50 protein-coding genes, 1 tRNA gene and 1 rRNA gene (1 of these 52 running past the window's edge) are annotated in these 57,671 nt (G+C 43.6%); 33 read left to right on the top strand and 19 right to left on the bottom strand.

Translation table 11 applies throughout. The annotated features are described in order from the left end of the window. The 3 genes from H8S64_RS15450 to H8S64_RS15440 all read left to right on the top strand — a co-directional run. Nucleotides 1-178, top strand: partial view of a cob(I)yrinic acid a,c-diamide adenosyltransferase gene (locus H8S64_RS15450; protein ID WP_186977232.1) — the final stretch only. Its footprint begins 374 nt before the window's first position; the window shows 178 of its 552 coding nt (coding positions 375-552); its start codon lies beyond the left edge, outside the window; its stop codon occupies nt 176-178. 39 nt (nt 179-217) lie between these two features. Further along, the gene (locus tag H8S64_RS15445) at nt 218-880 is read left to right on the top strand and encodes a DUF2461 domain-containing protein (protein WP_186977230.1); all 663 of its coding nucleotides are present in this window, start codon (nt 218-220) and stop codon (nt 878-880) included. Between the two features lie 84 nt (nt 881-964). Beyond that, complete coding sequence (locus H8S64_RS15440) at nt 965-1,135, top strand: hypothetical protein (RefSeq protein WP_176554860.1); 171 nt, start codon at nt 965-967, stop codon at nt 1,133-1,135. On the opposite strand, the gene H8S64_RS15435 is transcribed toward H8S64_RS15440, so the two are convergent. Beyond that, nucleotides 1,119-1,694 carry a Fic/DOC family protein gene (locus tag H8S64_RS15435; RefSeq protein WP_099289996.1) on the bottom strand — a complete coding sequence of 192 codons (576 nt, stop codon included), beginning with the start codon at nt 1,692-1,694 and terminating at the stop codon, nt 1,119-1,121. The genes H8S64_RS15440 and H8S64_RS15435 overlap by 17 nt on opposite strands. A 143-nt stretch (nt 1,695-1,837) precedes the next feature. Between H8S64_RS15435 and purD the strand changes: the two genes are divergently transcribed. Beyond that, a complete protein-coding gene (gene purD, locus H8S64_RS15430) occupies nt 1,838-3,106 on the top strand; it encodes a phosphoribosylamine--glycine ligase (protein WP_186977227.1) in 1,269 nt (422 codons plus the stop codon). 12 nt (nt 3,107-3,118) lie between these two features. Beyond that, nucleotides 3,119-4,093, top strand: coding sequence for a hypothetical protein (locus tag H8S64_RS15425; RefSeq protein WP_186977226.1), 975 nt, complete (start codon nt 3,119-3,121; stop codon nt 4,091-4,093). Nucleotides 4,094-4,119: 26 nt separating this feature from the next. Here H8S64_RS15425 and H8S64_RS15420 read toward each other — a convergent pair whose 3' ends face one another. From H8S64_RS15420 to H8S64_RS15410, 3 genes are all read right to left on the bottom strand, one after another. Beyond that, nucleotides 4,120-5,445 (bottom strand): dihydroorotase, encoded by a 1,326-nt coding sequence (locus tag H8S64_RS15420; protein WP_186977224.1) that lies wholly within the window; start codon nt 5,443-5,445, stop codon nt 4,120-4,122. 157 nt (nt 5,446-5,602) lie between these two features. Beyond that, entirely contained in the window at nt 5,603-6,337 is a 735-nt protein-coding gene (locus H8S64_RS15415) for a polyprenol monophosphomannose synthase (protein WP_222621194.1), read from the bottom strand. Nucleotides 6,338-6,348: 11 nt separating this feature from the next. After that, entirely contained in the window at nt 6,349-7,641 is a 1,293-nt protein-coding gene (locus H8S64_RS15410; RefSeq protein WP_186977222.1) for a UDP-N-acetylmuramoyl-tripeptide--D-alanyl-D-alanine ligase, read from the bottom strand. Nucleotides 7,642-7,780: 139 nt separating this feature from the next. On the opposite strand from H8S64_RS15410, the gene ispF reads away from it, so the two are divergent. Next, nucleotides 7,781-8,260: a 2-C-methyl-D-erythritol 2,4-cyclodiphosphate synthase gene (ispF, locus tag H8S64_RS15405; RefSeq protein WP_186977220.1), complete on the top strand. Its 480-nt coding sequence runs from the start codon at nt 7,781-7,783 to the stop codon at nt 8,258-8,260. Between the two features lie 34 nt (nt 8,261-8,294). Here ispF and H8S64_RS15400 read toward each other — a convergent pair whose 3' ends face one another. Beyond that, on the bottom strand, nt 8,295-9,674 hold the full coding sequence (locus tag H8S64_RS15400; protein ID WP_186977218.1) for a C1 family peptidase: 1,380 nt from the start codon (nt 9,672-9,674) through the stop codon (nt 8,295-8,297). A gap of 101 nt (nt 9,675-9,775) precedes the next feature. Then, nucleotides 9,776-11,167, bottom strand: a complete 1,392-nt coding sequence (gene lpdA, locus H8S64_RS15395) for a dihydrolipoyl dehydrogenase (RefSeq protein WP_186977216.1) — start codon at nt 11,165-11,167, stop codon at nt 9,776-9,778. Nucleotides 11,168-11,724: 557 nt separating this feature from the next. On the opposite strand from lpdA, the gene H8S64_RS15390 reads away from it, so the two are divergent. The 7 genes from H8S64_RS15390 to H8S64_RS15360 all read left to right on the top strand — a co-directional run bounded on the left by H8S64_RS15390 (nt 11,725) and on the right by H8S64_RS15360 (nt 20,475). Continuing rightward, nucleotides 11,725-12,597 carry an electron transfer flavoprotein subunit beta/FixA family protein gene (locus H8S64_RS15390; protein WP_099290005.1) on the top strand — a complete coding sequence of 291 codons (873 nt, stop codon included), beginning with the start codon at nt 11,725-11,727 and terminating at the stop codon, nt 12,595-12,597. A gap of 90 nt (nt 12,598-12,687) precedes the next feature. Then, entirely contained in the window at nt 12,688-13,707 is a 1,020-nt protein-coding gene (locus H8S64_RS15385; protein WP_186977214.1) for an electron transfer flavoprotein subunit alpha/FixB family protein, read from the top strand. Nucleotides 13,708-13,807: 100 nt separating this feature from the next. Beyond that, a complete protein-coding gene (locus tag H8S64_RS15380) occupies nt 13,808-15,514 on the top strand; it encodes an acyl-CoA dehydrogenase family protein (protein WP_186977212.1) in 1,707 nt (568 codons plus the stop codon). A gap of 267 nt (nt 15,515-15,781) precedes the next feature. Next, the gene (locus H8S64_RS15375) at nt 15,782-16,990 is read left to right on the top strand and encodes a hypothetical protein (protein ID WP_186977210.1); all 1,209 of its coding nucleotides are present in this window, start codon (nt 15,782-15,784) and stop codon (nt 16,988-16,990) included. A gap of 94 nt (nt 16,991-17,084) precedes the next feature. Beyond that, nucleotides 17,085-18,440, top strand: a complete 1,356-nt coding sequence (locus H8S64_RS15370) for a peptidase associated/transthyretin-like domain-containing protein (protein ID WP_186977208.1) — start codon at nt 17,085-17,087, stop codon at nt 18,438-18,440. A gap of 60 nt (nt 18,441-18,500) precedes the next feature. Further along, on the top strand, nt 18,501-19,244 hold the full coding sequence (locus H8S64_RS15365) for a YjbH domain-containing protein (protein WP_176554865.1): 744 nt from the start codon (nt 18,501-18,503) through the stop codon (nt 19,242-19,244). 34 nt (nt 19,245-19,278) lie between these two features. After that, on the top strand, nt 19,279-20,475 hold the full coding sequence (locus H8S64_RS15360) for an OmpA family protein (RefSeq protein WP_186977206.1): 1,197 nt from the start codon (nt 19,279-19,281) through the stop codon (nt 20,473-20,475). Between the two features lie 103 nt (nt 20,476-20,578). On the opposite strand, the gene H8S64_RS15355 is transcribed toward H8S64_RS15360, so the two are convergent. Next, nucleotides 20,579-20,797, bottom strand: coding sequence for a hypothetical protein (locus H8S64_RS15355; RefSeq protein ID WP_186977204.1), 219 nt, complete (start codon nt 20,795-20,797; stop codon nt 20,579-20,581). 410 nt (nt 20,798-21,207) lie between these two features. On the opposite strand from H8S64_RS15355, the gene H8S64_RS15350 reads away from it, so the two are divergent. The 7 genes from H8S64_RS15350 (at nt 21,208) to kdsA (ending at nt 29,324) form a co-directional block, all read left to right on the top strand. Further along, the gene (locus tag H8S64_RS15350) at nt 21,208-22,446 is read left to right on the top strand and encodes a hypothetical protein (RefSeq protein ID WP_186977202.1); all 1,239 of its coding nucleotides are present in this window, start codon (nt 21,208-21,210) and stop codon (nt 22,444-22,446) included. Nucleotides 22,447-22,485: 39 nt separating this feature from the next. After that, nucleotides 22,486-24,375, top strand: coding sequence for a carboxypeptidase-like regulatory domain-containing protein (locus H8S64_RS15345; RefSeq protein ID WP_186977200.1), 1,890 nt, complete (start codon nt 22,486-22,488; stop codon nt 24,373-24,375). Nucleotides 24,376-24,430: 55 nt separating this feature from the next. Continuing rightward, the gene (locus H8S64_RS15340; protein ID WP_186977198.1) at nt 24,431-25,177 is read left to right on the top strand and encodes a YjbH domain-containing protein; all 747 of its coding nucleotides are present in this window, start codon (nt 24,431-24,433) and stop codon (nt 25,175-25,177) included. A gap of 41 nt (nt 25,178-25,218) precedes the next feature. Then, the gene (locus H8S64_RS15335) at nt 25,219-26,415 is read left to right on the top strand and encodes an OmpA family protein (protein WP_186977196.1); all 1,197 of its coding nucleotides are present in this window, start codon (nt 25,219-25,221) and stop codon (nt 26,413-26,415) included. 224 nt (nt 26,416-26,639) lie between these two features. Then, nucleotides 26,640-26,939 carry a DUF3276 family protein gene (locus tag H8S64_RS15330; RefSeq protein WP_186977194.1) on the top strand — a complete coding sequence of 100 codons (300 nt, stop codon included), beginning with the start codon at nt 26,640-26,642 and terminating at the stop codon, nt 26,937-26,939. Nucleotides 26,940-27,152: 213 nt separating this feature from the next. Beyond that, a complete protein-coding gene (locus tag H8S64_RS15325; RefSeq protein WP_186977193.1) occupies nt 27,153-28,424 on the top strand; it encodes a replication-associated recombination protein A in 1,272 nt (423 codons plus the stop codon). A gap of 102 nt (nt 28,425-28,526) precedes the next feature. Next, the gene (gene kdsA, locus H8S64_RS15320; protein ID WP_186977191.1) at nt 28,527-29,324 is read left to right on the top strand and encodes a 3-deoxy-8-phosphooctulonate synthase; all 798 of its coding nucleotides are present in this window, start codon (nt 28,527-28,529) and stop codon (nt 29,322-29,324) included. A 34-nt stretch (nt 29,325-29,358) separates the two neighbouring features. On the opposite strand, the gene H8S64_RS15315 is transcribed toward kdsA, so the two are convergent. Then, complete coding sequence (locus H8S64_RS15315) at nt 29,359-30,330, bottom strand: type I phosphomannose isomerase catalytic subunit (RefSeq protein WP_186977189.1); 972 nt, start codon at nt 30,328-30,330, stop codon at nt 29,359-29,361. A gap of 127 nt (nt 30,331-30,457) precedes the next feature. Here H8S64_RS15315 and H8S64_RS15310 point away from each other — a divergent pair, with 127 nt between their 5' ends. Continuing rightward, complete coding sequence (locus H8S64_RS15310) at nt 30,458-31,510, top strand: hypothetical protein (RefSeq protein WP_186977187.1); 1,053 nt, start codon at nt 30,458-30,460, stop codon at nt 31,508-31,510. A gap of 106 nt (nt 31,511-31,616) precedes the next feature. Here the strand turns inward: H8S64_RS15310 and H8S64_RS15305 are convergent, their stop codons facing one another. The 8 genes from H8S64_RS15305 to H8S64_RS15270 form a co-directional block, all read right to left on the bottom strand. After that, nucleotides 31,617-32,396 (bottom strand): alpha/beta fold hydrolase, encoded by a 780-nt coding sequence (locus tag H8S64_RS15305; protein WP_186977185.1) that lies wholly within the window; start codon nt 32,394-32,396, stop codon nt 31,617-31,619. An 82-nt stretch (nt 32,397-32,478) separates the two neighbouring features. Further along, a complete protein-coding gene (locus H8S64_RS15300) occupies nt 32,479-33,240 on the bottom strand; it encodes a succinate dehydrogenase/fumarate reductase iron-sulfur subunit (RefSeq protein WP_099290051.1) in 762 nt (253 codons plus the stop codon). 18 nt (nt 33,241-33,258) lie between these two features. Next, complete coding sequence (locus H8S64_RS15295) at nt 33,259-35,199, bottom strand: fumarate reductase/succinate dehydrogenase flavoprotein subunit (RefSeq protein ID WP_186977183.1); 1,941 nt, start codon at nt 35,197-35,199, stop codon at nt 33,259-33,261. A gap of 95 nt (nt 35,200-35,294) precedes the next feature. Beyond that, a complete protein-coding gene (locus H8S64_RS15290) occupies nt 35,295-35,987 on the bottom strand; it encodes a succinate dehydrogenase cytochrome b subunit (RefSeq protein ID WP_099290019.1) in 693 nt (230 codons plus the stop codon). A gap of 285 nt (nt 35,988-36,272) precedes the next feature. After that, nucleotides 36,273-39,245, bottom strand: a complete 2,973-nt coding sequence (locus H8S64_RS15285; RefSeq protein WP_186977181.1) for a serine hydrolase domain-containing protein — start codon at nt 39,243-39,245, stop codon at nt 36,273-36,275. A 162-nt stretch (nt 39,246-39,407) separates the two neighbouring features. Continuing rightward, complete coding sequence (locus H8S64_RS15280) at nt 39,408-40,493, bottom strand: TlpA disulfide reductase family protein (RefSeq protein WP_186977179.1); 1,086 nt, start codon at nt 40,491-40,493, stop codon at nt 39,408-39,410. Between the two features lie 37 nt (nt 40,494-40,530). Then, nucleotides 40,531-41,790, bottom strand: coding sequence for a BamG family beta-barrel-assembly machinery protein (gene bamG / locus H8S64_RS15275; protein ID WP_255469566.1), 1,260 nt, complete (start codon nt 41,788-41,790; stop codon nt 40,531-40,533). 25 nt (nt 41,791-41,815) lie between these two features. Beyond that, nucleotides 41,816-43,204, bottom strand: coding sequence for a DUF4270 family protein (locus H8S64_RS15270; RefSeq protein ID WP_186977177.1), 1,389 nt, complete (start codon nt 43,202-43,204; stop codon nt 41,816-41,818). Nucleotides 43,205-43,438: 234 nt separating this feature from the next. Between H8S64_RS15270 and H8S64_RS15265 the strand changes: the two genes are divergently transcribed. Then, nucleotides 43,439-44,575, top strand: coding sequence for a Kelch repeat-containing protein (locus H8S64_RS15265; protein ID WP_186977175.1), 1,137 nt, complete (start codon nt 43,439-43,441; stop codon nt 44,573-44,575). A gap of 350 nt (nt 44,576-44,925) precedes the next feature. Here H8S64_RS15265 and H8S64_RS15260 read toward each other — a convergent pair whose 3' ends face one another. Beyond that, complete coding sequence (locus H8S64_RS15260) at nt 44,926-45,657, bottom strand: hypothetical protein (protein ID WP_186977173.1); 732 nt, start codon at nt 45,655-45,657, stop codon at nt 44,926-44,928. A gap of 918 nt (nt 45,658-46,575) precedes the next feature. Between H8S64_RS15260 and H8S64_RS15250 the strand changes: the two genes are divergently transcribed. After that, nucleotides 46,576-48,540, top strand: a complete 1,965-nt coding sequence (locus H8S64_RS15250) for a tetratricopeptide repeat protein (RefSeq protein ID WP_227217858.1) — start codon at nt 46,576-46,578, stop codon at nt 48,538-48,540. 110 nt (nt 48,541-48,650) lie between these two features. On the opposite strand, the gene H8S64_RS15245 is transcribed toward H8S64_RS15250, so the two are convergent. After that, nucleotides 48,651-50,006: a methyltransferase RsmF C-terminal domain-like protein gene (locus H8S64_RS15245; RefSeq protein WP_255469565.1), complete on the bottom strand. Its 1,356-nt coding sequence runs from the start codon at nt 50,004-50,006 to the stop codon at nt 48,651-48,653. 14 nt (nt 50,007-50,020) lie between these two features. Here H8S64_RS15245 and H8S64_RS15240 point away from each other — a divergent pair, with 14 nt between their 5' ends. From H8S64_RS15240 to H8S64_RS15210, 7 genes are all read left to right on the top strand, one after another. Continuing rightward, nucleotides 50,021-50,158 carry a hypothetical protein gene (locus H8S64_RS15240; protein ID WP_176554862.1) on the top strand — a complete coding sequence of 46 codons (138 nt, stop codon included), beginning with the start codon at nt 50,021-50,023 and terminating at the stop codon, nt 50,156-50,158. A gap of 30 nt (nt 50,159-50,188) precedes the next feature. Beyond that, complete coding sequence (gene murB, locus H8S64_RS15235) at nt 50,189-51,199, top strand: UDP-N-acetylmuramate dehydrogenase (RefSeq protein ID WP_186977169.1); 1,011 nt, start codon at nt 50,189-50,191, stop codon at nt 51,197-51,199. A gap of 103 nt (nt 51,200-51,302) precedes the next feature. Continuing rightward, entirely contained in the window at nt 51,303-52,061 is a 759-nt protein-coding gene (locus tag H8S64_RS15230) for an acyl-[acyl-carrier-protein] thioesterase (RefSeq protein ID WP_186977167.1), read from the top strand. Nucleotides 52,062-52,125: 64 nt separating this feature from the next. Continuing rightward, a tRNA-Leu gene (locus tag H8S64_RS15225) sits at nt 52,126-52,212 on the top strand. 54 nt (nt 52,213-52,266) lie between these two features. Then, the gene (locus tag H8S64_RS15220; protein ID WP_099290027.1) at nt 52,267-53,289 is read left to right on the top strand and encodes an aminoglycoside phosphotransferase family protein; all 1,023 of its coding nucleotides are present in this window, start codon (nt 52,267-52,269) and stop codon (nt 53,287-53,289) included. A 20-nt stretch (nt 53,290-53,309) separates the two neighbouring features. Next, nucleotides 53,310-53,939 carry an orotate phosphoribosyltransferase gene (pyrE, locus tag H8S64_RS15215; RefSeq protein WP_186977165.1) on the top strand — a complete coding sequence of 210 codons (630 nt, stop codon included), beginning with the start codon at nt 53,310-53,312 and terminating at the stop codon, nt 53,937-53,939. Nucleotides 53,940-53,965: 26 nt separating this feature from the next. Then, nucleotides 53,966-54,433, top strand: a complete 468-nt coding sequence (locus H8S64_RS15210) for a hypothetical protein (RefSeq protein WP_099290029.1) — start codon at nt 53,966-53,968, stop codon at nt 54,431-54,433. 36 nt (nt 54,434-54,469) lie between these two features. Here the strand turns inward: H8S64_RS15210 and H8S64_RS15205 are convergent, their stop codons facing one another. Beyond that, nucleotides 54,470-54,823 carry a DUF3276 family protein gene (locus H8S64_RS15205; RefSeq protein WP_099290030.1) on the bottom strand — a complete coding sequence of 118 codons (354 nt, stop codon included), beginning with the start codon at nt 54,821-54,823 and terminating at the stop codon, nt 54,470-54,472. Nucleotides 54,824-55,106: 283 nt separating this feature from the next. On the opposite strand from H8S64_RS15205, the gene trpS reads away from it, so the two are divergent. From trpS to H8S64_RS15190, 3 genes are all read left to right on the top strand, one after another. After that, nucleotides 55,107-56,090: a tryptophan--tRNA ligase gene (gene trpS, locus H8S64_RS15200; protein ID WP_099290031.1), complete on the top strand. Its 984-nt coding sequence runs from the start codon at nt 55,107-55,109 to the stop codon at nt 56,088-56,090. A 68-nt stretch (nt 56,091-56,158) separates the two neighbouring features. Continuing rightward, a complete protein-coding gene (gene ruvA / locus H8S64_RS15195; RefSeq protein ID WP_099290032.1) occupies nt 56,159-56,740 on the top strand; it encodes a Holliday junction branch migration protein RuvA in 582 nt (193 codons plus the stop codon). Between the two features lie 598 nt (nt 56,741-57,338). Next, nucleotides 57,339-57,671, top strand: a 16S ribosomal RNA gene (locus H8S64_RS15190); the annotation flags it as partial.

The raw sequence follows: 57,671 nt of genomic DNA, 5'->3' as shown, positions 1-57,671 counted from the left end.
CGCTCGCACGGTTTGCCGTCGGGTGGAACGTCGGATCATTGACATGGGCGAGGAAATCGAGGTAGAGGACGTGATTGTACGTTACGTGAACAGGCTTTCCGATTACTTGTTTGTACTGGGACGCAAGCTGGCAAAAGATTGCGGTTTGGAAGAAGCCAAGTGGATTCCGAGAGCGTAGGAATCACAGAATCATTTAATCTTAAATCATAAATCATCAATGCAAGAGATATTTCGTTTTTTAGAGGCATTAAGAGAGAATAACGACCGGGATTGGTTTCATGCCAATAAAGAGTGGTATTTGAGAATAAAGGCAGAGCACGAGGCATTTATTAATCGTGTCATAGCGGCGTTGGCTGTCGTGGAACCGGAGGTCGAGGGGTTGGAAGCGAAAGATTGTATCTTCAGAATCTACCGGGATACGCGTTTTTCCCCGAACAAGCAACCCTACAAGACACATATCGGGGCGTACATGGTGAGGGGCGGTAAAAAGAGTCCTCGTTCGGGGTATTACGTGCATATCGAACCGGGTAACTGCTTGCTTGCCGGGGGAGTATGGTGTCCGGAGCCATCTTTATTGAAAGCGTTGCGGCAAGACGTGTATGATAATATTGATGAATTCACGGGTATTGTCCGGGATAAAGAGTTTGCCAAGTATTACCGGTTGGACGGAGAAAAATTGAAGAAAGTACCCGCTCCTTTCCCGAAGGACTTCCCGGAGGCAGAAATGTTGAAATTCAAGGCGTATACTGTTACTCACGGTGTGCCGGATGCATTTTTCGAGGGTGAGGATGCGGTCGAGAGGGTGGTTGACCGTTTGTTGTTGATGAAACCTTTTCATCGTTTCTTGAATTACACGGTGGAAGAGACGTGGAATAATTGAAAATGGAGAATTGAAAATTGAAAATGAACGTGTTTTTCCTTTGAATGGCTTTGATAATAAGGGGAAAAGTCGTATATTTGTAGTATGGAAAAAACAAAAGAAAAAATGCCGCAGCTAGTGAAAAACGCCACGGTCCGGGAAGAGATTTTGCAGGGAATGATAACCTCGTTTCAATTGGAAGGAATAAAGATTTCCCAAGAGACGGCGTACACTATTCTCGAACGGGTGAATTTGAAACTTAAAATGCGTAAGTAATGATCTTTTCCATTCTGGAGTAGTCTTTGCGGGCTACTTGCTGAACGGCTATAATATACTCGTCGAAATTCACTCGTCTGAAATTCAATCCTGTATAACCTTGTTTGCGAGCCATTAGATTGGCAAGTATACGTGCTGTCCGTCCGTTTCCCTCCCGGAATGGATGAATGAAAAGCAATTCCCCATGTACTTTGGCGATGTCCTTGATTAACTCCTCTTGATGAGCGTAGTGATCCGGAAGATGTGCCAGTATCTCTTCTTCAAAAATTCGCATATTATCCGGGATAAAGCGTCCGGCCGGAAAGACGAATCCCCCTTTCGATACATTCACGGAGCGGAAATGCCCGGCAAAAGAGTAGAGCTCTTTTAACGCGGTACGGTGGATGTCGCAAATGTATTTTATCGTGAATTTCGTTTTGGGCGTCAGGTTCTCTGTAAATAGAATTTCGGCAGTCAAAAAGCCCTCGAACTCGGCATTGTGTATTGCTTCCTCGTCGGTAAGTCCGAGTAAGTTGTGGAGTATTTCACCCTCTTCACCATTGGTCGAGTATCTGTTCATGGCGTTCGATTTGCTTCAAAGTTATGGAAATCTGTCAATATCACCAAATTTATTTAAGATTTATGATTTATGATTTGTGATTAACCGCTATCTTTGTCATTCGGTAAAGCCGAGTTACAAGTTGTAATTATTATAAGATAACAATGAAGGTATTATTATTGGGTAGTGGCGGACGCGAGCATGCGTTGGCGTGGAAAATAAACGAGAGTGAGAGATTGACAACGTTATATGTTGCACCGGGAAATGCCGGAACTGCCGGGATTGCGGAGAACGTGAATATTAAGGTGACGGACTTCGAGGCATTGGCTACATTTGTCGAGAATAACGGCATCGAGATGTTGGTCGTGGGACCGGAAGATCCGCTGGTGGAAGGTATTCGGGATTATTTCGAGGCTGATGCCCGTTTTGCACACTTGATGATCGTGGGTCCCGGAAAGGCGGGAGCGATATTGGAAGGGAGCAAGGATTTCGCGAAAGAATTTATGATTCGTCACCATATCCCGACGGCGGGTTACTTGACCGTGACGAAAGAAAATATAGAGGACGGGATTGATTTTCTGAAAACACTGAAACCGCCTTACGTGTTGAAGGCTGACGGACTGGCTGCCGGTAAGGGTGTCTTGATATTGAATGATATCGAGGAGGCGAAAAGTGAACTCCGCTTGATGTTGGGCGGTAAGTTCGGTAAGGCGGGCAATCGAGTGGTGATAGAGGAATTCTTGAGCGGGATAGAGCTTTCCGTGTTCGCCCTCACGGACGGGAAAGATTATAAGATATTAGGCTCTGCCAAAGATTACAAACGTATCGGGGAAGGGGATACCGGATTGAACACGGGTGGAATGGGAGCCGTTTCTCCGGTGCCGTTTGCCGACGAGGAGTTCAACCGGAAGGTGGAAGAGCGGATTGTACGCCCGACGATAGAGGGTTTCCGTGAGGAAGGTATCGATTACAAGGGATTCGTTTTCTTCGGGTTGATGAATGTTGCGGGTGATCCTTACGTGATCGAGTACAACGTGCGTATGGGTGATCCGGAAACGGAAGTAGTGTTACCGAGATTGAAGACGGATATCTTATCTTTATTCGAGGCGATGGCGAAGGGCGAGTTAAAACAAGCCGCTTTTGATTTGGATTCCCGTTTTTGCACAACGGTCATGTTGGTATCGCAGGGTTACCCGGGAGATTACGAGAAAGGAAAGGTTATTACCGGATTGGAGAACGTGGAGGGTAGTATCGTGTTTCATGCGGGAACAAAATTGACAGACGGGAAAGTGTTGACAAACGGGGGGCGCGTATTGGCTGTCAGCTCGTATGGCGATACCATGAAAGAGGCTTTGACTCAATCATACAAGAACGTGGCGAAAATTCATTTCGAGGGAATGAATTTCAGGCGTGATATAGGGTTTGATTTATAGCGCTCGAAGAAAATGGGATTCAATTCGGTACTGAAGTCGAAAAATTTGTATTTGTTATATTTGTTGCCGTTTATTCTGGCAGCAATAGCATTTTTACGTTTCACGTTGGATGGAGACGGGGGAATCATTTGCCGTGAGAATGGTTTAATCTCATTTCCTTTTTTAAACGAAAACCAGCATCTTCTTTGGTTAAAGGCGGCAGGGATGTTCGTGTTGTTGTGCTTGTCTTTTCTGATCTTCTTTATCGCGGACCGGTACAAATTTTTATCCCGTATTACCGTGTTGCCCGCGTTGTTCTATGCTTTGATGTCGGCGGGAATTATTTGTCATTATGGCGTGAATAATTACCTGCTGGCAGCATTTTGCATGATTGTGGCGATATCCCGTTTGCAGTCGGCTATCGTGCACTCGAACTCCAATGCTCCCGTGTTCGGGTTTGGTTTGTTTACTTGTTTGGCAGTCTTGCTTTGTCCCAAGTTAGTGTCGTTGTTGCTTTGGGCTATCGTGGTATTGCCTTTCTCCGGTCGTGCGAATGTCAAGGACTTGGTAGCTTTGTTTATCGGCTTTTTTACTACCCTGTTTTTTACTGCTGCCTACTATTTCTGGACAGATCAATTATTCGAACTTCCAGCAGTGTTCTCGGAAACGTTGTTAGCGGGGGAAGGTTTCTGGAGGTTGATGCCGGAGAAACTGGCTGCCTATATCGTTTTCGGGGTACTGATTATCGTGTCGTTGTACAACGTGATCGTGAACTCTTCGACGGCAATTGTTGCGCAACGGAGAGGCATATTTTCAATGCTCTCGATGCTATTATTTGCGGGCAGTTCCTTGTTTTTTATTCCATTCAATTGCCACGGCATCATGCTGATACTTGCGATACCCTTGTCCTACTTGTTTTCGCAATATTTTATTTCACATCGCATCCTATGGTTGGGAAACGTGTTGTTTCTCCTCATGTTGACGGCGTGTGTTTGGACTATTTGGTAGAATATACAGGGTACAAATGTCGTACTCTAGTAGAATGTCAACATCTCTCCGCGTACCTTCTCGTTGATTTTACCGTTGTTGTACACGATTTGTCCATTCACGATTGTTGTTGCCACTTTATAAGTAAATGTCATTCCTTCCAATGGCGACCAACCGCATTTGTATCGTAAATTTCTTTTCCTGACCGTCCACGGGTGTTTTTCAAAGATGGCGATATCCGCCTTGTAGCCTTCCCGCAAGTAGCCTCTTTCCTCGACATGAAAGATATCAGCAGGGGCATGGCACATTTTGTCAACGACGTTTTCAAGCGTGATTTCACCCCGTTCCATGAGTTCCAGCATGACCACCAGCGAATGTTGTACCATGGGGCCGCCGCTTGCCGATTTGGTATAAACACCGGCTTTCTCTTCCGGCAAGTGGGGGGCGTGGTCGGTGGCAACGACGTCCAGACGGTGTTCATTCAGCCCTTGCAACAATGCCTTCCTGTCACTCTCTGCCTTGATTGCCGGATTCCATTTCACGAGGGAGCCTTTCGTGATGTATGCCTTGCTGTTGAACCATAAATGGTGGACACAAACTTCCCCGGTGATACGCTTTTCTTTTCTGGGGCCTTCGTCTAGCAGAGTCACTTCCTCTTCCGTGCTTAAGTGGAGTATGTGCAGGCGGCTGTTGTGCTTGTGAGCCAATGCTGCGGCCAAAGAGGAACTCTTGTAGCATGCTTCCCGGCTGCGGATCACGGGGTGGCAATACGTGGGGATGTTGTCGCCGAGCATTTCTTGAAGAAGTGCCAGATTCCGGTTAATCGTGGGAGTATCCTCGCAGTGCGTGGCAATTAAAACGGGAGATTCGGCAAATATGCGTTCCAGTGCTTCCGGGCTATCGACGAGCATGTTGCCCGTGGATGAACCCATGAATACTTTTACCCCGCAGGTAGTGTGGGGATCGATATTTCTGATCTCGTCAATGTTATCCACGGTTGCTCCAAGGTAGAATGAATAATTCACGACAGCGTTCTCCCGGGCGATTTGTTGTTTTTCCCGCAACAATTCGTTCGTGACGGTGGGCGGCTTCACATTGGGCATATCCATGAACGAAGTGACCCCACCTGCTGCCGCGGCACGGCTTCCTTCCCCGATATCCCCCTTGTGGGTTAAACCCGGTTCGCGAAAATGTACTTGGTCGTCAATCACGCCGGGTATAATAAATTTCCCCGTCGCGTCAATGACTTTTACACCCTTGGGGATTTCAGTGATTCCGCCTTCAATGATTTTCTCGATTCTGTCGTTTTGAATAAGAATATCACCTTTAAATGTTCTCCCTTCGTTTATGATTGTTCCACCGTGAATAAGCATATTAATTTATGATTTACGATTTTTGATTTACGATTGAATAATTCTGAGATTTAGATTTCTGTTAATTTCTTGATTTATGATTTTCCGTTAACCGATGCTTCTAAAATCGTAAATCGTAATTCATAAATCGTAAATTAATCCGTCGGCAATCACAGAATTAATTTATTCTCTTTTTACGTTTCCCGATGCTTCTGAGTTTCATGGTGATGACACCCCAGAATGCTTCGTTGAATATACCACCGCTCATTTTGGACGTGCCTAGGGTGCGGTCGGTGAAGATAATCGGGACTTCTTTCAGTTTGAACCCGAGTATCCATGTCGTGAATTTCATTTCGATCTGGAATGCGTATCCTTTGAATCGGATTTTGTCCAAGTTGATTTCTTCCAGAACCTTTCTCGTGTAGCACACGAATCCGGCTGTGGCGTCATGTACTTTCATGCCCGTGATCATTCGCACGTACTTGGAAGCAAAGTAAGACATCAGTACCCGTCCCATAGGCCAGTTCACAACGTTGACGCCGGTGACGTAGCGGGAGCCGATAGCCATGTCGCCCTCTCCCGAAGCACAAGCGTTGTAAAGTTTCACCAGATCGTCCGGGTTATGCGAAAAGTCCGCGTCCATCTCGAAAATGTAGTTGTACCCGTGTTCCAGAGCCCATTTGAATCCGGCGATGTAAGCGGTGCCTAATCCCAATTTCCCCTTTCGCTCGATCATGTGGAGTTGCGGGAACTCGGTTTGCAGGCGTTTGACGATTTGTGCCGTTCCATCGGGAGAATTATCCTCGATAACAAGGGCATCAAATGCCGGGGTAAGCGTGAAAACGTGTCGGAGAATGTTTTCGATATTCTCTTTCTCGTTATAGGTAGGTATGATGACAACTCTGTCGTTCATAACGATATATTTTATAAATAGTCAATAATCCGTTCCAACTTGTTCCCCCGGGAGCCTTTCACCAAAATGAAAGAATTTACCACTTCATGCGTTTTTAAATGTTCAATCAGAGTATCCGTGTCGGGAAAATAGGTTGTAAATGTATAGTTATTTATGATAGATTCAAAATTATGCCCCACGACAAATACTCGCGGGAAATTGTGATTTGCGATCATATCCATGATTTCCCGGTGCGCTTCGTGTGATATGTCCCCAAGTTCCCGCATTTCGCCGATAATGATGAGTTTGTTGTCCGCTTTCATTTCCGCGAAGTTGGAAATAGCCGCCCGCATACTGCTGAGATTAGCGTTGTACGCGTCCAGAATGATGGTATTCTGTTCGGTTTTCAGTAATTGGGAGCGTAGATTCGAGGGCGTGTAGGCTTCTATCGCTGCCTGTATTTGCAGCGGGTCTACCTCGAAAAATATTCCCGCGGCAGAGGCTGCCATGGCATTGTCGAAGTTATAGCCCCCGATCAGCTTGGTACGTATATAAAGATGCCCTTGGCGGGTTTTTAGCGTGTACACCAGATAGGGTGTGGTTTGCGCTATCTCGCCCTTGACTAAATCTCCATCTGCACCGTAAGTGTAGCGTTTCGCATCCTCGGACAGGCGGCAAAGCAGTTCATCTTCCCCGTTCACGAAAAGAATACCTTGTTTCGCCTTGACGGATTTGTACAGGGCGCTTTTTGTTTCGATGATATTCTCGTAACTGCCGAAACCTTCCAAATGCGCGTAACCGATGTTGGTTATAATCCCGTAATCCGGTTCCGCGATTTCGCACAGGTCTTTGATTTCACCGGGGTGGTTGGCACCCATTTCCACGATGCCGAATTCCGTGTCTGCATCCATGCTGAGCAAGGTGAGCGGAACCCCGATATGGTTATTCAAATTACCTTTGGTGGCAACGGTTTTGTACTTTTTCGAGAGTACGGCATGGCATAATTCTTTCGTGGTTGTCTTGCCGTTTGTCCCGGTGATACCTAAAATGGGGATGTTTAACTGTCTGCGGTGATGATTCGCCAGTTGTTGCAGAAAGTGTAATGCATCGGGAACGAGTACGCACCGGGGCGAGATGTTGTACTCGGCTTCATCAATGACGACGTACCTTGCTCCTTGTGCTATAGCTTTATCTGCGAATGTGTTACCGTTATGATTTTCCCCTTTTAAGGCAATAAATATATCCCCTTCTTTTATTTCCCGGGAGTCGGTGGTAACCCGACCGCCTTCCCGGAAGGCCTTGTATATAGATTCTAATTCTTCCATCTTTCGTTTTATTCGATAGGAATTACAAATTTATAAAAATAAATGAACCGATCAATTTTAGATTTATGATTTTAGATTTACGATTCTGTGATTGGGTGATTTTTTATTAATATTGCGGGATAATTTAATCTTAGAAATAATGAAAATCAAGACAGGGTTGGGGATTGATGTCCACCGGTTGGAACCGGGGTTGGATTTTTGGCTCGGGGGAATCAAGTTGCAACATGATAAAGGTTGCGTGGCACATTCGGACGGGGATGTGTTGATACATGCGATATGTGATGCACTTCTGGGAGCTGCCGGGTTGGATGATATCGGGACGTATTTCCCGGATACAGATCCCGCGTACAAGGGAATCGACAGCAAGATATTGTTGAAGAAAGTGGTCGAAATGCTTGAACGGAAATGTTTTTCTGTCGGGAATATCGATTGTGTCATCTGTCTGCAACGCCCGAAAATTAAGATGCGGACACTGGAGATGAGGGAATGTCTGGCAGAGATTATAGGAATTGATGTCGATGATCTCACGATAAAGGCTACGACCACGGAACAACTCGGTTTCGAGGGTAGGGAAGAAGGGGTTTCAGCCTATGCTACCGTGCTGCTTATCAAGTTATAAAAAAGGAAAGCCGCTCGGCTTTCCTTTTTTTATTTTAGTTCATGTAGTCCCACATGGGTAACAGGATTGGTTTCTGGTTCAATGCCTTCAAGGCTTTTTCTCCCAAGTATTTTTTATGAATTACCACGCGGAAGATGTATTCGTCAAACCATTTGTCCGTGAACGTGAGATAGCCGTTATGTCCCGCTTGCGGTCCCCAGCTATTCTCGAATTCCCATTTCGTGGGGTTCCCGTTCTCGTCAACATCCACAGCCATCAGTACCATGGCGTGAGCGGAACCGCTTTGGCGGGTGAGAATACGTGCTTTTTTATCCATGGAGAAGTCTACGCCCATTAAAGAGTTGTAGTCATACATCTCCGGGTCGAGAATCCCGGTTTCCCGGTTGAAGAATTTACCCACGTCGCTGGAAGTGTACATCGCCTCGTTCCCTTTGATGGAAGCGATCGCGGCTTGCTTGATGTCCTCGTTCGGCAGGTTCAGGTACACCCAGTTGATACCCTCTATCGTGTTGCGATAGTTCTGGATATCGTATATTTTGTAATATTCCCGGGTGGGGTCGTTCATAATCATGATATAGTTCTCCGGACTGTAATCGGCGGGAGTGATTTCCTTGTAGAACTGTTGCGGGGTATAGTTTGCCAATTCCTTGATTTCGCCGTTTTTATCCTTGTATCTCCACGTGAAGGTGGTAGGCGGTTCGCCGAGGCAAAGAGCCAGAATACGGTAAATATCTTTCAGCACGGATATTTTTTCAACGCGCAAATCTTTGGCTTTTTTGCCTTGTGCCGCCATTTCCCGGATGGTGTAACCACCTTTGCGGAGGCGTTCGTTGATTAACGATACCATGGCGTTGGTATTGTTCGAGTGGGCTGTTTCCGGCATCACCTCTTTTGGGACAACCCCGTATTTTTCGCCCAAATTGTAATAAAGATTCCATACGCCACCGTCGTTCACGGGAGCTTGGAACATATAGTACACGTCCCGATCGTCCATCGGTTTGCCGGCAGTGGAAATCATGTTCTCGAGGAAAAGATTGGATTTCTCGAACATGTCCCAGAAATAAAGATAGTTGTGCGAGAAGTCGAAGTTGGTAAGATTGTATTTCTTCATGATGCTCGGGCGCAACACGTTCATGGACGTGAACATCCAGCAACGTCCGGAACTTTTCTGGTCCGTGATGCCGTTCACTTTTACCCGATACTTGAAGTAATGGTCTGTTTTGCCTTGTACTTCCCGGTTTAGGGCATTGCTACGGATGTCCTTGTCATTCGTCAGCACGTTCTGAATGGCTTTCGTGGCAGCGTCTTTCCGGAAACTCCCTTTGATATCGTTTAGTTCTTTCTCTCCAACCGTTTGAGCGCATAGCGTTCCCCCGGCCAAAAGCAGAGAAAATAATGTCGTGTATAACTTCATAATTTTAGATTTACGATTTTAGATTTATGATTTTGAAACGGAGAATTGAAAATCGGAATACGTGTGTAATTTTCAATTTTCAATTCTCCATTTTCAATTGTTTAAAGGTGAATCACTTCGTCGTAAGCGGCACAGGCAGCTTCCATTACGGCTTCGCTCATGGTTGGGTGCGGGTGTACCGTTTTGATGATGTCGTGTGCGGTAGCTTTCATTTTGCGTGCAAGTACCATTTCGGCAATCATCTCGGTCACGTTCATACCTACCATGTGGGCACCCAGTAACGTGTTGTCGGCAGCGTTGAAAATCAGTTTGATAAAACCGTCATTGGCTCCTGCCGCACTGGCTTTCCCGGATGCGGTGAAGGGGAATTTCCCGATTTTGAGTTCATAGCCCGCTTCCCGCGCTTTTGCCTCGTTCAGTCCCACGGATGCAACCTCGGGTGTGGTGTACGTGCATCCCGGGATGTTCGTGTAATCGATTGTTTCGGTGGGAACCCCGGCGATGTGTTCCACGCAACAGATGGCTTCAGCCGATGCCACGTGAGCCAGTGCCGGACCGTGCACGATGTCGCCGATAGCGTAAACGCCTTCCACGTTCGTGCGGTAGTACTCGTCGACCTTTACCTTACCTTTTTCCATTTCGATATTCAGCTCTTCCAAACCGATATTTTCCACGTTCGGGCTGATTCCCACTGCCGAAAGCACGATTTCTGCCTCGTGTACTTCGATTTCACCCTTTTTATTTTTGATGTTTACTTTCAACAGTTTTTCTCCGGCTTCCACGCTTTCCACGGATGATTTCACCATCACGTCGATGCCTGCTTTTTTGAAAGAACGTCCCACTTGTTTGGAAACTTCCTCGTCTTCTACCGGGAGGATTGTCGGCATGAATTCAACCAACAATACTTTGGTTCCCATGGCGTTGTAGAAGAATGCCAATTCGGAACCGATAGCTCCCGAACCGACCACGATCATGGATTCCGGTTTGTGGTCGAGCGTCAGTGCTTGGCGGTACCCGATGATGCGTTTCCCGTCCTGCGGGATATTCGGCAATTGGCGTGAACGGGCACCGGTTGCCAGCACGATATGTTGTGCCTCGTGAACGGTTTTCTCGCCCGCCGCGTCGGTTACCTCAACTTTCTTGTCGGCGGTCAGTTTACCGTGCCCCTCGATCACTGTGATATTGTTTTTCTTGAAAAGGTATTGGATACCTTTACTCATCTTGTCGGCTACTCCCCGGCTGCGGGCGATAATGGCATCGAAATCCGGTTCCGCGTGCTCGATTTTTACCCCGTAATCGGCGGCGTGTCCGGCGTATTCCAACACTTGAGCCGATTTTAGTAATGATTTCGTCGGGATACAACCCCAGTTCAAACAGATACCCCCAAGTTCCGCACGTTCTATAACAGCCACGTTCATTCCCAGTTGTGAAGCACGGATGGCTGCCACGTATCCCCCGGGACCACTTCCTACCACGATTAAGTCGTATTTCATTTTATTTGTCATTTATAATGTGAATAATTATTACACTGAATCATCGGGTGACAAAATTAGGGTATTTGTTTAGAATAGAAAACAAAATCGATTTTAGATTTTAAAAGGTTTCTCTTGCGTTCATGTTAATGTAATAAAAATAATATGTATAAATAATGAATTTTATTTGTAGTTGATATATATCATCTCCTATTCAATTCCCATTCAACTCCTATTCAAAGCCTATTATAAAGGTATAAAAATAGAATTTAAATTGAAATAGTATAAAAATTATTAATACTGAAATTTATAGTATATACATTATTCTTTCACGTGGAATAACTGATTGTGTCGAGAGTTGTTTTTGAACGAGGTAGAAAATATTTTCCCGTTATGATATCGAGAGTTGAAGTTAAAATTTTGTATTTCTGAGTTGAAATAGTATCTTTACACGCTAAAATTTATATAGTATTGAAAATAACTGGTATATGAAGTATTCCGTGTTGTGTGCCTTGCACTGTCGGTTGTGAATGAAGAGAATATTTCATGTCGCTTAAAACATAAAATTGGATATTAATATGAAAGGACTAAAAATTGTTGTTCTTGCTAAGCAGGTTCCCGATACAAGAAACGTGGGGAAAGATGCGATGAAGGCAGACGGAACTGTAAACAGGGCAGCTTTACCTGCCATCTTCAATCCGGAGGATTTAAATGCTTTAGAGCAAGCTTTAAGATTAAAAGATACAATTGAAGGAACTACTGTTCACGTGTTGACGATGGGACCGGGGCGTGCCGCCGAGATCATCAGAGAGGCGATGTACAGGGGTGCGGATGGCGGTTACTTATTGTCGGATAGGGCATTTGCCGGTTCTGACACGTTAGCGACTTCTTATGCCTTATCTTGTGCTTTACGTAACTTGGAATATGACGTGATTATTTGTGGTCGTCAAGCGATTGACGGTGACACCGCGCAGGTAGGTCCGCAGGTGGCCGAGAAATTGGGATTGCCGCAGGTAACTTACGCGGAGGAAATACAGAAATGTGACGGGAATGTGCTCACGATTAAACGTCGCTTGGAAAGAGGTATCGAGGTGGTAACTTGCCCGCTTCCCTGCGTGGTAACGGTGAACGGTTCTGCAGCCGAGTGTCGCCCGAGAAATGCCCGTTTCGTGATGAAATACAAAAACGCGAAAGGCACTCAAGAGGCTCAAGATGCCAACGAGGATTATTTCGCGCTGGTGAACGAACGTCCCTATTTGAAGTTGACGGAGTGGAGCGTGAACGACGTGGAGAGTAATCCCGCGGATCTCGGTTTGAGCGGTTCGCCTACCAAGGTGAAAAACATCGAGAACGTGGTGTTCCAAGCAAAAGAGGCAAAAGTGCTCTCCGGCACGGATGTGGAAATCGATGCCATGATGAAAGAGTTGATAACGAATCATACAATTGGATAATTTATGATTTTGGATTTACGATTTTAGATTAGAATCAGCTAATCGTAAATCACGAAATCATAAATCATAAATTATTAAAAGAATTACGGAATGAACAGTGTATTTGTATATTGCGAGATAGAAGAGGGGGTAGTTGCCGACGTGAGCCTTGAGTTGCTGACGAAAGGTCGTGCCCTTGCAACAAGATTGGGTGTGAAGCTTGAGGCTATAGCGCTCGGACATAACTTGAAAGATATAGAGAAACAGGTATTCCCTTACGGGGTTGATGTAGTTTGGGTGGGCGACGATGCCCGTTTGGCTCCTTACACGACGCTGCCTCACACGAAGATGTTGGTTCGTTTGTTTGATGCGGAGAAACCACAGATCGCTTTGATGGGGGCTACCAGTGTGGGACGTGATTTGGGTCCTCGCGTGTCTTCTGCTTTACATAGCGGTTTGACTGCCGATTGCACGAGCCTTGAAATCGGGGAGTACACGGATGCCAAGAGCGGTAAGAAATACGAGAATCTGTTGTACCAGATTCGACCTGCTTTCGGGGGAAATATCGTGGCAACTATCGTGAACCCGGATTGCCGCCCGCAGATGGCTACCGTTCGCGAGGGGGTAATGAAAAAAGAGATTGTCGATCCGCAATATAAAGGTGAGATAAAGAATTTGAACATCGACGAGTATCTGGATGACACGGATATGGTCGTAAAGGTGATAGAACGCCAGATGGAGAAATCCAAGGTGAACATCAAGGGAGCCCCGATTATCGTTGCCGGAGGATACGGCGTGGGTTCCAAGGAGAATTTTGCTTTGTTGCATGAACTGGCTTCCGTGTTGGGCGGGGAAGTGGGTGCTTCGCGTGCTGCCGTGGATGCCGGGTTCTGTGAACACGAGCGCCAGATCGGACAGACAGGTACCACGGTACGTCCTAAATTATACATCGCTTGCGGTATCTCCGGACAGATACAGCATACTGCCGGAATGGAAGAGTCTTCCATGGTTATAGCGATCAACACGGATGCGGATGCCCCGATTAATAAATTTGCTGATTACGTGATCACGGGTGACCTGAACGTGGTAATTCCGAAAATGCTCCAGTATTACAAGAAAAACAGCAAGTAGACGATTGTAAATTTTAGATTGTAAATTTTAAATTCCTGAACCGTGGATTTTTGAGCATCAATCTAAAATCTAAAATTTAAAATTTAAAATTGAAAAAGGTATGGCAAATTTCTATACAGATAACGAGGATTTGAAGTTCCACTTGGGACATCCTTTGATGAAAAAGATCGTCGCGTTGAAAGAACGGAATTTCGAGGATGCGGGAAAATGTGATATCGCTCCCCGTGATTTCGAGGATGCGATGGACAACTATGATAGAGTGTTGGAGATCGTGGGGGATATTTGTGGTAACGTGATCGCCGAGAACGCGGAAGAGGTTGACCACGAGGGACCGCAAGTGATTGACGGTCGCGTGAAATACGCTCGCGGAACACAAGAGAATCACGACGTGTTGACACAAGCCGGTTTGTACGGTATGTCATTGCCGCGTGAGTATGACGGGTTGAACTTCCCGATGGTTCCTTATGTAATGGCTGCCGAGTTGGTTTCCCGCGGTGATGGTGGATTCGCCAATATCTGGGGATTGCAGGATTGTGCCGAAACGATTCACGAGTTTGCCAGCGAGGAGCAAAAACGTGAATTTTTGCCTCGTGCCGCGAAAGGCGATACTTACGCGATGGACTTGACCGAGCCGGATGCAGGGTCGGATTTGCAATCCGTGCAATTGAAAGCGACTTATTGCGATAAGACCAAGAAATGGTACTTGAACGGTGTGAAACGCTTTATCACGAACGGTGATGCTCAAATCTCGTTGGTTTTGGCACGTTCGGAAGAAGGTACGCATGACGGTCGCGGTTTGTCCATGTTTATTTATGACAAGGCTGACGGCGGAATGACTGTTCGTCGTATTGAAAATAAATTAGGTATCAAGGGTTCCCCGACTTGCGAGCTGGTATTCAAGGATGCGCCTGCCGTGTTGGTGGGTGAGCGTAAGCTGGGATTGATCAAGTACGTGATGTCGTTGATGAACGGTGCCCGTCTGGGCGTGGGAGCTCAATCGGTAGGTATCGCGGAAGCAGCTTATCGTGAAGGTTTGAAATACGCCGGGGAAAGACGTCAGTTCGGTAAGGCTATCATTGAATTCCCAGCCGTGTACGAGATGTTGACCAATATGGAAGCCAAGTTGCACGGTGCTCGTGCCATATTGTACGAGACCAGCCGCTTCGTGGATATGTACAAGGCTTACACGCATATTGCCAACGAGCGTACATTGAATAAAGAGGAGCGCGAGGAGATGAAGAAATACCAGAAACTGGCGGATGTTTTCACCCCGCTTCTGAAATTATTCTCCAGCGAGTACGCTAACGAGATAGCTTATGATGCGTTACAGATTCACGGTGGGTCCGGATTCATGAAGGACTACCCGATCGAGCGTCTGGTACGTGATGCCCGTATCACGAATATATACGAGGGAACTTCTCAATTGCAGGTTGTGGCTGCTATTCGCGGTGTAACAACAGGACAGTACGCCAAGCATATCCGTGAAGAATACGAGAAAGCTCCTATTTGCCCGGAGCAGGAGTTCGTGCGTGAAACTTTAAGAGGCATGACTGCCGCCTACGAGGCTGCCGTGACGAAAGTTACCGCTGTCGGGGAAACGGAATACGTGGACTTCCATGCTCGCCGTCTGGTGGAAATGGCAGGGTATATCATTATCGGTTACTTATTGTTGATTGATTCTCAGCGGGATGGCCGTTTCGCGAAATCAGCCGAGATATTCGTGAAATACGGACAGGCAAAAGTTGCGGGATACGCGGCTTTTATCAATGATTTCGAATTGAAAGATTTGGGAATGTACAAGAAATAACGCGTTTCTAAAATTACAAAATACGTGAAGAGATCGTTCCGAATGGAGCGATCTTTTTTTTATCTCCACTCTTCCGGGGTCCCCCCTTGAAAGCCTGCTTTTGGAAAATTGTTTTTACAACTGTTTCGTTTTCTAAAAAATAATAGTGTTTTTTTTCACACGAATATGATTAAAACATTATCTTTGCTATTGTAAATCTTTGATTTATAGAATATTAAAATGTTCAAAAATGGCTCTGGGAGGGCAGAGTCGTTAATTTGTAATTGTATGAATGGGATAAAAAAGTCTATTTATAATGTTTTTTATAAAACGTCAGGAGTGTGTTTTATACTTTTCTGTACGATTGACTTTTTATACGCCCAAGGGACAGACGATGTGGTGAACGCGTTGGTGAATGCAGGGTACGAAAATGTCAGTCGGGAAATAGGGGAGACGGAGGAGGTAATCATGTTTGAGAATACATTGTGGCGGGCGAACGGGGACGGTATAAGAGAAGCTATTAAACTTATAGAGTTATATCCGGTGACCCCGGGAAAAGGACGGCGGGTGGTTGTTCTGAGAAACAAGGTGCCACAAGTATCATTGTTGCTCCGTCCGGGAGAAGCTGCCGGGACAGAATGGAATGTCAGTTATGAACTGGGGGATTCATGGAAAAAGGTTCACGATAAAAAATTTGCCAATAATTCCCGTTGGAAAGCGGATTTGGTATTTTACCCGCAATTCTCTTTACGTAACCAGAAGTTCCACAAGATATACGACGTGTTGTTCAATATTGCCCCGGCGTTGGAGCTCGCTCCGTTCCGGGGAACGAAAATCACGGGACAGGTTATTATCCCGGTTTTCAACGAGTTCGGCGGATTGTATGATGACGTGCGTCCCGGCTATATTACCGTGCAACAGAATTTTAGAGTGGAAAACGTGTTCCTTCAAGCGACGGTGGGGAATTTCAATCAAAACCGCTGGGGAATGGATTTGAGTTTTTTCCGTCCTTTTACAAAGGGCTGGTTGCAGTATTTCGCGATAAAAGGAGGAGTCGGGTTGACGGGTTCTTCTTACTTTATAGATTGGAATTGGCATTATGGTCCCACGAAACTCTTTACGTGGAACGTCGGGGGAAGTTATTATAACCCGCGATATAACGTGCTTTGCGAGGTGCGGGTGGAGAAATTTCTTGCCGGGGATATCGGGGTGCGGGCAGATATGACTCGCCATTTCAAGCGTGCCTCTATCGGCTTCTATGTTATGAAAAATGACTATGATAATCTGGACGGCGGATTTCATTTCTCGATATTGATTCCACCGATGAAGTACAAGAGGAAGCGGGTGAGAGTAACCCCGGCTAAATACTTTAATATGGAATACAAAGCAGCCGGATTATTCTTTAACGGGAAGTCCTATAAAACGAATCCGGGACAGAATAAAGCGGAGGAGAACTTTAACCCGTATTACATAAAATCACAAATACAGAATAACTAATAACTTAAATTAAAAGCAGAAAGCAAGTAAAATAGTAAACAAAATCAGGAAATAATAAGTTAAACAAGTGTAAACCTTTATAAATGAAAGAATGATGAGAAAAGAAGTAAAACATTTTGGTATGAGCGCGAAAGCTATACTAATGGTAATGGTTGTCTTCGGAACGCTTTTCACTAGCTGTTACACGAAGGATGATATTCCGGTGGTTCAGGTACCGGAGGAAGTTCCCAACAAGTACATTATCGAGGGTACGATTGTAGCCAACACGAATGGAGTTTTGGAAACTTTGAAAGGAGTTACCGTGACCAGCGACAAGAACGGCGTTGTTTCGTCGGGAGATGCTAACTTTATTGTTACAGTGGGCAGTCCTGATACTTACACGTTATCATTGAGTAAGACGGGATACGATCCTATTTCTTACAAAGTGGTTGTTCCGAGCGCGGGCGACAAGATTACCGGACAATTGATTTCTGTGAATGTACAATTGACGATGTATCGCGAGAATACCTCGAATCCGGGTACCGGAGAAGTTGGTGTAGACGGTGGAAACGTGGTAAACGGAAACGGTACGTTGACGATTCCTGCCGGGGCTCTTACAGCGAACACGACGATCACCATGAGTGTTAATGATGATGTGAAACAAGCTGTCGAGGTAACCGGTTCGCAAGAGGTTGCCGCTCAATTCCTGTTGGGTGAGTTCGGTCCCGGTGGAACGAAATTCCTTGCTCCCGTGGATTGGAGTGTAGCGTATGACGCTTTGTCTGATTTTTATTTGGCAAATACGCAATTACAATACAGGGCGAATAATAATGCCGGTGACTGGACGGTTATGACTGATGGTATTGTTTATGACAATGATAATGATAATGATAAGTACAATGTATCATTAACCCACTTCTCTCAATACCGTATGGTATACTTGGCAAGCGGAATGACGTTGGATGCTGTTACAGAAACCCTTCCGGCTATCGCGACAATCTTGAATACGAATCCTTCACCTGCTTCGATCTCTGAAATTCCTTACAAGAAATACGAGGGTGCCGAGTTGACTTTAGGTGACGGATGGAATAATATCACGAATGCTTCCGATCAACAACAAATCGAGGAACTGGTGAAGAATGCCGTTATGGCTAAAGTAAACGTATCGGAATTTAAAGCATCTATCGGTGAGCCGGTTGCTGCTAACTATGTATTGAGAGATCCGATCACGTTACCGTACGATTATCACTTGTTGTCCAAAGGAGAACAATCCATGGATTACTACGTGTTCACGTTCAAAGTATACAAGAAAGCGGACAACGCGGCTGTCGAGTTGAAAGTGAACGTGAAGGTGGCAGGTAAAGTTTCTATTTTCGTGGAAATGGATTATTGTGGAGCACATCATACTCACGGAAGCTGCGGACACGTGTATCACGGTGGTGCCGGCGGTGGTATGGTTATAGGAGATTAATTTAGAAAAGGAATCGAACGTTAAGTTAAATCCGGAAGCAAAATGTCATTGATATTGAATATGAAAAGGGTGTTACTCGCGAGTATATTTATCTTGAGCACTTTCATGCTTTCGGCACAATTAACGTCGGGTACGACCGGATTGTTGAACAGTCCGTCTGCCGATATGCAACCTGACAAGACGGTGATGCTCGGTGGAAATTTTTTGCACGACCGGATAACCCCGAACGGGTTCCCGTATAACACGTACAACTATTTCTTGAATATCACGTTCTTGCCTTTCCTCGAAGTGGCTTACACGTGTACCTTGTTTAAGGCTACCGACAAGTTTGTCCCGGAAAAGAAAGGGAGGTTTGTCAATCAGGATCGTGCTTTTTCTGTTCGTTTACGAGCGCTGACGGAGAGGAAATATCGTCCGGCTATTGTTCTCGGGTCTAACGACCTGTACACGCAAAGCAACGGGGGAGGGATTATGACGGAGGAATCCAATAATCAATATTTCAACAAGTTCTACTTGGCCGCGACGAAACACGTGAACATCACGAAAACAGAACAGGTCGGATTGCATTTAGCGTATCAGTACAACAGGCGGGCGTCCAATCGCCTGAATGGGTTTTCCGGGGGAATTAGTTATAAGCCCTCGTTTGCTCCCAACTTGAATCTGATCGTGCAGCATGATTCGAAAAGTTTCTTTGTAGGTGCCAACTACCTGCTCTTGAAGCATCTTTTTATGCAAGTTGTTTTGCAGGACGGGCAATATTTTTCGGGAGGGCTGGCATACAAGATTTATTTGAAAGGTAAATAACGAGGAATTTGATAAAACTATAAATATTAATAGAATGAAAATAAAGACTTTATTACTCTCTGCACTGGTTGTGGCGGCTTCCTGTTCGGTAACCGCCCAAACGACCGATACGGATGTAAAATATATGTCTCCTAAATTTAAGGATAATATTTTTATCAGTATTGGTGTGGGTGCACAAGGTTACCTGACGCAGGATAATTTTGACCACGGTTTCGGGAAAGTGATCCAACCGTTGGTGAATCTGTCCGTGGGTAAATGGATGGATCCTTACTGGGGGCTTCGCGGACAGGCATCCGGTTGGCAAAGCAAAATGTACACGGATGTCGACCGTCTGAACAATGGCGGCGTATTCAATAAATTCGAACGTAAATATATCAATTTGAACTTGGATTTCATGTTGAACCTGACTAACCTTTGGCGTCAATATGATCCCGAAAACAAATGGGATATGACCTTGTTCTTGGGACCCGGTTTGAGTTTCGGTAAATTCCATGACAAACAACTCGATGTGCTTGTTAACGGTTCGTTGGGATTGGGTGGAAAATACCATATCAACAAGTATTGGGCTATCGACTTGGAGGCTCGTACACATTTGATGCCGACATTCTTCTATACCTCTAAATACACGGGGTCAGAAGAGATTGCCGGACGTTCGTACCAAGACGGATTGCTTTCTTTGTCGATTGGTGCGACTTACACCTTCGGCGGTCGGAAGTTTACCCGTTACGAGAGTGGAGCAGAACAGATGCGCCAACAATTGAATGACAAGATCAACGGTTTGGAAAACGAGTTGCGCAACACGCAATCTCAGTTGGAAGCTGCCAAGATTGCCGAGCAAGTGGCTCAAAAAGAACTTGCCTTGACCGAGGCCGAGAAAGCTGAAGCTATCGCTGCCGCTGCAAGACAGGATTTCACTCAATACGTTGGTTTCACAATCAACAAGAGTGCCGTGAAAACGGAACAAATGGTGGTACTGCAGGCTGTAGCCAACTATATGGCTGAGAACCCCGGCGTGAAGATGAAAGTTGTGGGTTACGCCGACAAACAAACCGGCAGTAACTATTTTAACCAGAAACTTAGCGAAAGACGCGCGAAAAGCGTTTACGATCTGTTAGTGAAGAAATTCGGAGTGTCTTCAGACCGTTTGTCTTACGTCGGGTTGGGTGACCAGTCACAACCTTTCAAGGTGAATAATTACAATCGTTTAGTAATGATCCTTGGGGAAAAATGATAATCAAGAGTTTATGAGGTTCGAGAGTCCGAACAAGTCATTAAATACAAAATGAATCTTATAGACTTATAAGTTGAGGGGTTGCGAAAGCAGCCCCTCCATTTTATTCTTCATCTTTACCAATTTCAATCGGTTTGTAACTCTCCCTTTCTTTACGGTCAGTTGTGGCGGCACAGCTGATGCCTCTTTCTCTCATGGCCTCGCTTTTACCGATGTGTGTATTCGGGAATTTTTTCTTTTTACTGAAAAACGTTGTTATTCCCAAGCCGATGAAAGCTATCCCGACCAGTACCAGTATGATAATGAAATAAGTTCCCAGCATAATATTATTCGTTTGGTTTAAACAAAAATACGATTATTTCTTCGGCAACCCAAATAACCGATTGGATATTGTCTTTTTTGTGATAGAAGATAGTTCGTTAACAATAGTTGATAGGCTTACGATGTCAATTTATTATGACCTTGTGTGATAAAAAAGGATTGATTGAAAAAGTGTTATCAATTGATCGTTTAATGCGATGCAAATATACCATATTTTTATTAATTGAAAAACTATTTGCACAAATTTTCCATTTTCGCAATCAGATATTTACAGTTTTTCGAGAAACGAAATTCGATAATTTTTTTTAATATCATTAAACGATGGTTTATAGAAATAAAATTTTCAACTCTTTCGGAAAATGCTTGGATAAACATCTGATAGATGTGATTGAAAAATAAAACTGGTTCTTCATGGTTGTAAAAAAAGAAATGGTATTGGGATGCGTGCATGATTATCGGTTATGTGTTATCGGATTGATTTTGACAATTTTTTGTTCAACAGAGTTATACGCTCAGAAAGAGGACGGAATTGTCAAAACTCTAGTTAATGCCGGTTTTGAAAATGTTAGTAGAGTCGTATCGGGCTCGGAAGAAATCATCACTTTTGAGAATACCGTTTGGAAAGCCGACGGAGAAGGAATCAGTAAAGCTATTGACTTGATCGGGAAATATCCCCTGCTTCTGGGGAAAACAAGACGTGTGGTGGTTTTACAACTGGGTATACCCCAAATGTCATTAGTATCGTCGGCGTCTGCCGCGATTACAACTACAGGAACGGTAAATTCCAATTGGTTACCGATGTACGAATTGGGAGACGCGTGGAAATCGGTTAAGAGAGTTCCTCGGGAAAACCGTTCGAGATGGAAAGTCGATCTTGTATTCTACCCGCAATTTGCATTTAGAAATCAGAAGTTTCATAAGGTATATGATATTTTGTTGAACTTGTCTCCCGCGCTGGAAATTGCACTAATAAGAGGAATGAAGCTAACGGGGCAGGTAATTATTCCTGTGATAAATCAGTACGGTGCTAAATACGAGCAAACACGTCTAGGAATCTTCACGCTCGAACAGCATTTCCGCGTACTGAATAGTTTAGTCGATCTGACCGCGGGAATTTTTAATCAAGACCGTTGGGGATTTGATTTGCACCTGTTCCGTCCGGTTATGACCGAAGGATGGCTAAGTAATTTTGCCTTGGAGGGACGAATCGGTCTAACCGGTTCCTCTTATTTTTATCATTGGAACTGGCATTACGGGGCAGCGAAGTTGATAACATGGAATGTCGGGGGAAGTTATTTTAACCCGATGTTTAACGTGTTGTGCGAGGTGAAAGCAATAAAGTTTTTAGCGGGAGATTATGGCGTGAGGGCGGATATGACCCGGCATTTTAAGCGGGCGTCGGTTGGTTTTTATATTATGAAGAATAACCGGGGAAATATAGATGGTGGGTTCCATTTTGCGATAGCCCTTCCTCCCATGGGGCAAAAAAGAAGAAAGGGTTTTCGGGTAATGCCTGCACGGTATTTTGATCTGGAATACAAGGCGGCGGGGTTGTTCTTTAATGGAAAGTCCTATGAAACACGCCCCGGGGAGAATAAAGCGATCGATAATTTTAACCCAAAATATATAGAATCACAATTAAAGAATTAGAATGAAGAAAACAAAGTTTAGAACTTAAATAACATGAAAATGAAGAAAGAAGTAAAACATTCAGGAATTGGTATTAATTTAATGCTGTTAATAACAGTGTTTTTCGGATCATTGTTTAGTAGTTGTTACACGAAGGATGATGTTCCGGTTATGCCTACAACGGAATCAAGCGATTCCGTCGTGTATAAAATAAACGTTAAGGTCGTAGACTTGAGCAATACTCCTATTGAGCATGTCAAGATCTATCCAATGGGTGTAGAAACCGACGCGAATGGAATGTATACTTTCACGTTGAATGTTGCTGGAAGTGTTTCATTTTCTTTGGAAAAAGAAGGTTATGAAAGTGTGTCTTACACGGTAACTTTACCTTTCGGAAAGAATGGTGAGACTAAAACTGTGGAAGCTACATTTTTAATGAAAAAAGTAGAAATCAAGGAGGCAATCTATACTGTTGCCGGAAAAGTGTTTGACGGGTTAACCAAGGAAGCGGTAACAAATGCTACCGGTACTTGGACTTTGAGAGGAGGAGCTGCAGCTGATAATGGTACATTAACTATAGGTGCAGACGGAACATTCTCTCAAGTATTGCATAAACCTGGTGTATATGATTTTGTAATTAATGCAACGGGTAAAGAGGAAGTAAAATACTCTGTAACCATTCAAAAAATAGCGGCCGGTGAAGAATATTATTTCAACATGGAGATCCCGATGTATGAAGAAGGTACAGTTGAAGGGCAAACTTACACGTTAGAAGGGACTATACGTGATGCCGATGGACAAGATTTAACGGGGGCAACGGTTTATTATAGTGTTGCCGGAAGTACTGAAACGACTCAAGTTGAGGTTTATGGAAACGAATTCTCTATTGATAACTTGAAAAAAGGTTCAGTGACTCTTTTTGTTAAAAAGGATGGTAAAAATGGTTGGTCAAAAACTTTTGACTTGAATAAATTCTCTGTAGGAACAGCGATTGCGGTACCTGTATACATGACTGCACCTAAAGCGGGTGAAGAAACCGCAGAAGTTTTTGTTCCCGGTCAGGGGGCGGAGCTCAAGCCTGTAAAGACGGAGTCTGGTGTAACTGAAGATGGAAAAAAGATGATCGAGGTTGCTACAACTTTGAGTATTCCTCAAGATGCATTGAATACCGCAACATTAATATCTACTAAGGTTAATGCTACCATTGATAATACTACAAGTGGTGGTATTCTTGATGTGATTCCTGCCGCTGCAACATTTATTACCGGTGAGTTCTTGCCTAATAATACAACATTCGCTGCTCCATTAACTTGGAAGATTACGAATCCTTTTGATAAAGTTTTCATCGGAATGAAATTGCAATATAGTGAAGATGGCGTGAATTGGGCAGCCCCGGAGAAAGACGCAGGAATAGCTGTGCAAGGTAATGATTATATAGCTAAGATTCATCATTTCTCTTATTATCGAGTAGTATTGGAATCTTCTTCTGTTGATACCGTTACAGAATTGACTCCTATCAATTTTGAAAAATTCTATTTGAATAATACCGCTAAAATTATTAAGAAGGGAGAGGGTAAATTTACCTATACTGTTAAAAACGGATACAAATATATAACTTCATTGGATGGGTACAGCGAAAACGTTCAAGCATTGATTGAAGCTGCATTGGAAGGGCTTAATGGAGAGCCGATGGCAACTGTAGAGAAGACTGGAGCAAATGACATCGATGTACCGAGTGATTGGGTGTATGTCGCTAGTGGTCAGCAACAATTCTTGATTAAGACTTATACCTTCAAAGTTTCCGGAGGAGAGGATATTGTCGTTAAGATTAAGACAACGAATGGTCAAGTTTCAACGATTAGCGGTAAAATTGAGATGTTTGATCAACATCACCACACTCACGGTGGTCACATCACTGCTGGTGGTGCTGGTGGAGGTGCCGGAGAATAAATAGATTTAATGAACCTATAAGAATGAACCGAAAGTAATAAAAATGCAGACGAACATGATAAAGAAGATATTATTCATTTGCTTATTTTTGTTTAGCTCGTTATTACTTTCGGCTCAACTAACGCTTGGAACGACCGGGTTGTTGAATAGTCCGTCGGCAGATATGCAACCGGACAAGACCGTGATGATAGGAGGAAATTTTTTAAATGATCGTGTAACACCCGATGGATTTCCGTATAATACATATAATTATTTCTTGAATATCACGTTTTTGCCTTTCCTTGAAGTTGCATATACTTGTACGTTGTTTAAAGCGACGGATAAGTTCGTTCCATCAAAAAAGGGGCGGTTCGTGAATCAGGATCGTTCTTTTTCAGTCCGTCTGCGTCTGTTGCGAGAGAGAAAGTATCTTCCGGCGGTTGTAGTCGGCTCAAATGATCTTTACACGCAGAGCGGTGGAGGTAAAATACTTTCGGAGGGCAGTGGTAATCAATATTTCAGTCGGTTTTATATAGCTTGCTCGAAGTATATAAATATTTGCCCGACAGAACAAATTGGAGTACACATGGCTTATTTGTATAATCGGCGGACTTCAAATCATTTGAATGGTTTTTCCGGTGGTGTTAGTTATAAACCTTCGTTTGTTCCGGAATTGAATTTAATAGCTCAATATGATTCGAAAACTTTTTGTATCGGGGCTAATTATTTGCTTTTGAAGCATCTTTTCGCGCAAGTCCTTTTGCAGGATGGTAAGTATTTTACCGCGGGATTGGCGTACAAGATATATTTAAAAGGAAAATAAAGAGAGAACGAGGAAATTATAGAATATAAATAAAGAACAAAATGAAAATAAAGACTTTATTACTTTCAGCTCTTGTTGCCGGAGCCTCCTATAGCGTGAGTGCTCAAACGACAGAACCTGATGTAAAGTATTTGTCGCCTAAATTCAAGGACAATATTTTTATCAGCATTGGCGTTGGTATGCAAGGCTACATGAACACGGATAATTTTGATTACGGATTTGGAAAAGTACTTCAGCCGTTAGTCAATTTATCTGTAGGTAAATGGATGGATCCCTATTGGGGACTACGCGGACAAATATCCGGATGGCAATCTAAATTGTACACGGATGTGAATCGCTTGAATAACAATAACAAGTTCGAGAAATTCCAACATAAGTATATTAATTTGAATCTGGATTTCATGTTGAATTTGACTAACCTATGGCGTGCATACAGTCCGGATAACAAATGGGATATGACCTTATTTCTGGGACCCGGTTTGAGTTTCGGTAAGTTCCATAATAAACAAATGGACGTGTTGATTAACGGTTCTATCGGTTTGGGAGGAAAATATAACATCAATAAATATTGGGCTATTGATTTGGAGGCTCGAACTCACTTGATGTCGACGTTTTTCTACACGAATAAGTATTCCGGTCAGGAAGAGATTGCCGGACGTTCTTATCAAGATGGACTGCTTTCTTTGTCAATTGGAGCAACTTACACTTTTGGCGGCAAGAATTTCGCTCGTTACGAGAGTGGTGCTCAGGAGATGCGTCAGCAACTGAATGCCCAGATTAACAATCTCGAGGCTGAATTGCAACAGACTCAATCCCAGTTAGAGGCTGCTAGGATTGCAGAGCAGATTGCCAAGAAAGAGGTTGCTGCCGTGGAGGCAGAGAAAATGCAGGTTGTGGCTAAAACAGCAAGAAAAGATTTCGCTCAATACGTGGGTTTCACGATTAATAAAACGGACGTGAAAACCGAACAAATGGTGATTTTGCAAGCTATTGCCAATTATATGGCTGAAAATCCGGATGTGAAGATGAAAGTTGTCGGTTATGCTGATAAACAAACCGGTAGCAAGTATTTCAACCAAAAGATCAGCGAGCGACGTGCTAAAAATGTTTACAACTTATTGATCAAGAAATTCGGTGTTCCGGAAAATCGTTTGTCTTATGTTGGCTTGGGCGATCAAGACCAACCGTTCAAAGTAAACCAATACAATCGTTTGGTTATGATCTTGGGTGAAAAATAATATAGTGTAAGGAAGCAAGAAAGATAAGAAGCTGTCCATATGTAAACGGGCAGTTTCTTATCTTTTTGGCAGGTATTTTCCTAAGCGAATTATTGATGAAAGCGTGAAAAATCCCGATAAATGATTGTATATTAGGGAATGATAAAAAAAAAGATTAAAAAAGTCTATTTATTACTTTGTTTTTCCTACATTTGAGGTGCAAAGTCAAATAAAATCGAGATACAATGGAAGGATACGAACAAAATGACGGAATGGATAGGGACGAAATCTATTCCAATGCAGTGAAAGCAGGGAAAAGAACTTATTTTTTTGATGTGAAGGCGACGCGTAATAATGACTACTATTTGACGATCACCGAAAGCAAGAAAAAATTTGATAATGACGGGAACGCGAGCTACGAGAAGCACAAAGTCTTCTTGTATAAAGAAGATTTTGATAAATTCGTCGAAGGCTTGGATGAGGCTATTGGAGTGGTAAAAGCTGCAATCAATGGCGAACTTCCTGAAAAGAATTCTGATCTGTAATCAAGCTGTTATTAGTATATGAGAGGGAGTGTTGAAACACTCCCTCTCGTCTGTAAAGTCTGAACGTCCATAAGGTCGTAAGGTCAAATTAAATCACGGACTTTATAGACTTTAGGAGCCGGAGGCTCGACTTTATGCAACCTGAAACTTGTAACTTGCAAATGGTAATATGCAAACTTTCCGTATCTTTGTGGGGATAGAATAAGGAGAGAAATGGAGAATAAGCCTTTAGCAGAACGTATGCGCCCCAAGTCTTTAGAAGACTATATCGGGCAACAACATTTGGTGGGACCGGGAAAAGTGCTTCGGAAAATGATTGATTCCGGGGTAGTGGCGTCCTTTATTCTATGGGGGCCACCGGGAGTGGGAAAAACCACCTTGGCAATGATTATCGCCGAGCAATTGAAGCGTCCGTTTTACGTGCTGAGTGCCGTGAGTTCGGGAGTGAAGGATGTCCGGGAAGTGATTCAGAAAGCGGAAAGTCAGCGTTTTTTCAATTCACCGAATCCGATTTTGTTTATTGACGAAATTCATCGTTTCTCGAAAGCGCAGCAGGATTCGCTTCTGGCTGCCGTGGAGAAAGGAACGGTGACGCTTATCGGTGCGACCACGGAGAATCCTTCTTTCGAGGTTATATCTCCTCTGCTTTCCCGTTGTCAAGTGTACGTGTTGAAATCACAGGAGAAGAAAGATCTGGAAGACTTGATCGACCGTGCGGTGGAGAAAGATTATTATCTCGGCAAACGGAATATCACCGTCAAGGAAAAAGATGCCATGATATCGTACAGCGGGGGGGATGCCCGAAAACTGTTGAATATACTGGAACTCGTGGTGAACGGGTTAGGCGAGGGAGATATTGTTATCGACAACGAGGCGGTACACCGGGAGTTGCATGAAAACCCGTTGATGTACGATAAAGACGGGGAACAACATTATGATATCGTGTCGGCGATGATCAAGTCTATCCGCGGGGGAGACCCGAATGCGGCGATTTACTGGATGGCACGTATGTTACTGGGAGGGGAAGACCCGAAATTTATAGCAAGACGTTTGATTATCTCTGCCGCCGAAGATATAGGTCTGGCAAACCCGAATGCCTTGCTGATAGCGAACACTTGCTTTGAGGTAGTGCATAAAATAGGAATGCCGGAAGCCCGCATACCCCTGTCGGAGTGTGTGATCTATCTTGCGACTTCGCCGAAGAGCAATTCGGCTTATCTGGCGATAGACGCTGCGATGGCTACGGTAAAACAGACGGGCAATTCGCCTGTACCCTTGCATTTGCGTAATGCCCCGACGAAGTTGATGAAGGATTTGAACTACGGGCAGGATTACAAGTACCCGCATGATTATCCCGGTAATTTCGTGGAACAACCGTATTTGCCGCAGGAATTGAAGGAAAAGAAGTTCTACCTGCCGCAACAGAATGCACAGGAAATAAAGATACTGGAGCGCTTGAGAGCGTGGTGGAGAAAATATAAATAATTAATTTACGATTTATGAATTACGATTTACGATTCATCAAATCTAAAATCATAAATCTAAAATCATAAATCTAAAATCATAAATCATAAATCTAAAATAGTAATGGATAAGTTGATTAATCAAGAGATGTTTTTTTTGTTAGCCGGACCTTGCGTGATCGAGGGTGAGGAAATGGCTTTGAATATCGCGGAACACGTGAAGAAAGTTACCGATAGACTGGGAATACCCTATGTATTCAAGGGATCGTTCAAAAAGGCCAATCGCTCCCGGTTGGATTCTTTCACCGGTATTGGTGACGAGAAGGCATTAAGAATATTAGCTAAAGTAAGGCAAGAATTTGATATTCCTGTCGTGACGGATATTCACACGGAGCGGGATGCGGAGATGGCAGCGGGGTACGTGGATGTTTTACAGATTCCGGCATTCTTGTGTCGCCAGACGGATTTGTTGGTTGCTGCTGCCAAGACGGGAAAGATCGTGAATATTAAAAAAGGACAGTTCCTTTCACCCGAAGCGATGAAGTTTGCCGTGGATAAAGTACGGGAAGCGGGAGATGACAAGGTGATGGTTACCGAGCGGGGAACCACGTTCGGCTATCAGGATTTAGTTGTTGACTTTCGCGGTATCCGGGTAATGCAGCAAGCTTGTCAATGCCCCGTGGTGTTGGACGTGACACATTCTTTACAACAGCCTAATCAGGCATCCGGGGTAACCGGGGGACAACCGGAATTGATCGAAACGATTGCGAAAGCCGGAATAGCGGTCGGGGCTGACGGGATCTTCATCGAGACTCATGCCGACCCTCGTTGTGCCAAATCAGACGGTGCAAACATGTTGCGACTGGATTTGATTGACGGTCTGCTGGAGAAACTTGTGCGAATTAGAAAAGTGATATCATAAAGAAAAAGGAAGTTGGTTACAACTTCCTTTTTCTTTATTCTTCCACGTATATTTCCAGCACCCGGCTTACTTCATCCGGGTATAGCGTGACATTTTTGAAACAGGCGGGTACAAGTACGGTTTCGCCTTTATTTACCATGACCGGCTCGCATTCTCCCGTGGAGATCGTGAACTTTCCTTGAATACACATGTAAATTACGAACGAATCGAGGTGCACGTATTCTTTCTCTATATCCCTATCGAAGACAAGTAGATTTGTCGTGAAGTAAGGACATTTCACCAGTTGCACGGATTTATTGTCGTGTGGCGTGTAATCTACCTTGTGTTTCGGGTGATAGTGGTAGTCAATCACGTCGGTTGCCAGATCTGTATGCAATTCCCTTGTATGTCCCTCAGCATCTTTCCGGTTGTAGTCATATATCCGGTAAGTGATATCGGAAGTTTGCTGGATCTCGGCGATATAACATCCTTTCCCGATGGCGTGGACAAGTCCGGCAGGGATAAAGAAGCTGTCTCCCTTTTTCACTTTTTCCGTATTCAATATATCCATGAGCCTGTTCGAGTGCAGGGCTTGCAGGTATTCGGCCTTGTCGGTTTCCTTGTTGAATCCCATGATCAATGAGGCGTCTTTCTCTGCATCTGCGATATACCACATTTCGGTCTTCCCGTAAGCGTTGTGGCGCTCCTTGGCGGTTTCATCGTCGGGATGTACTTGAATCGAGAGATCGTCATTCGCGTCAATGTATTTGATCAATAACGGGAATTCTACGCCGAACTTCTCGTACACCCGGTCGCCGACCAAATCACCCATGTAGACTTCAATCAATTCCTGCAAATCATTGTCGGCCAGAATCCCGTTGGAAACAACGGATATGTTATCTTCCACGGCGGAAATCTCCCAACTTTCACCAATAGATTCCTCGTGTTGTTCACTCTTGTAACTTAATCTTTCCCCTCCCCATATCTTTTTTTTGAGAATCGGATGGAATTTTAACGGGTATAGCATGATTTATTTCTTTATTAGGCATAATTATTGTACAGAAAACAAAGATAGGAATTTTGTAGTTGGGGTTTATGATTTATGAATTAATTTTGTGGCAAGAATTGCGAGAATAAAATAAAAACGGATAAGAATGAAGAAATTAGGTATGTTAAGCGTCATCGTGGCAGGTATATTCCTTGGGGGGTGTAGTGATGACGATAAAGAGTTCCAATTGGATACAAACCGGATGACGGGAGTGGATTGGTATTATAACGGGGGTGCGAGCAATAATAGGCTTTCATTCACGGATGAAAGTGTATTGGATATAAATCGTTTTGATAAAAATGGTGAAATAAGGGGAATTGATATGCGGGTGCAAGTTGATACGGTGGCCGGAGTTTGGAAAGATGAGGGACTGAACACGCTTGCCGTGGAATGGAAAGATGGAATCATGGATAAATGGACCGTGACTAAATGCAATTCCAGTAATTTTGTCGTGAAAAATACGTGGGGAGAAAGAAAATATGTAGTCAAACCATCTTATCTTCAAGATTTAACGGGAGATGCTTTCTGGGAGAATTATTTTGACGGGGATGAATTTAAAACACGTTTAGGTTTTCGGGTGACGGGGAATAAAAGCTTGCGTGCGGGGTACGTGTATGCTTTGTTGTCTGATACCAAGGCCGGGCAGGTAGAATTGAAGGATAAAAATCAGAATAATATCTGGCAAGGTAATATTGAAACGCCCGTGGAGGAACGGAGAGTGCGTTTCTCTTGTCGTGTCGGTAGTGATAATTACGTGAAGTTTGACGAGCGAATCTCGGGTATGAATTTTGAGCCGTTAAGGCGTACGGATATTGATTTCAGTTGCAATATCGTGAGTGTATCCAATAAAAGTTGGAAATGTGCATGGAAAAAGATTAATGGTGAAAATGTTTGTTACAAAATAGAAGTGTACAACGAAGAGAAAGAGGGGGATGTTTATTTCGAGAGCTATTTGTTTACTTATGATGGTGAATATTCTTTTGACGGTAGTTCAACAAGTAAAGTTCCGAATAGACTGAAAGATATAGATACGCGTAAACACTATCAAGTGCGTTTGACGGCTTTCATGTTGGAACCCGGAGTCACGTATAATAGTATGACGGCTGAAAATAGGGTGCAGGCAACCGTGTCCGTTACTTGTGCTTTGAGCGTGCGATAAGGTCGCTTTTAAGATCGATAGGATCGTGACGCCAATTTTTTTGTGCTTGACGTGTCGATTGTTATTCCGGTGTTATGTAAGTGTTGTTCGTTTTTAGTTGATTCTCTTATGGAAACAGGAGAAAATCCCGTATGGCTTGTGCCAGTTTCTCCGGTTGTTCGCTATGAATCCAATGCCCGCATTGCGGGATTTCTTTCAGCCGGGCAGCCGGGAATTGTTGCTGCAAACAACTGAGGTCCGCTATCAGATTGGATTGCTCTCCCTTGATAAATAGAATCTCTTTATCGTAAGTATCGTGGAGTAATTTCCTTGGGCAACCACTGATTTCGTCAAAGTGACGGCTGATTACTCGATGATTGAGTTTCCACTCGAATCCGGAAGGGGTTTTCTTGATATTTTTCAAGAATAGTTGTTGAGATCGTTCCGTTTTGAAATGTTCTTGTATCGCTTGGCGTACTTCTTCCCGGCTTTTGAAACGTGAGAAATCAAAATTAGCCATAAAATCTATAATCCGGTTATGGCTTCCTCCGTCCCGTTGCGAGTAGGACACGGGAGCGATATCCACTATAATTGCCTTGTTCACGATGTCCGGTCTTTTGAGTAATAACGCCATCACGATTTTCCCTCCCATGGAATGTCCCGCGATATGCGGGGGAACGGGAAAATGTAAATCCTCGATCAACTCGATAATATCATCACTCATCACCTCGTAATTCATTTCATTCGCGTGGGGGGATTGCCCGTGATTGCGAATGTCCGGCAAAATCACTTGAAACGTGTCTTCCAGTGAATGAGCTATGGGAAGCCAGTTCTCGGAAGCCCCCCAAAGGCCGTGGAGTATCAGTAAAGGAGTTCCCTCTCCCTGCTTTCTAAAATATAACTTCATATTAATTCGGTGTGGTTCACGTTACAAATTATACAAAAAGACCGCTCGAAAGCGGTCTTTTTTTTATAAAACTAAATAGAAATTAGTCTTTCAGTTTGGCTTTCAAGAACTCTCTGTTCAAGCGAGCGATGTGCTCGATAGAGATGCTCTTCGGGCATTCGGCCTCACAAGCTCCGGTGTTGGTACAGTTACCGAATCCCAGTTCGTCCATTTTGGCAACCATCGCTTTTGCACGGCGTGCCGCCTCGATCTTTCCTTGCGGGAGAAGGGCTAATTGGGATACTTTTGCTGCCACGAACAACATGGCTGAAGAGTTTTTACAAGTAGCGACACAAGCCCCGCAACCGATACAAGCGGCTGCATCCATAGCTTCGTCCGCTGCCGGTTTGGCAATCGGGATAGCGTTACCGTCAGGTACTCCACCCGTGTTCACGGACACGTATCCGCCGGCTTGCAGGATTTGCTCGTAAGCGGTACGATCCACGATCAAGTCTTTGATTACCGGGAAGGCTCCCACGCGCCACGGTTCGATAGTGATCGTTGCGCCATCTTGGAAACGACGCATATGCAATTGGCAAGTAGTCACGTCGTCGTCCGGTCCGTGTGCACGTCCGTCGATAAACAAACTACATGTACCGCAAATACCTTCGCGGCAATCGTGGTCGAATGCCACCGGTTCTTTGTTTTCGCTCACCAATTGTTCATTCAGAATGTCGAGCATTTCAAGGAATGAACTGCCGGTTGAAATATTATGAATCTTGTAGGTTTCAAAACCGCCTTTTGACTTTGCGTCTTTTTGACGCCAGATCTTTAGGGTTAGTTCTTTTAATATTTTATCTGCCATAACGATTTTCATTTAAGATTATTTATAAGAACGTTGAGCCACCTGAATGTTTTCGAACACGAGCGGTTCTTTATACATTTCGGGTTCTTTGTTTTCTCCCTTGTATTCCCAAACGGAAACATACTGGAAGTGCTCGTCGTCACGTTTTGCTTCTCCCTCTTCGGTAACGGACTCCAAACGGAAGTGTCCTCCGCAGGACTCGTTACGATCGAGAGCGTCCAATGCCATCAAGTGTGCGATGTCGATGAAGTCTGCCACGCGTCCCGCTTTCTCAAGTTCGTTATTCATGGCGGTAAACTCTCCGGTCACGCGCAAATCCTTGTAAAATTCTTCTTTCAGTTCGGCGATTAACTTGATAGCTTTCTTCAAGCCTTCTGCCTCACGCGCCATTCCGATATAATCCCACATGATATGTCCCAACTCTTTGTGGAAGTGATCGGGGGATTTCGTACCCTTGATATCATACAATCTGCGCAAGTGGTCGGTGACGTTCTTTTCAGCAGCGTCGAATTCCGGCGTGTTGGTTTTGATTTTCGGGGTTTGGATATCGTGAGCCAGATAGTCACCAATCGTGTACGGTAAAATGAAATATCCGTCAGCCAATCCCTGCATCAACGCGGAAGCTCCCAAACGGTTAGCCCCGTGGTCAGAGAAGTTACACTCCCCGATAGCGTACAATCCCGGGATTGTGGTCATCAAGTTGTAGTCTACCCAAAGACCTCCCATAGAGTAGTGGATAGCCGGGTAAATCATCATCGGGTTGTGGTACGGGTCAACGGCGGTGATTTTCTCGTACATCTGGAACAAGTTTCCGTAACGTTCTTCGATTGTGTGTCTTCCCAAACGGTCGATAGCGTATTTGAAATCAAGGAATACAGCCTTTCCGGTGTTGTTTACCCCGAATCCGGCGTCGCATCTTTCTTTAGCGGCACGAGAGGCAACGTCACGCGGAACAAGGTTCCCGAATGCCGGGTAACGACGTTCCAAATAGAAGTCGCGGTCCTCGTCCGGGATATCGTTCGGGTTCAGGGTTCCCTCTTGCAATCTTTTGGCATCCTCGATCTTTTTCGGTACCCAAACGCGTCCGTCATTACGTAATGACTCGGACATCAAGGTCAGCTTACTTTGCTGATCCCCGTGTACCGGGATACAAGTCGGGTGAATCTGCACGAAACAGGGGTTTCCGAACATGGCTCCGCGTTTGTATGCTTGCCATGCGGCACTACCGTTACATCCCATGGCGTTGGTCGACAGGAAGAACACGTTTCCGTATCCACCGGTAGCCAATACAACGGCGTGTGCCCCGAAACGTTCGATTTTTCCGGTCACAAGGTCACGGGCGATAACACCTCTTGCCTTGCCGTCCACTACAACGATGTCAAGTACCTCGTGACGGGTATATGATTTGATTTTTCCTTTTTCGATCTGACGATTCATGGCACCGTAGCAACCCAACAATAATTGTTGTCCGGTCTGACCGCGGGCATAGAACGTACGACTTACCAATGCGCCACCGAAAGAACGGTTGTCCAAAAGACCGCCGTAATCACGAGCGAAAGGTACACCTTGTGCGACGCATTGGTCAATGATGGCGTTACTTACCTCTGCCAGACGGTAAACGTTGGCTTCACGTGCGCGGTAGTCACCACCCTTGATAGTTTCATAAAATAGTCTATAAACAGAGTCGTTGTCATTCGTGTAGTTCTTTGCAGCGTTGATACCTCCCTGTGCGGCAATAGAGTGAGCGCGACGGGGAGAATCCTGATAGCAGAATGTGGTCACGTTATAACCTAATTCAGCAAGGCTGGCTGCAGCCGATCCACCGGCAAGTCCGGTACCCACGATGATAACATCTAATTTTCTTTTATTAGCAGGGCTAACAACTCCGATATGTGCTTTATGATTCGACCACTTCTCGGCTAACGGTCCTGCTGGTATTTTAGCATTTAATTCTGTCATAACCTTAATAATTTTAGATTTTAAATTTTAAATTTTAAATTTAGATCGTTGATTCCTGCAATTTAAAATCTACAATCTATAAATTTAAAATTGTGTTAGTTCGCTAGTCCAAGCATGAAATAAAGCGGAATGATGCTGAATCCTGCTGCAATGATGAAAGCGAAAATTTTAGCAACACACTCTAATCTCTTTCTCCATATCTGGTTGCTGAAACCGATGGATTGGAATGCTGACCAGAAACCGTGAGTCAAGTGAAGTCCAAGGAAAATACCGCCTAAAATGTAAAGCAGGCAATAGATTACGCTTGACTGGAATAATCCGGCGACTAACGCGTAAGTGTTTTCCATTTTCACCCCGTCCACGATAGTTTCGGCTAGTGGCGTTCCTAATGAAGGGAATTTGATATTCCACCAGAAGTTCCACAAGTGGATTACAAGGAAAATCAGTACTAATGCGCCTAGAATATACATGTTTCTGGACGACCAAGTACAGTTACCTGCTTGGCTGCGGCGATCGTACTTGATAGGGCGTGCACCTCTGTTTTGAAGAGTCAGGATAGAAGCCAGCACGATATGGAAGATAAATCCGATAGCAAGAATCGGTTCCACGATCTTGATAATAGGATTCGTTGCCATGAAATGGGCTCCAATGTTAAATAACTCTCCACTATTATCTACTATCAACAGTAGATTTAGTGCCAAGTGAACGCACAAAAACGCAATAAGAAAAAGACCTGAAATACTCAGGAGCATCTTTTTCCCAATCGACGATGTTAAGAAATTGCTCATAATGTAGATCTATTTATTTGATAACTATTTGTATTCTGTATTCGTGCACAAAAGTATCTTTTTTTCTGTCATTTTGAACCGCTAAAGCTATTTTAAAATCATTCTAAATATAAAGAATTTTTTCTCTAATGAATGGGTTCATAAAGTTTATAAGGTTTATAAACTTTATAAAGTAATGGACCCCTGCGGGGCGCTTTGTCCACGGCAGCATAGCTGCCGTTAAACTCTGTCCGAAGGACACCCGTAACCTTATGAACCTTATAAACTTTATGAACTTTACAAACTCTATCTTCCAATCGATTCGTAAATGATTTCTTGAATCTTTGTGCGGATATTCTCCTTCATAAGTTTGGTGTTGAACTCGTTAGGATAAGTTCTGTTGGAAAGGAATATGTAAATCAATTGGTTTTCAGGATCATTCCATGCGATAGCACCTGTAAAACCCGTGTGTCCGTAACTCGTGCAGGGGACTCCGTCACAAGTAGGGCTTGTTCTATCGGGAAGAGTTTCCGGTTTGTCGAACCCCAAACCTCTCCGGTTTTGTTCGGGGGATAGTTGAATAGAAGTGAAAAGGTCGATGGTGGTCGAGTCTATCATCCGCTCGCCACCGTATTGACCGTGATTTAGATACACGCTCATGATTTTTGCCAGATCTTCTGCCGTGGAAAACAATCCTGCGTTGCCTGATACGCCTCCCATTAACGCTGCAAGGGGATCGTGCACGTAGCCTTTTAATTCCGATTTCCGGAATACGTTGTCATTACTGGATGGAATTACCCGATCCATGTCGAGATTCAGATGGGCGTTGAAACCGGAGTTATAGGCTCCCAGTTTTTTCAGAAAATGATCCCGAAGATACATATCGAAAGGCGTGACGGTTTGTTCCTCCACGATATCTTTAAGTAGGACAAACCCCAGATCGCTGTACGTGTATTTCTTTTGCGGTAATAAGTCCGTGTTCAAGATCAACGAATGGATAGAGTCTTGGAAATGGTGGTGCATATAGAAATGGGGGGAAACCATAAGATAATCCTCCCCGCCTTTAAAGCTGAATGTGCTGTCCCGGTATCTGAAGTTGGGATTAATGTACAAGCGATCTCTGAGTTTCTTCGTGTTTGTCTTCGTGTATCTGGTCGTGAATAATCTTCCTTGCATCTTTTCCCAGTCAATCGCGTGATGGAAGAATGAAAAGGAAGCTTTTAAGCCCGCGTTGTGCAGTAATAATTCCCGGACAGTCAAGTCTTTTTTGTTGGACTGTGATATCGCGTAAGAATAACGGGCGATAGGTGTATCCAGAGCTATTGTCTGTTGATCGTAAAGCATCATCACGGCCGGAAGAGTGGCAGCGATCTTCGTGATGGATGCGATGTCGTATATATTATCCGTCGTGTTTGCCTTTTTCTTGTCATAGGTATTGAAACCGAAAGCCTTGTTATATACCACGTACCCGTCTTTAGCCACGAGCACTTGACAACCGGGTGTCGCTTTCTCCCGGATAGCAACTTGACAAATGCTGTCAATGCGGAGTAACGTTTCCGATTGCATCCCGCTGGTCTCCGGTTTATGGTATCCCAAGCGTACTTTTGGAGTTGACAGTCCGGTCCCGACGGGGAAATAGTAGTTGATGCTTACGGGTAATTTCCCGTTCACGTTGATACCCCCGAAAATCGCTTGCGCGACAAATTCTTGCGCCGGGGTGTCATGGGAATAACTCACTAGGATGGCGTCCAAGGGCAGATAACTGTATATATCCAAACCGTAGGGAGTTGCCGGGTGACAGAAAATGACCCGTTTTCCTTTCAATTGTTTCAGTATATTCGATAACGCTTGCGATGCCCCGAACTGTCGGGATGTGGTGTTCCGTGCGGCGCTATTGTACACGATCACGCAATTGTAATCGGATAAATCTTTCAATAATTTTTCTATGGCCTCTTTACTCGCTCCTGCACGAATGGAAAAATGAGAGCAAGGTGCGTATTTTTCCAGCATGTCTTCAAACGCTTTGGCTTTCCTGTCGCCAAAATTGAGGGATGCGATGCGCAACGTATCGAGATGCGTTAGAGGAAGTAATAAGTCTTTATTCTGTATCAGCGTGATAGCCTCCGCGTAGGTTTCCTGTAATAAAGCTTGATCGGCAGGGGTATTTAACCGGGCGGACAGCATGGTCGTGTCAATCATGCCGGCGTTGGGCAACACGTATTTCTCTTTCGCGGCAAGGACTCGGCGACATTTTTCGTCAATATCTTCTTCCGTGAGAATACCCTTGCGTATGGCTGCTTTTACCTTCTTTACCGTGGCTTCCACGTTTTCGGGGAAAAGCAGGATGTCGTTACCTGCCGACAGGGCTTTGACATCAGCTTCACCGGGAGAATTTCCTTTGGTTACCCCTTTCATGTTCATGGCATCGGTAAAGCATAGTCCATCGAAATGCATTTTTTCCCGCAGTAATTGGGTTACGATGTGACGGGAAAGGGAAGCGGGGATATTCGCCGAATCGTAGGAGGGAACATTCAAGTGCGCCACCATTACACCGGGGATGCCCGCGGCTATCAGTTGCCGGAAAGGGTATAATTCCACCGTGTCGATACGGGCGACCGAATGTCTGATAAGAGGTAGGGCAAAATGCGAATCCGTGTCGGTATCCCCGTGTCCGGGAAAATGCTTCGCTACCGGCATGATTTGCTGGGATTCCAGACCTCTGGTATATTGCAGGGAGCGGTTGCCTACCTCGTCTTTTTTTTCCCCGAACGAGCGGATACCGATAACCGGATTTTTAGGGTTGACGTTAATATCCGCGACGGGAGCGAAGTTTACATGAATGCCCATCGTGCGGCATTGTCTGCCGATGGCTTGCCCGATGCGATATATCAGATTCGTGTCGCGAATAGCACCTAGCAGGGTTTGATTCGGGAATTCCATAGCCGGCTTTATACGCCATCCCACGCCACTCTCTGCGTCCATCCCGATCATTAGGGGAATGTATGCCCGTTGCTGGTAGTCGTTGGTCATCGCGGCTTGTTTACTTGGAGTGCCTTGAAAGAAGATAATACCACCGATATGATATTTCTCGATTGTTGCACCCAATTGCTTCTCGTACAAACTGTCTTTGTTGCTGTATGCGGCAATCATGATCAATTGTCCGATTTTCTCCTCCAAGCTCATGGCATTTAAGGTTGAATCGACCCATTGTGATTGTGAGCGTCCTGCCAAGGGACAAACGAGTAAACAAATTAAACCGAAAAACAGGAAAAAACGCATTAGATTTTAGATTTACGATTTTAGATTGAAGATTCAGTGATTAACAAAAATAACTTGTAACCTGAAACTTGCCGTAGGCAAATGTAACTTGTAACTCGGTTAGTATAGAAAAGTGCGGTAAACAATCTTGTTTGCCGCACTTTTCTATACTAACCGAATAGATTATTTCAACAGTTCAGCAACTTTTTGCTTCAATGCTTCGCCTCTCAAATTTTTGGCGATAATCTTGTTGTTCTCGTCTAACAATAATGTCGCGGGAATACCGGTAATGCTATATAATTTAGCCGGTTCGGATTGCCAACCTTTCAAGTCTGAACCATGTTTCCAGATCAAACCGTCGTCAGCGATTGCTTTTACCCAAGCTTCTTTGTTGTTATCTAAAGAAACACCGAAGATTTCCAAGCCTTTCGGTTGATATTCTTTGTAAAGAGCAACAACATTCGGGTTCTCTCCGCGGCAGGGACCACACCATGATGCCCAGAAATCAACTAATTTCACTTTACCTTTGATGTCATACAGTGAAATAGATTCTCCTTCCGGGGTTGTAACCGTGAAGTTCGGGGCAACTTGTCCGACAGCCGTTTTTTCCAGTTTAGCAATTTGGTCAGCGATCGCTTTTCCTTGAGTGCTTGCTTTTGCATTTTCGCCAAGGAGAGCGAATCTTTCTTTCAATTGCTCGTATTCCATTTGTCCCATGGCAGATGCAATCACGAAAGCGGCTACATAAGTGTCAGAGTTAGCTTTGAGCAATTCAAGTTCTTTTGCTTGAGCGGCTTCAACGATTTTACCAAATTCCTCTTGGATAGCTTGCATTTTAGCTTGATCTTGAGATTGAGCGGCTGCTTGATATTCGCCGTTTAATCTCATTTGCTCTTGCATGATGCCTTGGTTGATCTCTGAGAATTGGTTGAACAATTTTTGAGCCTCACCACCTTCTATTTTCAAGCCGGATTGATCCGCGTTTACCGTGATGTTTGTGTTTTCAAGCATAACCGGAATACCGCCTTGTTGACCGGGGAAAACGATATAAGCCGCGGTGATTCCGTCCACTTTACCGGTGAATTCGAAAGCGCCGTTAGCGATATCTGCTTTAGCCAAAGTATCCACTTTGTTATCCGCGAAAGTTACAAGTGCAGCTTTAGGAACTTGTATCCCTTGAACGTTTCCGGTTACTTTGAAACCGCTTTGTGCGTTGCATGCTGCAAGAGTCATACTAGCAGCAACGATTGATAATAAAATCTTTTTCATGTGTTTTAGTTTTCTTAAATAGATATTTAATATGCCATTAATTAATCTTGGCTTTCATAAACCACAACTCTTTAAAGGCAATGTTTATTCTTAGTTTTACGTATTTTTCCATGATCTGGTTATTACGGTGCGTACCTCTCATTCCCAAGTCGACAGCAACTCCCAACATCAGTTCTTGATAAGGTAAGCGAATCGGAATTTGTGAACCAATAGTCACCCCATACGTGTTGATGTCTTTTAAATTGAACTCCAAATGCGAGCGGGTAAAGTAAGCTCCTGCCATGTATTGGTTTTTTTGCCACCAATAACGTCCTTGGGCATTGGGTTGATAGTAGCTACCTATCGCTATTTTGTGATAATTTTGGTATTCTTTGTTCGTTTCAAATTCTTCGTATTGTGACATATTTTGGAAAGTGTAATCTCCGGCAAAGAACCATTTTTGATTATATTGGAATGACGCTCCTGTCGTGATTCTAAAAGGATAAAAAATTGTACCGTTTTTGGTCGCTTCATCGTTTAAAAGAATCGAATTACCGGTTGATACTCCTGTTTTATAGGCTTGGAATGTTTTTCTTGCGTGTAATGGTGTCCCGAAATTGAAACTCGTACCTAAAGTGAAATTTGACTTTTTACTGATATTTAAAGGTAATTGAGCTCCCAACGTGAACAATGCAGCACTCATTTGAGTGATAGTTTGAGTTTTCAAATAATATCCGCTTGTCATAGGGAGTAATATCATGGTTAAGCGATCGTCTACTTTTCCGAATAAATAAGACACGTTGACGCCTAATGACAATTTGCCCAATTGATAGCCCAATCCCAAGTATGCTTCATTGATACCTCCACTTCCTTCAACTTGTTGCGTGCAATATTGGCTGAAATCGCCTCTAACCACATCTGTATAATATACGTCGAATCCCCTGTTTGAACGTTGTAAAATACCAAAAGACATGTATAAATTTTTATACGCTCGAAAAGCCATGCTAACCGCACCGTTTTGTGCTACTTTGTAATTTGCATGTGTTTTATGGGATGAAATATCGACGTATTCTCCGGTAATTCCGGTTTGGAAATAGAAACGCATGGAATCCAATGCTGTGTAAGATGCAGGATTCAAAAAGTTGATGTTATAATTGTCACGCATAGCGGCAGAAACACCCCCCATGCCGATATATGCTCCATACGTGTCCGGTAGTAACCCGAATCCTTCTTTAGAATAAGGTGTACCGGAAGTATTCTGACCGAACACGTAAGTTGTCATTAATAATAGGGTGACGCTTGCTAATATCTTTCTCATAAATTTTATATTTGAAACCTCTGTATTAGTTGTAGTGACTATAATAGACATTTAATTTCGGTTGTTCTTTCAATACCACTCGTTGGAAAGTATTGGCAACATTTCCCGTGAATATTTGGTACGAGAAGTCATTGAGTAAACTGTAATAACTTCCTGGTAAACCGATTAACAAGTAAATTTCTGGAACGATGGGATGTACGCCTTCTACTAAATTGGAATAATAATCCGTAATATCAATAATGTATGATCTCTCGTTAGGGTCAACTGAGTTTTGCGTGAGTTGTCCGTAAATAACATTTCCTTGAGGGGAAGTTAATAGGCCTTTGATGAAATTGTCTTTGGTAATGATATAAATACCAATGAATTGTGGTTCTAGAATGTTGTTTTCAAGCAAGTCCGTGTTTATTCGAAGTTCAATCTCTGCTTTCATAATTGTTTTGTAGATGTCTTCATCAGCGATAAAGGGGACTTTGAGTTTTGTCATAAGTCCGTTCATTCCTTCAATAACCGCCATATTTTTACCGTCATAAACGAGGTCATCGAAAGATTTCGGTTCGTTAAGTGTAATATTTTCGAAAGGTTCCGTGGGTTTATAACCTAAATGCGTGAAAGCATACATTGTTTCCTCCGGGGTATTTGTGGTAGTGGGTAATGCTATAGGCCAACTGAAACTCATTGCATCCGCCGCTTCGACAGATCCAATATGGTAATGGAATCTTAACGCAAGGTTAGCGGGGTTAATACTCATTAAAACGGAGTTTTCTTCACGGGGAATGATCGCTAAGGCCTTGAACTCTTCCATGAATTCCGGGTAATTTATCTGGTCAAAGCTATAATCTCTTGAACGCATGCGGTTGAATAGTTCAAGTCCAAAATCATACTTCAATTTGAAATAGGCTTGTGCGATATTGTCCTTTTGCGGGTAAAGTTGTAGAGTTGCAAGTTTTTCATCTCGTGTCAATGAATCAATGTTGCAAAGGATAGGATTATAATGATCGAACCGCATCGGTTCTTTGGTTTGATATAAGTCGAATATTTGTAATGCAGTTGAATCTCCTGCCAAGGTTTTAATATAAGGAATTTGTAGGGTAAGTGAGTCAAACGTACAGTTACTTTCCCATGTGACCGTCGATATTAAACCTTGAGGTGCAACTTGAAAGTATGGGATTGCTGTTATGGAACCGGTAACTCTATCGGTAATTTTCCCAAGGGAGAGAGGTGATAACGAGGATGAAGAGCTAGATATAAGGGATGTTGGAAAAGAATCCAACCTCACGGTTGAGGTTTCTTCCATTACAAAACGTTTGACTTCGATGAAATTTTCATTGGAAATTAAATCTCCTCCAATTGTGGAAAGATTATTGTCACACGCATATATTAGTAACAGAAAACTCACGATAAAGAATATTCTCATATTTCTTGATTTTGATTAAATACAAGGGGCGAAGGTATAATTATTTTCTAAAAAATCGGCATTTGAAATTGTATTTTATCTAACGGGAGGTTAAAAAAAAAGAAGTCAATACATTTCTCTCTCTTTTTTGTTGGATTTAATGATAAAATATGTAGTTTTGCCTATCGAAAAAGAAGAACGTTTAAAGTTAAGACGTTTGACGGAGAAAATATAAATAATCAAGTTGAATAACGTATGAGAAAATTTAGTTTATTATTATTAGCTATTTTAGGATTCGCTTTTGTCGCTTGCGATGATGATGATCATTTGGGAGACTGGGGAAAGGCTCCTGAGTTTAGTGGAAAAATGAGAAATCAAGCAGTGTCATTTACTATAGGAAATAATGTTTATGTCGGATTGGGATATGGTGTTGATCTTTCTGAATACACGGATTTCAAACGCTTTGATATGCAAAGTATGACTTGGTATGATGTCGAGGATACATTTGAAAAAGCAGGAGGGAAAGGACGTCATGGGGCTATAGCTTTCACTGCAGAAGTAAATGGTAAAACGTATGCTTATATTGGATTAGGATATATCGCTTCAAGATCAACCGGGACGGGAGAAAACTTGGAGGTTAGACCCAAAGAATACTTGAATGATTTGTGGCGTTATGATCCGGAAACGAATTCTTGGGAAGAAATGAAACCTTTCCCGGGAACACCCCGTCGGGATGCAGTGGCTTTCTCGTTGAACGGATACGGTTTCGTGGGAACGGGACGTGCGGATAATGCAGAAATGTTCAAGGATTTTTATCGTTATGACCCGAAAACAAATGAGTGGTCTGGAGATTTAGGTTTTATTGGTGGTCAGAGATATGGTGCCACTGCTTTCGTGGTTGATGGTGCTGCTTATGTATGTTTAGGATTGAGTGGTGGTTCTCCTAGAACTGACGTTACTAAATGTACAGTTGATGCTAATGGTGACGTGCATTGGGAGCCTATGCAAGCTTTGGCTGATAAACCGGGGGTAAAACAAGATAAGGATTACGGGAGAATTCCGAGAGGATATGCAATTAGTTTCGTTTCCAATAGAGGTAAGAATGGCGAGAATTATGCGTATATTGCAACTGGAGGTCAAGGTCCTAATCCGCAGACTGTATGGAAATATAATCATAAGAAAGACCAATGGCATCAGATGGAAAATATCGTGGGAGGTTCGCTTGTTGGTGCTGTAAGTTTTGTTGTCGATGGTTATGGTTATTATACCACGGGTGGTAGTACCATTGATCCGACAGCTAGTTCAAGTAATGCATCTTCTAGTTTCTCTAATGCAACTTGGAGATTTGTACCCGATGTGAAAGAAGACCGCGCAAATGACTATGATTACTAGAAATTTGAATAATCTTAAATAGAGAGGGTGTGTAAAACACCCTCTTTTTGTTTGTTCAATACGAACGTATGTTAATGAGTGAAAGTGTTCAATGCAAATATATAGGGAGGTCTAAAGGCAAGAGAGTACGCTGAGGTGGGGAGTTTGAAGAAAGTTTGCGGCAAGCATCTTATAATTCTTGAAATTTTTTACTTTAAAATAGTAGTTTACTTCTTTATAAGGAAACTATTTATCGAATATAATTGCATGAAAAGGAAAAGTTATTGCTTGGGCTAAGCGGGTGGCTTTTCTAAGTCACCCGCTTATTTATTTTAATAACTAATTGAGAATGTAGTTGCTATTCGGGGAATTTACATTAGTATTTTGAAAGATGAAATTCGATCATTCCAATTGATACCACTTTTAACTTTGTAGTTTTTAAAATTGTTTACTTTTAAATTATAATAAACAGCAAGACCTTTTGTAAATTCAGCATCATAAATTCCGTCATGAAAGTCAAAAGTTATTGATTGTGCTTGAAAATGCATATTTCTAAAGAATGTAACACGACTACAACATGGGAATCCTAAACCATCAGAATGTACACGTGCAGATGATATTTTCTCGTCTAACTGTTCAATTTGAGGCATGAGAAGTTCGCTATAGAATCTGTAATCAACTTGAATGCCAGCTTTATCTAGATTATAATGGGAATGTTCATATATTGTTAGGGTACTAATGGGAGTAAAATTTAAGGCTTTATTTTTGATTCTTGCAGGTTTTTCTTTCTGTAACTCGTTATAAGTATCAAAATACTCAATATCACCTTCCGGTGTCACATAAGTAGCTAATTCCGGTAACTCTTGGAGTTGCTCGTAAATTGATGCAACTTGTTCGTCTTCCAAAATCATCAATGTATCATTCTCCATGTGGTAAGGAGAGGAATAAGTAATCCCTTTATAGGTGAAATCAAAAGTTTCTCTTAATGGGATAAATTGTTCATCCCCTGTCAAGTTTTCTGCTGAAGCAAGTTCCAAGTCTGAATTTTGGCATCCGTAAATGACACCAATGATCAAAGCGATTAAAATGCTGATTTTTCTCATAATCTTTGTTTTTAAATTGTTTTGATTTTCCCGATATAGAAGCGTAAATATGCTATTTTCGTGAAGATTACGGGATTGTCATTCATGTTTAGTGTTTCTTGATGTTGATACCTCCTTTCTTGTTTGAAACACGATTTTTAATGTCATTTTTTATGATGTTTGTAAATTTATGAAAAATATTTGTCTTTTGCAATATTATATATATAAAAAAGATTGTATGGGTAGCTGTTTAGTGTGAATTTCTTACCGGAGTTAGGTGATTTTCACGATGTCAATAAAGTGTGTGTTAAAACAGAAAAGCCGTACTGAAGCCGTGGTAAATTCGGTGTAATAATCTCTCCCGTTCGTTTGTGCCTTGTTCCCACTCTTATGTTGCTATAATCTTTTATATGCCAACATAACAGGGGAAATGGAGTGAGAACGGAAAAGGAGGATTATTAGGGATAATCTTCTCCGGTTTTACAGTGGATTCACTGTATATTCAGGGGTATTCTACCCTAATCCTATCCTAATAATACCTCATGTCGCTTACTGGTTACTTTATTTACTGTTTCATCCCCCGTCGAGAAGGGTGGTGCGAGGGGAGTGCTAGCGGGTTGTAAGTGCCGAGAGGTATTATTGGGGTAGGAGTACCTTAGGTTATTGCCGGATAAACGGATGTGTCGTGTTTGAACAAAAATGCCGGAATAGAAAAGTAGAATGACTCAACAGATAAGTTCTCCTGTTCATTTATTTCCCGTTTTTATTTCGTTGTTGCCTCAATGTTTACTGTCACAACATCGGGCAACAACGAAACAAGAACGAGAGAAGGACTCGTTCGGTTTATTTATCCATTTTTATTGGTGAGGTATCTATTAGATACATGTGCTAGTAAGAATTTTTATTATCTTTATGCCCCAAATATTGATATTATTCCGCATGAAGAAGTTTAGTATTATTATATTTTTTTGTTTGGCGACCTTGGGTGTGTCGGCACAGTGGAACACGGCGAATATGTTGCGCGCGGGGAAGAGTGCGATCATGTTTGATGATTACGTGAGTGCGATAGAGAATTTCAACAATATCCTTCGGGTGAAGCCTCGTTTATCGGAACCGTATTTTTTCCGGGGATTGGCGAAGCTGAACTTGGACGATTTCGAGGGGGCGATACGGGATTACACGGAGGCGATAGAGTTAAACCCGAATTATTTCCATGCTTACATGTACCGGGGTATCGCTTACCACAACATGAAGCGGTACGAGGATGCCATGAATGATTACAACACGGCTATCTCGATTAACCCGGGAGAGGCATACGTTTATGCCAACCGGGCGATAACGGAGGCGGATATGGGTGACTACAAGAGCGCGGAGAAGGATTACTCGAAGGCGTTGATTATAGACAAAGAGTTGTTGCCGGCTTACCTGAATCGCGCGATTATGCGGGAGAAGCTGGACGATTGGGAGGGGGCTATCGAGGATTGTAATATGGCGATCAAATTGAATATGTTCTCGGATGATGCTTACGGGTTGCGGGGGTACCTGCATTTTAAAGAGAAAAAGTATCATGATGCTATCGAGGATTATAATAAGGCGTTGAAGATTAACCCGCAGAACAAGCGTATATTAATGAGCCGCGCCATCACGTGGTACGAGATGAAAAAATTCCCGGAGGCGATGGAAGATTATACTGCCGTGTTGAAGGTGGATAGCACCTATGCTTACGCTTATTACAACCGGGCATTGTTGAGAGCGGAGATCGGGGAGACGAATAAGGCTATTGATGATCTCGATCAAGTGTTGGAGATGAACCCGGATAATATATTGATTTATTTTAACCGGGGATTGTTGAAAATGGAGATTCGGGATTATACCGGGGCTTACAATGACTTCTCTGAAAGTATCTCGCTGTATCCTGATTTCGTGAAAGCTTATCTGGCAAGAGCTGCGGTGAGCGGTGAGATGGACGATTTCGCTTCAGCCCGACAGGACAGGTATAAAGCGGAAGAGATCATGGATCGCTACAAGAGGATGCAAGAGGGGGATAAAAACGCGTTGGTTGATACGACGGAAAATTTCCGGCGTTTGATAGATATAAACTCCCGGGATGACCGGATGAAGGATGTGATCAACGGGCGTATACAGGATAGAAACGTGATTATCGAGTTGCAGGATATGTTTGTCGTGCAATATTTGGCTTTAGATACCTTGCGCAAAGGGAAAGTGCAGTATTTCGACAAGCGGATTATGAAGTTTAACCAAGAGCATAATTATAACCCGGCGTTGACGATATCCAACAAACGTTTCGATTACCCGAGGGAATTCGAGGACGAGTATATTGAAACGCTATCTTCCAAGATTCGGAAGAACAGAAGTGACGTGGACGCGTTGCTGTTGAGAGGTTCGTTGTACTTGAACCGCGGGGATTACACGAAGGCCATAGAGGATTTCAAGACGGTAGTGGAACGTGATCCGAAACATTTATTCGCTTTAATGAATTTGGCTAGTGCACGGGCGAAAATGTACGATTATATCGAGTCGATTGAAGAAAAGACTTCTCGTGTGGTGGGTGAGGAAGAGAAAGTGAAACGCGTGGTGGATTATTCTCTCGTGCTGGAAGGTAATAACAAGTGTCTGGAGATTGATCCGGATTTCGCTTTTGCCATGTTCAATATTGCTAACGTGTATGCCAAGAGCGGGAAGATAAAAGAGGCTATCGATATGTACACGAAAGTCTTGGAACTGGATAAAGATATTGCCGAAGCTTATTTTAACCGCGGGTTATTGCATATCTATCAAGGAGATAAAAGTGCTGCCAACGTGGATTTGAGTAAGGCGGGCGAACTTGGGCTGACGGATGCTTACAGTATTATCAAACGTTATTGTTCCGTGGAGGAGCAATAACGTTTGATAAGTTGCAGGTTGAATTTGCCCGCGGCAAGTTGCAGGTTACAAGTTGTTTTTGTTAATCACCCAATCCTTCAATCTAAAATCGTAAATCTAAAATCTAAAATCTAAAATCGTTTAATTCTCCACTCTTTCGGGTAATAGTTGTTCAGGCGATTGCCGGCTTCTTTTACCCAGCCGAGTGCGATGCCTTGGTACATGATTAAAACCCACGCTCCTCTTGGGGCATCGAAACGAATGTCTTCCTTGCGTAAGTATTGCAGGGCGGTGGGGAGGTCTACTTCTTGGCGGGTGATGTGCTGTTTCTGAAGATTGTGGAGCAAAGCCAACGAATGTGCCGGGCGTGTTGTTCCTTTGACGGATTCCCCTATCTCGCAACCTTTGTAGATAACGCCCGCTTTGGATTCCAGGTATTGGATGAATTCCGCGTGACGGGCGGGGATAATGCCGAGCGTGCTTCCTGCCAGATAGGGCGTGTGGTTCGCGATATCCGGTAAAAGCGGCAAGATGTCGGTCGGGAGTTTGGGGGGCTGGTTTTGAGAACTCCGTTTTTCCTTTTTCAAGGTAAACGGTTGTCCGTCTTTTTTTCGGATAACACCCATGAATAAACCTTCTCCGGCAGATTTATGGGGATAGAAATGATAGCCGTGAACGGATGTCGGGGTGGGGATTATTCCCGGGTAGTTGTGTTGGACTTCGACGGATTCGGCCTCGAAATTGTCGAGTACCCATGAAAGCATGTCTTCGTTTTCGCCGGGATTGTAGGTACAGGTGCTGTACACCAGATAACCTTCGGGTGCAAGGGCGTCCCATATGTCTGCTATAATCCGTTTTTGTCGTTCTTCACACAGGCGCAGGTTGTTTTCGCTCCATTCCTCGATGGCTTTTTCATCTTTCCTGAACATGCCTTCGCCGGAGCAGGGGGCGTCTACCAGAATGATGTCGAACGCTCCTTTCATCCCCGAGAAACGAGCGGGGTCACTGTTTGTGACCACGATATTATAGTGTCCCCATTTTATAATGTTTTCTTTTAATATGGAGGCTCTTGATTTGATTACCTCGTTGGAAATCAGCAGGGAGCCTGTCGGTAGATTGGCTGCCAACAGCGTTGATTTTCCCCCGGGAGCGGCACATAGGTCCAGTACCCGGAGAGGCTTGTCCACGGCGATTTGCCGAAACACGGACTGTAGAAACATGGAAGAGGCTTCCTGCACGTAATAGACACCGCCATGCAAATAAGGGTCGAGCGTGTAGACCGGACGTTCTCTCAAATAGTAGGCATCGGAACACCACGGTACTTGCCCGTCAATTAATTCGGGGAAAGGAAGGGGTGTTACTGTCTTTGCAGGGTTTACCCGGATTGTTGCCGGAGAGGGGGAGTTTAACGCTTTAAAAAAAACTTCCGATTCGTTCCCCATGATTCGGTTCATGCGCTCGATAAATGCTGGTGGTAATGAAATCATAAACATTTTGGATTATGGCGACAAATTTAATGATTTATTTGTTGATATGTTTTAACTTTGCCGGGAAGAGTTTAGTTATTGTAGATATAAAGATTTTATATACTTCGTTCGGGATAAGAAGAAGGGGAGAAGGAGGCGAGGAATGCGAGTAGGCTGAATTTGAAAATTAAAATTAGAAGACAGTGGAGATTTACGAGAATTTTAATTTAAGGGAATATAATACATTTCATATAGACGCGGCGTGTAAGTATTTCGTGAGATGCGAGAAGGAAGAGGATTTGCTGGAGTTTGTCGGCTCTTACGAGTTGAAGCCCGAGGAAGTGTTGATTTTGGGAGGCGGGAGTAATTTTCTTTTCACGGAAGACTTTGATGGGGTTGTTTTTTACCCGATGATGCAGGGGTACGAGATTGTGGAGGAAAATGAACACGACGTTCTCGTGCGCGTGGGGAGTGGTGTCGTTTGGGACGATTTCGTGGCTTGGGCGGTAGAACACGGCTACGGGGGAATAGAGAATCTTTCCTTGATTCCCGGGCATGTCGGGGCTACTCCGGTACAGAATATCGGGGCTTACGGGGTGGAAGCGGGAGAGTGCATCGCGATGGTGGAGGCGGTGGATATCGTGAAGGCCGAGAAAGTGAAGTTCGACGCTTCCGAGTGTCGGTTCGGTTACCGGGATTCGATATTTAAACACGAGTGGAAGAACCGCCACGTGGTGACTTACGTGACATTTCGACTGACGAGGCAACCTGTTTTCCGGTTGCAGTATGGAAGTGTGCGGGATGAAGTAACCCGCGCGGGAGAAGTCACGTTAAAGGCAGTACGGGAGGCAATTATACGGATACGGGAGGCAAAGTTACCTGATGTGAACGTGTTACCGAATGCCGGAAGTTTTTTTAAAAATCCGGTAGTTGAACGAAAAGCGGCAGATGCCCTGTTGGCGGATAACCCGGGGATGCCGATTTATCCGGTGGATGATGAGCACGTGAAATTAGCCGCGGGATGGTTGATAGAGATGTCCGGATGGAAGGGGAAAGGCATCGGGAATGCTGCCGTACATGACAAGCAGGCTCTTGTGCTAGTGAATAAAGGAGGGGCAAGTGGCATAGAAATTGCTCACTTGGCTAACGAAATAAAGAAATCCGTGTTTCTCAAATTCGGAGTTTGGTTGGAGCCGGAAGTTTATGTTATTTAGTGATTTATGATTTACGATTTTTGATTTGAAAAAAATTAAATCAGTGAGCGTTAGCCTTGTGTGGCAGGAATCTAAAATCTAAAATTTAAAATCTAAAATTAAAATGGTGAAGTATTCGGAAGAAATAAAGATTCGGGGGCATTACACGGATTTGCAAGGACGTTTGATCGTGAAGTCGCTTTGCGATTTGTTTAATGATGTGGCGAACGGGCAGACTTTGTTATTGGGGTTTGATGTGCCCACGTTGAACGCCCAAGGATTGACATGGATGCTGCATAAGTTGCATATTATCGTGAACCGAATGCCGGAGCAGGAGGAAATCGTGACGTTGGAAACGTGGCCTTCCGGTATTGACCGTTTGTTTGCCCTTCGCGATTTCAGCATGTTCTCGGGAAAAGGAGATCTCTTGATTCGTGCGACTTCGGAATGGATGGTGATAGATATCAATCGTCGTCGTCCGGTACGATTGCCCGCGTGTGTCACCGAGAATGCCGCTTCCTGCGTGGATGTCGTTCGGGAAATTCCTTTTGAGTTGGATACTAAAAATATGCCGGAGGAATACGAAAATTCCCGTTGCTTCACGGCGACATACGATAATATTGATTTTAACAAACATGTGACACAAGCAACGTACGTGCGTTGGGTAACGAATTCGTTATCTTACGTGTTTTTGAAAGAGCATGGATTAAGGGAGTTGGAGATTGTTTACGAGCACGAAGTGCTGCCGGATAGCAGAGTCAACGCGGAAAACCACGTGACTGAAGATGATGGAAAAGTGAAGGTTTATCATCGGGTGAGAAATGAAGCAGGCGATAAGACTCATTGCTTTGCCGTTAGCACGTGGGAAAAAAATCTTGATTAAAAAATTGCCGAGTTTTTTCTTTGTAAGGATAAAATGTGTATATTTGCACCGTCAAAAGAAAAATGCCCAGGTGGTGAAATTGGTATACACGCTACTTTGAGGTGGTAGTGGCCGTTCGGCTGTGCAAGTTCGAGTCTTGTTCTGGGCACCATGAAAGGAAACCGATACGGGAGTATCGGTTTCCTTTTTTTTAATATAAAGCGTTATGAAAGAGCAGGTAATAGAACTATTCGAGCGTTACAAGGGAGGAACTGATTATCATGTGGAAGCGCTTCCGCTTTCAGGTTCCAGTAGAAAATACTATCGGATTCAAGATAGCGAGGGAAGTTACGTGGGGGTATATCACGAAAACTTGCGGGAGAATAAGTTGTTTATAGACTTCACGCGTCATTTTAAAACGAAAGATTTGCATGTCCCGGAAGTTTACCGGGTGTCGGATGACGGTAAGGTTTACTTGCAACAAGATTTGGGACGTGACATGTTACTGGATGTCGTGGAGCGGGAACGGGAAGGCGAGATGTTGAACGAACACGCGATGAACCTGTACCGGAAAGCGTTGGACGAGTTGTTGCGGTTTCAGCTGTTCGGACACGAGGGATTGGATTACACGGGTTGTTTGCCTCGCCCTGTTTTTGACGAACGTTGTATCCGTTGGGATTTGAATTACTTTAAATATTGTTTTTTGCGTTTGGCGGGAGTCGAGGCGGACGAGGATAAATTGGAAGATGATTTTGAACTTCTGACAAAAACATTATTGGTCGCAGACACTGGACACTTTATGTTTCGGGATTTTCAATCCAGAAATATCATGGTGCTTCGGGATGAGGTGTATTTTATCGACTATCAAGGTGGTCGGCAAGGGGCGCTGCACTATGATGTTGCCTCGTTGCTTTATGATGCCGTGGTGAAAATGCCGGAAAGGCAGAAAGAAGAATTATTGGATTATTATATAGGGAATCTGGAGGTATTCGATAAAGATACAAGATTTCGTGATTTGTATTATCATTTCGTTTTAATTCGTTTGTTACAAGCGATGGGTGCGTTCGGTTTACGGGGATTACACGAGGAGAAGCAGCATTTCATCGATTCCATTGTTCCGGGATTGCAAGGAATTAGCCGTTTGTTCGAGAGTGGAAAGTTGGGTGAGGATTATCCCGAGATTCGGCGAGTTATAGGAATGGCTTTTGAAAAATACTTTGTACCTTCGCGTGTTGAAATAAATGAATAACTATTAAATATAAAACAGATATGAGTACTGTTGCAGAACAAGTAGCGTCACATTTGCTACAAATCAAAGCGATAAAATTAGAGCCTAATCATCCTTTCACTTGGGCATCCGGTTGGAAATCACCGATCTATTGTGATAATCGTAAGACTTTGTCTTATCCTGAGGTGCGGACTTACATTCGGGATCAGTTCGTGGAATTAATTCGCGCGAGATACCCGCAAGTCGAATTGATTGCCGGGGTGGCTACCGGGGCGATTGCACAGGGTGCGTTGGTGGCTCAAGAAATGGGATTGCCGTTCGTGTATATACGTTCTGCGGCGAAAAGTCATGGATTGGAAAATTTGATAGAAGGAGAGTATAAGGCCGGACAAAAAGTGGTCGTTGTCGAGGATTTGGTTTCAACCGGAGGTTCCAGTCTGCAAGCCGTGGAAGCGTTGCGGAATGCCGGTTGTGAAGTGTTGGGTATGGTGGCTATCTTTACTTACGGGTTCCAGAAAGCGATAGATAATTTTGCTAACGCTCATTGCGAGTTGGACACGTTGAGTAATTACAATGCCATGATTGATTTGGCACAGAAGAGCGGGTACGTGAAGGCGGAAGAAGTGGCAAAACTGAAGGAGTGGAGAGTTAGTCCGGAAACTTACAAATAATTTCGTGTATTTTAAATATTGAGTATATGGCTACACGAGTTGTTAGTGAGGTTCAAAAAATAAACAGTGCCATAGATGACGTGTATGCGTTTCTTTCCAATTTTGCCAAGTTCGGTTCAATGTTCGAAATGGCCGCCAAGATGGGTGCGGGGCAGCAACAGGGAATGCCGGAGATAGCCAGCAAGATAAAGGACGTGAGAACGACGGAAGATACTTGCACGTTTATGGTGGAAGGTCTTGGTGAAATGGGATTGCAGATCGTGGAGAGAGAGGAGCCGAAATTGATCAAGATCAAAGGAGATGGCAGAGTGCCTTTTGACTTCGACCTGTGGATTCAATTGTTGAGTAACGGTCCTTACGATACACGTATGAAAATTACTTTTGAGGCAGAGTTGAATATGATGTTCAAGATGCTTTTGAAAGGTAAACTGGAAAAAGGTATCCAGCAGTTGGCGGAAGGCCTTGCAAAGATCCCTTACGGGTATATGAAATAAAGAAAAAGCTCTTCGATAACCGAAGAGCTTTTTTATTTATTTTGCTAAATCGTCAAAATCAATGTCATCAAATTCGTTAACCTCAACTTCTTCACTGATCTCCATTGTTTCTCCGTTAAGTGCTGCTTTGATATAAGCGACAGCTTCATCCAACCCTTCCGCGAATTTATCAAAGTCTTCCTTGTATAAAAAGATCTTGTGCTTTTCGTAATTTTGAGAACCGTCTTTATCAAATTTTTTCTTGCTCTCGGTAATCGTCAGATAGTAATCGTTATTACGAGTAGCTTTCACGTCAAAAAAATAAGTCCTTTTTCCCGCTCTCACCGGTTTTGAATAGATCTCGTCCCGATCATTCATTTCCATACCTTCATTCTTTTCGTAACCTTCCATGTTAAATTAAAATTTTAATTAGACTTTGCGCACCAAAAGTAGAAAAAATAAACCAACAACATCGTTTTTTGTAACTTTTTTTTACCTCTGTCTATCAATATCTTAGTTGTGTGAAAACGTTTGAGATTACACGTGTGTGTTCTTTTGTGATATAAAATATTGATATATAACATATTATTGTGTATTTTAAAGGGAGCGTTTTACCGGAACGAAATAGAAATTATTGTACGGAAAGAATAAAAGCGTATCTTTGTAGTGTATAATTGTAAATATCAAGTAAACAATGGAAACAGTAGTAAGTGGAATCAGACCCACGGGTAATTTGCATCTGGGGAACTATTTTGGAGCGATGAAGAATTTTCTGAAAATGCAGGATGAGTACAAATGCTTCTTTTTTATTGCAGATTGGCACTCGCTGACGACACACCCTCACCCGGGGAACGTGGTGGAGAACGTGCGGAAGATTCTGGCAGAGTATCTGGCTTGCGGTTTGGATCCGGAAAAAGCTACCATTTACGTGCAAAGTGATATAAAAGAGATTTTGGAGTTGTATCTCTTTTTAAATATGAATGCTTATCTCGGGGAGTTGGAACGTACTACCACGTTTAAGGAAAAAGCGCGTAAACAGCCGGATAACGTTAATGCCGGTTTGCTGACTTATCCTACTTTGATGGCTGCAGACATTATTATACACAAGGCACACAAAGTGCCGGTGGGTAAAGATCAGGAGCAAAACATGGAGATGGCGAGGAAATTCGCTCGTCGTTTCAACACGATATATGGATATGAATTATTCCCGGAGCCGGCTTCATTCTCTTACACCGGGGAAGGAATAAAGATCCCGGGACTGGATGGTTCGGGGAAGATGGGAAAATCAGAGGGGAATGCAATTTATCTTATCGACGATGCCGCGACAATTCGCAAGAAAGTGATGAAAGCCGTTACCGATAGCGGACCCACGGAGCCGAATAGCGAGAAACCTGAAGTCATTCGCAATCTGTTCACGTTGTTGGAAATCATGTCCGCGAAAGACGTGTATGATTATTTTGACGAGAAATATAATAATTGCGAGATCCGTTATGGTGATTTGAAAAAGCAATTAGCGGAAGATATCGTTAATTTCTGTACCCCGATCAGGGAGCGGATTCTGGAATATGCCGCCAACACGGATTACTTGGATAAAGTAGCTGCCGATGGAGCCGAAAAAGCCCGTGCCAGTGCTTCTGCTACCATGAAAGAAGTGCGTAAACTTATCGGTTTTCGCTAGTAAATGACTAAAATTGAAAATTGAAGTGCATCGTCATTTTCAATTTTCAATTTTTAATTTTCAATTGTATGTATGAGTATATAAAAGGGATTCTGGTTGAAGTAACTCCGGCGTGTGCTATCGTGGATTGCGGGGGAATAGGGTATTCTATTCATGTTTCGGTGAACACGTATTCGAAAATTGCCGCACAGTCGGAAGTGATGCTTTATATTCATCAGATTGTACGTGAAGACGCACATTTATTATATGGTTTCTTCTCGAAAGAAGAGAGAACGCTGTTCCGGGCTTTGATTTCCGTGTCTGGTATTGGAGCGAACACGGCAAACGTGATGTTGAGTTCTATGACGGTCGAGGAAATTACCGGGGCAATTCTCACGGAAAATGTGAATGCGATCAAGAGCGTGAAGGGAATAGGTATCAAGACTGCCCAGCGCGTGATTATTGAATTAAAAGATAAACTCGGAAAAGAGGGCGTTGCTGTCGAGAGTATTAATTTACCTTCAAGTGCCGTTAGGGAGGAAGCTCAAGCAGCGTTAGTGATGTTGGGTTTTGCTCGGGCACAGGTGGCTAAAACATTAGATAAAATTCTGGCTACTAATAGAGTGGAATCCGTGGAAGAGTTAATAAAATTGGCACTTAAGCATTTGTAATTAGGTCTCCCTCTCCCTTGCCCAACCTTTCCCTATGGTTGGGCTATACCATGAACGTAGCATAAACGTAGCATGTTCGTGGCATGAACGCATGTAAGCGTTTTTGATTCGCTGGAGGAGAGTCTTTGCACGCTTGTTACCCTAGAGCAACGATAGACATCCCCCGGGGTGTTGTCGGGTTTGATGTTTCCAACGTGCTGCAATCTAGCCTGTTGTAAAAAACTTAAAAAATAGTGGTCAGAAAATTTGGAAAAAGGGAATTTCTTCGCTTATCTTTGCACCCGCTTTCGAGAGAGAGGGCAGGCGACGCGAGAAGCTTAAACGAGATACTGGAACGAGAGGTTTTAGAAACCGCCGAAAAAAAAGTTTTGAAAAAAACTTGAAAAAATTTGGAGGTTGAAAAATAAGCATTACCTTTGCAGCCGCTTTCACGATGAAGGCCGGAGGGCAGGATAGAGGGGCGATAGGAAACGATAGAAGAAGAGTTCTTTAAGATATTGAAATGAACAACGTAGCGAGCGTGAATCGAGCCGACGAGATGTCGGGATTCATGAAACACATGACCCTTGCCGGAATAAAATTTCTGAAATTAACTATTACAATGAAGAGTTTGATCCTGGCTCAGGATGAACGCTAGCGACAGGCTTAACACATGCAAGTCGAGGGGCAGCGGGGAGTAGCAATACTTCGCCGGCGACCGGCGCACGGGTGAGTAACACGTGTGCAACCAACCCCGTACCGGGAGATAACCCGCGGAAACGTGGACTAACACCCCATGATACTTCAAGGCCGCATGGTCTTGATTTTAAAATTTAATGGTACGGGACGGGCACGCGCGACATTAGGTAGTTGGCGGGGTAACGGCCCACCAAGCCGACGATGTCTAGGGGTTCCGAGAGGAAGGTCCCCCACACTGGAACTGAGACACGGT

It is taken from the genome of Butyricimonas hominis, from assembly GCF_014287455.1.
In the GTDB taxonomy this organism is placed as follows: Bacteria; Bacteroidota; Bacteroidia; order Bacteroidales; family Marinifilaceae; genus Butyricimonas; species Butyricimonas muris.
This window is presented reverse-complemented; position numbering and strand designations above follow the sequence as displayed.

Excerpts from the sequence above, each read along its gene's own strand:
- H8S64_RS15445 (WP_186977230.1), top strand. The coding sequence starts at position 218 with ATGCAAGAGATATTTCGTTTTTTAGAGGCATTAAGAGAGAATAACGAC.
- H8S64_RS15440 (WP_176554860.1), top strand. The coding sequence starts at position 965 with ATGGAAAAAACAAAAGAAAAAATGCCGCAGCTAGTGAAAAACGCCACG.
- H8S64_RS15435 (WP_099289996.1), bottom strand. The coding sequence starts at position 1,694 with ATGAACAGATACTCGACCAATGGTGAAGAGGGTGAAATACTCCACAAC.
- purD (WP_186977227.1), top strand. The coding sequence starts at position 1,838 with ATGAAGGTATTATTATTGGGTAGTGGCGGACGCGAGCATGCGTTGGCG.
- H8S64_RS15425 (WP_186977226.1), top strand. The coding sequence starts at position 3,119 with ATGGGATTCAATTCGGTACTGAAGTCGAAAAATTTGTATTTGTTATAT.
- H8S64_RS15420 (WP_186977224.1), bottom strand. The coding sequence starts at position 5,445 with ATGCTTATTCACGGTGGAACAATCATAAACGAAGGGAGAACATTTAAA.
- H8S64_RS15415 (WP_222621194.1), bottom strand. The coding sequence starts at position 6,337 with ATGAACGACAGAGTTGTCATCATACCTACCTATAACGAGAAAGAGAAT.
- H8S64_RS15410 (WP_186977222.1), bottom strand. The coding sequence starts at position 7,641 with ATGGAAGAATTAGAATCTATATACAAGGCCTTCCGGGAAGGCGGTCGG.
- ispF (WP_186977220.1), top strand. The coding sequence starts at position 7,781 with ATGAAAATCAAGACAGGGTTGGGGATTGATGTCCACCGGTTGGAACCG.
- H8S64_RS15400 (WP_186977218.1), bottom strand. The coding sequence starts at position 9,674 with ATGAAGTTATACACGACATTATTTTCTCTGCTTTTGGCCGGGGGAACG.
- lpdA (WP_186977216.1), bottom strand. The coding sequence starts at position 11,167 with ATGAAATACGACTTAATCGTGGTAGGAAGTGGTCCCGGGGGATACGTG.
- H8S64_RS15390 (WP_099290005.1), top strand. The coding sequence starts at position 11,725 with ATGAAAGGACTAAAAATTGTTGTTCTTGCTAAGCAGGTTCCCGATACA.
- H8S64_RS15385 (WP_186977214.1), top strand. The coding sequence starts at position 12,688 with ATGAACAGTGTATTTGTATATTGCGAGATAGAAGAGGGGGTAGTTGCC.
- H8S64_RS15380 (WP_186977212.1), top strand. The coding sequence starts at position 13,808 with ATGGCAAATTTCTATACAGATAACGAGGATTTGAAGTTCCACTTGGGA.
- H8S64_RS15375 (WP_186977210.1), top strand. The coding sequence starts at position 15,782 with ATGAATGGGATAAAAAAGTCTATTTATAATGTTTTTTATAAAACGTCA.
- H8S64_RS15370 (WP_186977208.1), top strand. The coding sequence starts at position 17,085 with ATGAGAAAAGAAGTAAAACATTTTGGTATGAGCGCGAAAGCTATACTA.
- H8S64_RS15365 (WP_176554865.1), top strand. The coding sequence starts at position 18,501 with ATGAAAAGGGTGTTACTCGCGAGTATATTTATCTTGAGCACTTTCATG.
- H8S64_RS15360 (WP_186977206.1), top strand. The coding sequence starts at position 19,279 with ATGAAAATAAAGACTTTATTACTCTCTGCACTGGTTGTGGCGGCTTCC.
- H8S64_RS15355 (WP_186977204.1), bottom strand. The coding sequence starts at position 20,797 with ATGCTGGGAACTTATTTCATTATCATACTGGTACTGGTCGGGATAGCT.
- H8S64_RS15350 (WP_186977202.1), top strand. The coding sequence starts at position 21,208 with ATGGTTGTAAAAAAAGAAATGGTATTGGGATGCGTGCATGATTATCGG.
- H8S64_RS15345 (WP_186977200.1), top strand. The coding sequence starts at position 22,486 with ATGAAGAAAGAAGTAAAACATTCAGGAATTGGTATTAATTTAATGCTG.
- H8S64_RS15340 (WP_186977198.1), top strand. The coding sequence starts at position 24,431 with ATGATAAAGAAGATATTATTCATTTGCTTATTTTTGTTTAGCTCGTTA.
- H8S64_RS15335 (WP_186977196.1), top strand. The coding sequence starts at position 25,219 with ATGAAAATAAAGACTTTATTACTTTCAGCTCTTGTTGCCGGAGCCTCC.
- H8S64_RS15330 (WP_186977194.1), top strand. The coding sequence starts at position 26,640 with ATGGAAGGATACGAACAAAATGACGGAATGGATAGGGACGAAATCTAT.
- H8S64_RS15325 (WP_186977193.1), top strand. The coding sequence starts at position 27,153 with ATGGAGAATAAGCCTTTAGCAGAACGTATGCGCCCCAAGTCTTTAGAA.
- kdsA (WP_186977191.1), top strand. The coding sequence starts at position 28,527 with ATGGATAAGTTGATTAATCAAGAGATGTTTTTTTTGTTAGCCGGACCT.
- H8S64_RS15315 (WP_186977189.1), bottom strand. The coding sequence starts at position 30,330 with ATGCTATACCCGTTAAAATTCCATCCGATTCTCAAAAAAAAGATATGG.
- H8S64_RS15310 (WP_186977187.1), top strand. The coding sequence starts at position 30,458 with ATGAAGAAATTAGGTATGTTAAGCGTCATCGTGGCAGGTATATTCCTT.
- H8S64_RS15305 (WP_186977185.1), bottom strand. The coding sequence starts at position 32,396 with ATGAAGTTATATTTTAGAAAGCAGGGAGAGGGAACTCCTTTACTGATA.
- H8S64_RS15300 (WP_099290051.1), bottom strand. The coding sequence starts at position 33,240 with ATGGCAGATAAAATATTAAAAGAACTAACCCTAAAGATCTGGCGTCAA.
- H8S64_RS15295 (WP_186977183.1), bottom strand. The coding sequence starts at position 35,199 with ATGACAGAATTAAATGCTAAAATACCAGCAGGACCGTTAGCCGAGAAG.
- H8S64_RS15290 (WP_099290019.1), bottom strand. The coding sequence starts at position 35,987 with ATGAGCAATTTCTTAACATCGTCGATTGGGAAAAAGATGCTCCTGAGT.
- H8S64_RS15285 (WP_186977181.1), bottom strand. The coding sequence starts at position 39,245 with ATGCGTTTTTTCCTGTTTTTCGGTTTAATTTGTTTACTCGTTTGTCCC.
- H8S64_RS15280 (WP_186977179.1), bottom strand. The coding sequence starts at position 40,493 with ATGAAAAAGATTTTATTATCAATCGTTGCTGCTAGTATGACTCTTGCA.
- bamG (WP_255469566.1), bottom strand. The coding sequence starts at position 41,790 with ATGAGAAAGATATTAGCAAGCGTCACCCTATTATTAATGACAACTTAC.
- H8S64_RS15270 (WP_186977177.1), bottom strand. The coding sequence starts at position 43,204 with ATGAGAATATTCTTTATCGTGAGTTTTCTGTTACTAATATATGCGTGT.
- H8S64_RS15265 (WP_186977175.1), top strand. The coding sequence starts at position 43,439 with ATGAGAAAATTTAGTTTATTATTATTAGCTATTTTAGGATTCGCTTTT.
- H8S64_RS15260 (WP_186977173.1), bottom strand. The coding sequence starts at position 45,657 with ATGAGAAAAATCAGCATTTTAATCGCTTTGATCATTGGTGTCATTTAC.
- H8S64_RS15250 (WP_227217858.1), top strand. The coding sequence starts at position 46,576 with ATGAAGAAGTTTAGTATTATTATATTTTTTTGTTTGGCGACCTTGGGT.
- H8S64_RS15245 (WP_255469565.1), bottom strand. The coding sequence starts at position 50,006 with ATGATTTCATTACCACCAGCATTTATCGAGCGCATGAACCGAATCATG.
- H8S64_RS15240 (WP_176554862.1), top strand. The coding sequence starts at position 50,021 with ATGGCGACAAATTTAATGATTTATTTGTTGATATGTTTTAACTTTGCC.
- H8S64_RS15230 (WP_186977167.1), top strand. The coding sequence starts at position 51,303 with ATGGTGAAGTATTCGGAAGAAATAAAGATTCGGGGGCATTACACGGAT.
- H8S64_RS15220 (WP_099290027.1), top strand. The coding sequence starts at position 52,267 with ATGAAAGAGCAGGTAATAGAACTATTCGAGCGTTACAAGGGAGGAACT.
- pyrE (WP_186977165.1), top strand. The coding sequence starts at position 53,310 with ATGAGTACTGTTGCAGAACAAGTAGCGTCACATTTGCTACAAATCAAA.
- H8S64_RS15210 (WP_099290029.1), top strand. The coding sequence starts at position 53,966 with ATGGCTACACGAGTTGTTAGTGAGGTTCAAAAAATAAACAGTGCCATA.
- H8S64_RS15205 (WP_099290030.1), bottom strand. The coding sequence starts at position 54,823 with ATGGAAGGTTACGAAAAGAATGAAGGTATGGAAATGAATGATCGGGAC.
- trpS (WP_099290031.1), top strand. The coding sequence starts at position 55,107 with ATGGAAACAGTAGTAAGTGGAATCAGACCCACGGGTAATTTGCATCTG.
- ruvA (WP_099290032.1), top strand. The coding sequence starts at position 56,159 with ATGTATGAGTATATAAAAGGGATTCTGGTTGAAGTAACTCCGGCGTGT.